Origin of the sequence: Streptomyces albidicamelliae, assembly GCF_025642175.1 — a bacterium.
Lineage (GTDB): Bacteria > Actinomycetota > Actinomycetes > Streptomycetales > Streptomycetaceae > Streptomyces > Streptomyces albidocamelliae.
Genome location: NZ_CP106795.1, coordinates 6,107,252 through 6,164,922, shown reverse-complemented (window position 1 = coordinate 6,164,922; position 57,671 = coordinate 6,107,252). Strand labels below are relative to the sequence as shown.

General features: G+C 71.3%; 47 protein-coding genes (1 of these 47 cut by a window edge). 11 read left to right on the top strand and 36 right to left on the bottom strand.

Annotation, left to right across the window (positions count from 1 at the left end; translation table 11 throughout):
* Nucleotides 1-614 carry the 5' portion of an ABC transporter permease gene (locus N8I86_RS28160; RefSeq protein WP_123441274.1) on the bottom strand. It extends 250 nt beyond the left edge of the window, so the window shows 614 of its 864 coding nt (coding positions 1-614); it begins with the start codon at nucleotides 612-614; the stop codon falls past the left edge of the window.
* Nucleotides 604-1,419, bottom strand: coding sequence for an ABC transporter ATP-binding protein (locus N8I86_RS28155; RefSeq protein WP_073897667.1), 816 nt, complete (start codon nucleotides 1,417-1,419; stop codon nucleotides 604-606). Before N8I86_RS28155 ends, N8I86_RS28160 begins: the two co-directional genes overlap by 11 nt.
* A 157-nt stretch (nucleotides 1,420-1,576) precedes the next feature.
* Between N8I86_RS28155 and N8I86_RS28150 the strand changes: the two genes are divergently transcribed.
* Nucleotides 1,577-2,269, top strand: a complete 693-nt coding sequence (locus N8I86_RS28150; RefSeq protein WP_073897668.1) for a response regulator — start codon at nucleotides 1,577-1,579, stop codon at nucleotides 2,267-2,269.
* 26 nt (nucleotides 2,270-2,295) lie between these two features.
* On the opposite strand, the gene N8I86_RS28145 is transcribed toward N8I86_RS28150, so the two are convergent.
* From N8I86_RS28145 to N8I86_RS28120, 6 genes are all read right to left on the bottom strand, one after another.
* Nucleotides 2,296-3,888 carry a solute symporter family protein gene (locus tag N8I86_RS28145; RefSeq protein WP_263278982.1) on the bottom strand — a complete coding sequence of 531 codons (1,593 nt, stop codon included), beginning with the start codon at nucleotides 3,886-3,888 and terminating at the stop codon, nucleotides 2,296-2,298.
* Entirely contained in the window at nucleotides 3,885-4,340 is a 456-nt protein-coding gene (locus N8I86_RS28140) for a DUF485 domain-containing protein (protein WP_073897686.1), read from the bottom strand. Before N8I86_RS28140 ends, N8I86_RS28145 begins: the two co-directional genes overlap by 4 nt.
* A 161-nt stretch (nucleotides 4,341-4,501) precedes the next feature.
* Complete coding sequence (locus tag N8I86_RS28135; RefSeq protein ID WP_073897687.1) at nucleotides 4,502-5,194, bottom strand: response regulator transcription factor; 693 nt, start codon at nucleotides 5,192-5,194, stop codon at nucleotides 4,502-4,504.
* A complete protein-coding gene (locus N8I86_RS28130) occupies nucleotides 5,191-6,342 on the bottom strand; it encodes a sensor histidine kinase (protein ID WP_263278981.1) in 1,152 nt (383 codons plus the stop codon). The genes N8I86_RS28135 and N8I86_RS28130 overlap by 4 nt, the downstream gene beginning before the upstream one ends.
* Nucleotides 6,339-6,860, bottom strand: a complete 522-nt coding sequence (locus N8I86_RS28125) for a DUF1453 domain-containing protein (protein ID WP_073897915.1) — start codon at nucleotides 6,858-6,860, stop codon at nucleotides 6,339-6,341. Before N8I86_RS28125 ends, N8I86_RS28130 begins: the two co-directional genes overlap by 4 nt.
* Before the next feature lie 447 nt (nucleotides 6,861-7,307).
* A complete protein-coding gene (locus tag N8I86_RS28120; RefSeq protein ID WP_073897691.1) occupies nucleotides 7,308-9,431 on the bottom strand; it encodes a DNA gyrase/topoisomerase IV subunit B in 2,124 nt (707 codons plus the stop codon).
* Between the two features lie 439 nt (nucleotides 9,432-9,870).
* Here N8I86_RS28120 and N8I86_RS28115 point away from each other — a divergent pair, with 439 nt between their 5' ends.
* Nucleotides 9,871-10,101: a DUF7455 domain-containing protein gene (locus N8I86_RS28115; protein WP_073897693.1), complete on the top strand. Its 231-nt coding sequence runs from the start codon at nucleotides 9,871-9,873 to the stop codon at nucleotides 10,099-10,101.
* 99 nt (nucleotides 10,102-10,200) lie between these two features.
* Here N8I86_RS28115 and N8I86_RS28110 read toward each other — a convergent pair whose 3' ends face one another.
* From N8I86_RS28110 to N8I86_RS28080, 7 genes are all read right to left on the bottom strand, one after another.
* The gene (locus tag N8I86_RS28110) at nucleotides 10,201-11,061 is read right to left on the bottom strand and encodes a S1 family peptidase (RefSeq protein WP_073897695.1); all 861 of its coding nucleotides are present in this window, start codon (nucleotides 11,059-11,061) and stop codon (nucleotides 10,201-10,203) included.
* A gap of 153 nt (nucleotides 11,062-11,214) precedes the next feature.
* The gene (locus N8I86_RS28105; RefSeq protein ID WP_073897917.1) at nucleotides 11,215-12,762 is read right to left on the bottom strand and encodes an RNA polymerase sigma factor; all 1,548 of its coding nucleotides are present in this window, start codon (nucleotides 12,760-12,762) and stop codon (nucleotides 11,215-11,217) included.
* Nucleotides 12,763-13,262: 500 nt separating this feature from the next.
* Nucleotides 13,263-14,150, bottom strand: a complete 888-nt coding sequence (locus N8I86_RS28100) for a FadR/GntR family transcriptional regulator (protein WP_073897697.1) — start codon at nucleotides 14,148-14,150, stop codon at nucleotides 13,263-13,265.
* A gap of 162 nt (nucleotides 14,151-14,312) precedes the next feature.
* Nucleotides 14,313-14,996, bottom strand: a complete 684-nt coding sequence (locus N8I86_RS28095; protein WP_263278980.1) for a hypothetical protein — start codon at nucleotides 14,994-14,996, stop codon at nucleotides 14,313-14,315.
* Nucleotides 14,981-17,242, bottom strand: a complete 2,262-nt coding sequence (locus tag N8I86_RS28090; RefSeq protein WP_263278979.1) for an ATP-binding cassette domain-containing protein — start codon at nucleotides 17,240-17,242, stop codon at nucleotides 14,981-14,983. Before N8I86_RS28090 ends, N8I86_RS28095 begins: the two co-directional genes overlap by 16 nt.
* A 162-nt stretch (nucleotides 17,243-17,404) precedes the next feature.
* A complete protein-coding gene (locus tag N8I86_RS28085; RefSeq protein WP_073897699.1) occupies nucleotides 17,405-18,163 on the bottom strand; it encodes an NUDIX hydrolase in 759 nt (252 codons plus the stop codon).
* Between the two features lie 77 nt (nucleotides 18,164-18,240).
* Nucleotides 18,241-19,824 (bottom strand): DUF4192 domain-containing protein, encoded by a 1,584-nt coding sequence (locus N8I86_RS28080; RefSeq protein WP_263278978.1) that lies wholly within the window; start codon nucleotides 19,822-19,824, stop codon nucleotides 18,241-18,243.
* A 141-nt stretch (nucleotides 19,825-19,965) separates the two neighbouring features.
* Between N8I86_RS28080 and N8I86_RS28075 the strand changes: the two genes are divergently transcribed.
* Complete coding sequence (locus N8I86_RS28075) at nucleotides 19,966-22,131, top strand: RecQ family ATP-dependent DNA helicase (protein WP_263278977.1); 2,166 nt, start codon at nucleotides 19,966-19,968, stop codon at nucleotides 22,129-22,131.
* Nucleotides 22,132-22,397: 266 nt separating this feature from the next.
* Nucleotides 22,398-23,018: a hypothetical protein gene (locus N8I86_RS28070; RefSeq protein ID WP_073897705.1), complete on the top strand. Its 621-nt coding sequence runs from the start codon at nucleotides 22,398-22,400 to the stop codon at nucleotides 23,016-23,018.
* Between the two features lie 470 nt (nucleotides 23,019-23,488).
* On the opposite strand, the gene N8I86_RS28065 is transcribed toward N8I86_RS28070, so the two are convergent.
* The 3 genes from N8I86_RS28065 to N8I86_RS28055 all read right to left on the bottom strand — a co-directional run bounded on the left by N8I86_RS28065 (nucleotide 23,489) and on the right by N8I86_RS28055 (nucleotide 25,599).
* Nucleotides 23,489-24,124, bottom strand: a complete 636-nt coding sequence (locus tag N8I86_RS28065; protein WP_073897707.1) for a hypothetical protein — start codon at nucleotides 24,122-24,124, stop codon at nucleotides 23,489-23,491.
* A gap of 68 nt (nucleotides 24,125-24,192) precedes the next feature.
* Entirely contained in the window at nucleotides 24,193-24,894 is a 702-nt protein-coding gene (locus tag N8I86_RS28060) for a ribonuclease HII (RefSeq protein ID WP_073897709.1), read from the bottom strand.
* A gap of 81 nt (nucleotides 24,895-24,975) precedes the next feature.
* Nucleotides 24,976-25,599: a TetR/AcrR family transcriptional regulator gene (locus tag N8I86_RS28055; RefSeq protein ID WP_263278976.1), complete on the bottom strand. Its 624-nt coding sequence runs from the start codon at nucleotides 25,597-25,599 to the stop codon at nucleotides 24,976-24,978.
* Between the two features lie 190 nt (nucleotides 25,600-25,789).
* Here N8I86_RS28055 and N8I86_RS28050 point away from each other — a divergent pair, with 190 nt between their 5' ends.
* Nucleotides 25,790-27,337: an MFS transporter gene (locus tag N8I86_RS28050; RefSeq protein WP_263278975.1), complete on the top strand. Its 1,548-nt coding sequence runs from the start codon at nucleotides 25,790-25,792 to the stop codon at nucleotides 27,335-27,337.
* A gap of 391 nt (nucleotides 27,338-27,728) precedes the next feature.
* On the opposite strand, the gene N8I86_RS28045 is transcribed toward N8I86_RS28050, so the two are convergent.
* The 3 genes from N8I86_RS28045 to N8I86_RS28035 all read right to left on the bottom strand — a co-directional run bounded on the left by N8I86_RS28045 (nucleotide 27,729) and on the right by N8I86_RS28035 (nucleotide 30,064).
* Nucleotides 27,729-28,634 (bottom strand): ADP-ribosylglycohydrolase family protein, encoded by a 906-nt coding sequence (locus N8I86_RS28045; protein ID WP_073897714.1) that lies wholly within the window; start codon nucleotides 28,632-28,634, stop codon nucleotides 27,729-27,731.
* A gap of 12 nt (nucleotides 28,635-28,646) precedes the next feature.
* Nucleotides 28,647-29,306 (bottom strand): histidine phosphatase family protein, encoded by a 660-nt coding sequence (locus N8I86_RS28040; RefSeq protein WP_073897716.1) that lies wholly within the window; start codon nucleotides 29,304-29,306, stop codon nucleotides 28,647-28,649.
* 152 nt (nucleotides 29,307-29,458) lie between these two features.
* Entirely contained in the window at nucleotides 29,459-30,064 is a 606-nt protein-coding gene (locus N8I86_RS28035) for a YdbC family protein (protein ID WP_263278974.1), read from the bottom strand.
* A gap of 152 nt (nucleotides 30,065-30,216) precedes the next feature.
* Here N8I86_RS28035 and N8I86_RS28030 point away from each other — a divergent pair, with 152 nt between their 5' ends.
* Nucleotides 30,217-30,750, top strand: coding sequence for a TerD family protein (locus N8I86_RS28030; protein ID WP_263278973.1), 534 nt, complete (start codon nucleotides 30,217-30,219; stop codon nucleotides 30,748-30,750).
* A gap of 120 nt (nucleotides 30,751-30,870) precedes the next feature.
* On the opposite strand, the gene N8I86_RS28025 is transcribed toward N8I86_RS28030, so the two are convergent.
* Together N8I86_RS28025 and nrdR are read right to left on the bottom strand one after the other, a co-directional pair.
* Nucleotides 30,871-33,765 (bottom strand): vitamin B12-dependent ribonucleotide reductase, encoded by a 2,895-nt coding sequence (locus N8I86_RS28025; protein ID WP_073897722.1) that lies wholly within the window; start codon nucleotides 33,763-33,765, stop codon nucleotides 30,871-30,873.
* 163 nt (nucleotides 33,766-33,928) lie between these two features.
* Nucleotides 33,929-34,477 carry a transcriptional regulator NrdR gene (nrdR, locus tag N8I86_RS28020; protein ID WP_263278972.1) on the bottom strand — a complete coding sequence of 183 codons (549 nt, stop codon included), beginning with the start codon at nucleotides 34,475-34,477 and terminating at the stop codon, nucleotides 33,929-33,931.
* Nucleotides 34,478-35,064: 587 nt separating this feature from the next.
* Between nrdR and lexA the strand changes: the two genes are divergently transcribed.
* The gene (gene lexA, locus N8I86_RS28015; protein WP_073897725.1) at nucleotides 35,065-35,844 is read left to right on the top strand and encodes a transcriptional repressor LexA; all 780 of its coding nucleotides are present in this window, start codon (nucleotides 35,065-35,067) and stop codon (nucleotides 35,842-35,844) included.
* A 163-nt stretch (nucleotides 35,845-36,007) separates the two neighbouring features.
* Here the strand turns inward: lexA and N8I86_RS28010 are convergent, their stop codons facing one another.
* From N8I86_RS28010 to N8I86_RS27995, 4 genes are all read right to left on the bottom strand, one after another.
* On the bottom strand, nucleotides 36,008-37,999 hold the full coding sequence (locus N8I86_RS28010) for an ATP-dependent DNA helicase (protein WP_263278971.1): 1,992 nt from the start codon (nucleotides 37,997-37,999) through the stop codon (nucleotides 36,008-36,010).
* Between the two features lie 219 nt (nucleotides 38,000-38,218).
* Entirely contained in the window at nucleotides 38,219-38,989 is a 771-nt protein-coding gene (locus N8I86_RS28005) for a GNAT family N-acetyltransferase (protein ID WP_073897729.1), read from the bottom strand.
* A gap of 81 nt (nucleotides 38,990-39,070) precedes the next feature.
* Nucleotides 39,071-41,101, bottom strand: coding sequence for an IucA/IucC family protein (locus N8I86_RS28000; RefSeq protein ID WP_263278970.1), 2,031 nt, complete (start codon nucleotides 41,099-41,101; stop codon nucleotides 39,071-39,073).
* A 274-nt stretch (nucleotides 41,102-41,375) separates the two neighbouring features.
* A complete protein-coding gene (locus N8I86_RS27995; protein ID WP_263278969.1) occupies nucleotides 41,376-42,866 on the bottom strand; it encodes a diaminobutyrate--2-oxoglutarate transaminase family protein in 1,491 nt (496 codons plus the stop codon).
* Nucleotides 42,867-43,245: 379 nt separating this feature from the next.
* Here N8I86_RS27995 and N8I86_RS27990 point away from each other — a divergent pair, with 379 nt between their 5' ends.
* Nucleotides 43,246-44,469, top strand: a complete 1,224-nt coding sequence (locus N8I86_RS27990) for a trypsin-like serine peptidase (RefSeq protein ID WP_185091621.1) — start codon at nucleotides 43,246-43,248, stop codon at nucleotides 44,467-44,469.
* A gap of 69 nt (nucleotides 44,470-44,538) precedes the next feature.
* On the opposite strand, the gene hflX is transcribed toward N8I86_RS27990, so the two are convergent.
* From hflX to miaA, 6 genes are all read right to left on the bottom strand, one after another.
* On the bottom strand, nucleotides 44,539-46,029 hold the full coding sequence (gene hflX / locus N8I86_RS27985) for a GTPase HflX (RefSeq protein ID WP_073897735.1): 1,491 nt from the start codon (nucleotides 46,027-46,029) through the stop codon (nucleotides 44,539-44,541).
* A gap of 156 nt (nucleotides 46,030-46,185) precedes the next feature.
* Nucleotides 46,186-47,688 (bottom strand): M1 family metallopeptidase, encoded by a 1,503-nt coding sequence (locus tag N8I86_RS27980; RefSeq protein ID WP_073897737.1) that lies wholly within the window; start codon nucleotides 47,686-47,688, stop codon nucleotides 46,186-46,188.
* 219 nt (nucleotides 47,689-47,907) lie between these two features.
* Nucleotides 47,908-50,097, bottom strand: coding sequence for a RelA/SpoT family protein (locus N8I86_RS27975; protein ID WP_263278968.1), 2,190 nt, complete (start codon nucleotides 50,095-50,097; stop codon nucleotides 47,908-47,910).
* 284 nt (nucleotides 50,098-50,381) lie between these two features.
* On the bottom strand, nucleotides 50,382-51,251 hold the full coding sequence (dapF, locus tag N8I86_RS27970) for a diaminopimelate epimerase (RefSeq protein ID WP_073897741.1): 870 nt from the start codon (nucleotides 51,249-51,251) through the stop codon (nucleotides 50,382-50,384).
* A gap of 64 nt (nucleotides 51,252-51,315) precedes the next feature.
* Nucleotides 51,316-51,894 carry a hypothetical protein gene (locus N8I86_RS27965; protein WP_073897743.1) on the bottom strand — a complete coding sequence of 193 codons (579 nt, stop codon included), beginning with the start codon at nucleotides 51,892-51,894 and terminating at the stop codon, nucleotides 51,316-51,318.
* A 107-nt stretch (nucleotides 51,895-52,001) separates the two neighbouring features.
* Nucleotides 52,002-52,940: a tRNA (adenosine(37)-N6)-dimethylallyltransferase MiaA gene (gene miaA, locus N8I86_RS27960; protein ID WP_073897745.1), complete on the bottom strand. Its 939-nt coding sequence runs from the start codon at nucleotides 52,938-52,940 to the stop codon at nucleotides 52,002-52,004.
* A gap of 184 nt (nucleotides 52,941-53,124) precedes the next feature.
* On the opposite strand from miaA, the gene N8I86_RS27955 reads away from it, so the two are divergent.
* Nucleotides 53,125-53,418: a hypothetical protein gene (locus tag N8I86_RS27955; RefSeq protein WP_263278967.1), complete on the top strand. Its 294-nt coding sequence runs from the start codon at nucleotides 53,125-53,127 to the stop codon at nucleotides 53,416-53,418.
* 38 nt (nucleotides 53,419-53,456) lie between these two features.
* Nucleotides 53,457-53,741, top strand: a complete 285-nt coding sequence (locus tag N8I86_RS27950; RefSeq protein WP_073897749.1) for an antitoxin — start codon at nucleotides 53,457-53,459, stop codon at nucleotides 53,739-53,741.
* 110 nt (nucleotides 53,742-53,851) lie between these two features.
* Here the strand turns inward: N8I86_RS27950 and N8I86_RS27945 are convergent, their stop codons facing one another.
* The 3 genes from N8I86_RS27945 to N8I86_RS27935 all read right to left on the bottom strand — a co-directional run bounded on the left by N8I86_RS27945 (nucleotide 53,852) and on the right by N8I86_RS27935 (nucleotide 57,054).
* Nucleotides 53,852-54,565 carry a class III extradiol dioxygenase subunit B-like domain-containing protein gene (locus N8I86_RS27945; RefSeq protein ID WP_073897752.1) on the bottom strand — a complete coding sequence of 238 codons (714 nt, stop codon included), beginning with the start codon at nucleotides 54,563-54,565 and terminating at the stop codon, nucleotides 53,852-53,854.
* A 130-nt stretch (nucleotides 54,566-54,695) separates the two neighbouring features.
* Nucleotides 54,696-56,225 carry a tRNA (N6-isopentenyl adenosine(37)-C2)-methylthiotransferase MiaB gene (gene miaB / locus N8I86_RS27940; RefSeq protein WP_263278966.1) on the bottom strand — a complete coding sequence of 510 codons (1,530 nt, stop codon included), beginning with the start codon at nucleotides 56,223-56,225 and terminating at the stop codon, nucleotides 54,696-54,698.
* Nucleotides 56,226-56,304: 79 nt separating this feature from the next.
* Nucleotides 56,305-57,054, bottom strand: coding sequence for a PP2C family protein-serine/threonine phosphatase (locus tag N8I86_RS27935; RefSeq protein WP_263278965.1), 750 nt, complete (start codon nucleotides 57,052-57,054; stop codon nucleotides 56,305-56,307).
* Between the two features lie 214 nt (nucleotides 57,055-57,268).
* On the opposite strand from N8I86_RS27935, the gene N8I86_RS27930 reads away from it, so the two are divergent.
* Nucleotides 57,269-57,628: a DUF6204 family protein gene (locus N8I86_RS27930; protein WP_123439945.1), complete on the top strand. Its 360-nt coding sequence runs from the start codon at nucleotides 57,269-57,271 to the stop codon at nucleotides 57,626-57,628.
* Nucleotides 57,629-57,671: the final 43 nt, after the last annotated feature.

Below are 57,671 nucleotides of genomic sequence, written 5' to 3'. Positions count from 1 at the left end.
GCGGACGGGATGACCACCTGAAGCGTCACCCGGCGGTCGCTCGCGCCCAGGATGCGGGCGTTGGCGACCAGGTTCCGGTCCACCTCACGGGCACCCTGGAAGGCGTTGAAGAAGACGGGGAAGAACACGAGCACCACGGCCGAGGCGACCTTGGAGGACGGCCCGAGCCCGAACCAGATCAGGAAGATGGGCGCCAGGACGATCCTGGGTATCGAGTTGAGCACCTTGATGTACGGACCAAGCACCTCGGCGAGCAACCTGATCCGCCCGAGCGCGATACCGAGGAGCACACCCGCGACCACGCCGATGCCCCAGCCGAGCAGCGCCTCGTAGAGCGTGTACCAGATCTGCTCGCCCAGCGAGCCGAGCGCCGTACCGTGCGTCATCCAGGTCCAGATCTGGTCCCAGATCTTCGAGGGCATCGAGAAGTTGAACGGATCGATGACCTCCGCCCGGGAGAGCACCTCCCACAGGCCGAGGACGACCACCAGGAGCAACACCCGCGCGGCGTTCACTAGGACCTTGCGGCGGCGGGCCGCCTGGGCGCGGGTTTGGGCGCGATCGGGGATCTTGGCCGTGTCGACGACCGGAGTGCTGAGAACCTCAGGCGACATGAGCGGCACCCCTCTCACGGGTGATGCGGACCTCTTCGCCCAGGGACTCCCAGATCTCGCGGTAGATCTCGATGAACCGCGGTTCCAGACGCACCGACTCGACCTTGCGCGGCCGGGGCAGATCGATCTTGAAGACGTGCTTCACGGTCGCGGGGCCGGCGGTCATCACGACGACCCTGTCGGCCAGCGCGATGGACTCCTCCAGGTCGTGAGTGACGAACACGACGGAGGCACCGGTGCCCTCCCACAGCTCCAGCAGCTCGTCCGACATCAGCGCCCGGGTCTGCACGTCGAGCGCGGAGAACGGCTCGTCCATCAGCAGGATCTCGGGGTCGTTGACGAAGGTGGCGGCGAGGGCGACACGCTTGCGCTGACCCCCGGAGAGCTGGTGCGGGTAGCGGTCCTCGAAGGCGGCGAGCCCGACCCGGGCCAGCCACTCGCGGGCCTTCTGCTTGGCCTCGGCCTTGGGCACGCCCCGGAACCGGGGGCCCGCCATGACGTTCGACAGCACCGTGCGCCAGGGGAAGGTGGCGTCCTGCTGGAAGACGAAACCGACCTTGTCGCCGACGCCCTCGACCGGCTCACCGGCCACCAGCACCTCGCCCTCGGAGGGCTCCTCCAGGCCGCTGACCAGAGTCAGCGTGGTGGACTTGCCGCAACCGGTCGGTCCTACGACGGCCACGAACTCGCCGCGCTCCACGGTGAGGTCCAGGCCGCGCACGGCCGTGTGCAGTCCCCCTGACGGGGTCCTGAAGGTCTTGCTCGCGCCCCGCAGCTCGATGGCGGGGCTGTTGTGTGCGCTCATGGCCGGGACGGTAGGTGTGGCCCCCGCCACAACAGCAGTCTTGTGAGCACAAGCCGTTCTTTTGCTCGCAAGAACCTGTTGTGCTCTTTTTGCTCGCGCTAGAACTGCGGAGCCGAAACACGGGCTTAACGCTCGCCGGCCTCGAAGGGAAGGCCTGATGATTGACGTCCTGGTGGTCGACGACGACTTCCGCGTCGCTGAGATCAACGCGAAGTACGTGGGAAAGGTTCCCGGGTTCCGGGTGGCCGCCCGCGCGCACAGCGCCGCCCAGGCCCTGGCCGCCGTCGAACGCGGCGGCATCGACCTGGTCCTGCTCGACCACTACCTGCCCGACCGGACCGGCCTCGAACTGGTCCATTCCATGCGGGAGCAGGGCCACGGCACCGACGTCATCATGATCACCGCGGCCAGTGACGTGACGACCGTCCAGCAGGCGATGCGTCTCGGCGCCCTGCACTACCTGGTCAAACCGTTCACCTTCGCCGCGCTGCGCTCGCGGCTCGACTCCTACGCCGCGCTGCGCCGCACCGTCGACCGGGTGGGCGGCCGGGGCCTGACCGGCCAGGAACAGGTCGACCGGATCTTCGGCGCCCTGCGCACGGCCCCAGCCCCGTCCGCGCCGGGCCTGCCCAGCGGCCACTCGGAACCCACGACGGACCTGATCTGCGGTGTCCTGCACCACTCCGAGCATCCGTTGTCGGCCCACGAGGTGGCCGCACGCACGGGCCTGAGCCGCTCCACCGCGCAGCGCTACCTCCGCCACCTGGAACAGGCGGGCCGCCTGCGCCTCTCCCTCAAGTACGGCGACACCGGCCGGCCGGAGCACCGGTACGCCTGGGTGGCGCCCTGACCCTCCCGCACGGACGGCCGCCCGCGCTACACGGCTCCGGCCCCGGTCAGCGACCTGACCTCGGTCTCGGCGTACTTGGCCTCGTCCGCGACCTCGTCCGAGGTGACCGTGCCCAGCCAGCCGGCCAGGAATCCGAGCGGGATGGAGACGATCCCCGGGTTCTGCAGCGGGAAGTACTGGAAGTCCACGCCCGGGAACAGCGAGCCGGGGCTGCCGGACACCACCGGGGACAGCAGCACGAGCCCGAGCGCCGGGAGCAGCCCGCCGTAGACCGACCACACCGCACCGCGCGTGGTGAAGTGGCGCCAGAACAGCGAATACAGCAGCACCGGCAGGTTGGCCGACGCGGCGACCGCGAAGGCGAGCCCGACCAGGAAGGCGACGTTCAGATCCCGCGCCAGCAGTCCGAGCGCGATCGCGACGACCCCGATACCGACCGCCGCGAACCGGGCCACCGCCACCTCGCTGCGCGCCTTGCCGCGCCCTCGCCGCAACGACGCGTACAGGTCGTGCGCCACCGAGGCCGACGAGGCCAGCGTGATGCCGGCGACGACCGCGAGGATCGTGGCGAAGGCGACCGCGGCGACGACCGCGAACAGCACCGTTCCCCCCGTGGAACCCGTGCCGCCGCCCAGGTCGAGGGCGAGCAGGGGCATCGCGGTGTTCCCCGCCGCGTTCGAACCCCGCAGGACCTCCGGCCTCACGACGGCCGCCGCCCCGAACCCGAGGACGATCGTCATCAGGTAGAAGCCGCCGATCAGAGCGATGGACCACACCGTCGAGCGCCGCGCGGCCCGGGCGGTGGGGACGGTGTAGAAGCGGGACAGGATGTGCGGCAGGCCCGCCGTACCCAGCACCAGCGCCAGCCCGAGGCTGATGAAGTCCAGCCGGGCGGTCCAGCTCCCGCCGTACTTGAGGCCCGGCGCGAGGAACGCCTTCCCCTCACCACTGCGCTCGGCCGCCGTGACCAGCAACCGGTCGAAGTCGCCGTGGAAACGCAGCAGGACGAGGACGGTCAGCACGACCGTCCCGCTGAGCAGCAGGACCGCCTTCACGATCTGGATCCAGGTGGTGGCCCGCATTCCTCCCAGCGTCACGTAGACCACCATGAGCGCCCCGACCCCGACGACCGTCCAGGACTGGGCCGCACCGCTCGTCCGGCCCAGCAGCAACGCCACCAGACTGCCCGCGCCGACCATCTGCGCCACCAGATACATGACGGACACCGCGACCGAGGAAGTTCCCGCCGCGATGCGCACCGGGCGTTCACGCATCCTCGCGGCCACCACGTCGGCCAGCGTGAACCGTCCGCAGTTCCGCACCAGTTCGGCCACCAGGAACAGCACGACCAGCCACGCCACGAGGAAGCCCACGACGTACAGCAGCCCGTCGTAGCCGTACAGCGCGATGAGCCCCGTCACCCCGAGGAAGGAGGCCGCCGACATGTAGTCGCCCGCGATGGCAAAACCATTCTCCATCGGGGAGAACAGCCGCCCACCGGCGTAGAACTCCTCCGCCGAACCCTGCCGCCTGCGGCTCACCCACGTCGTGATCCCGAGGGTGACGGCCACGAAACCGCTGAACAGCAGCAGCGCCAGCGTCTGATGGCCTCCGGTCACGAGGCACCTCCCTGCGCCCCGCGCGCCAGCTCCTGGGTGTCCCAGCGCAGCTCCAGCGCCGCCCGGTCCCGACGCAGCCGCGCGTGCCGCGCGTAGGCCCACGTGAGCAGGAACGTGGTGAGGAACTGCCCGAGCCCCGCGAGCATGCCCACGTTCACCGCCCCCACCACGGGCCGGGCCATGAGTCCGGGCGCGGCCGTCGCCGCGACCACGTAACCCACGTACCAGACCAGGAAGGCGACCACGCCCGGCACCACGAACCCCCGGTACCTCCCGCGCACCTCCTGGAAGGCCGCACTGCCCTGCACCTCGACGTACACGTCGCCTGCCCGCAGCGCCGACGCGCTCTGCTCCTCCCGGGCCGACGGCACGGCCGGCCCCGGCATGCCCGGCCCGTCCAGTTCACCCCAGCCCGACGCCAGCGCGTCGTACCAAGGATCTTCGTACCTCACGTCGCGTGCGGGCGCGCCGTGGTCTTCCCCGTGCTCGACCGGGCTCTCGGGACCGTCCCCTGCTCCGCGGGAACGACCGTTGCTTGACTGCATGCCCAAGGATGGACAGATCGGGAACATCCCCGACTCTTCTTCCGGAGCACTTCACCCCATCTAGTGATTCACCCCGTGGGTGGCCGCACCAGGCCCTTGCCGTAGGCGTAACGCACCGCCTGCGCCCGGTCCTTGAGGCCGGTCTTGGCGAAGAGATTGTTGATGTGTGTCTTCACGGTCGCGGTGGAGACGTGCAGCGCGCGGGCGATCTCCTGGTTGGAGAGGCCCTCGGCGATCAGCACCAGCACCTCGGTCTCCCGGGCCGTCAGCCCGTCGGGCGGCTCCGCGGCAGCCGGTTCGGACTCCGGCGGCTCGGGCCGCGAGAGCCGCTCCAGCAGGCGGCGCTGCACACTCGGCGACAGACCCGCGTCCCCGGACAGCACGCTCTCCACGGCCCGCGCGATCTCGTCGCCGCCCGCGTCCTTGGTCAGATAACCGCGGGCGCCGGCCCGCAGCGCGGGGAACAGCGACTCGTCGTCCCCGAACGTGGTGAGCACGACGACCTGCGTACCGGGGTACTGCGCCCGGATCCGCCGGGTGGCCTCCACCCCGTCGCACCGGGGCATCCGGAGATCCATCAGGACGACGTCCGGGGCCAGTTCACCCACCAGTCGTACCGCCTCCTCGCCGTCTCCGGCGGCGCCCACGACCTCCAGGCCCGGCAGCAGTCCGAGCAGCATCACGATGCCCTCCCGCACCACGGTCTGGTCGTCGGCGACCACCACCCGTGCGGGCTTCCTCTCCCCCTCCGCGACCGTCATACGGGCACCTTCAGCGTCACCACGAACCCTTCGTCGTCCGGCCGCGCGTCCAGGGAACCGCCCAGCAGCTCGGCGCGCTCCCGCATACCCAGCAGACCGTACCCGCCACCGGTGCCCGCGAGTTCACCCGTGCGACCCCCTGAGTCCCTGACGTTCAGCGTGACTTCGTGGGGGCTGTAGTCGAGTCGCAGATGCACCTTGGCGCCCTGGGCGTGCTTGCGGACGTTCGTCAGGGCCTCCTGCGCGACCCGGCGCACGGCCTGGGACGCCTCGGCCGGCAGAGCCCTGCGCTCACCCGTGACGGTGACCTCCGCGCCGCCGGCCGTGCTGACGAGCTCGGCGAGGAAGTCCTCCAGCGGAGTCAGGTCGCCCCGCAGCGCGGACAGCGCCTGCCGGGTCTCCGCCAGGCCGTCGCGGGCCATGCCCCGTGCCGCCACCACCCGCTCGAGGATCTGCTCCCGTTCGGCGCCCCGCTCGATCAGCAGGCGGGCCGCCTCCAGGTGCACGAGCTGCGCCGACAGGCTGTGGGCGAGCACGTCGTGGATCTCCCGCGCGATCCGCGAGCGTTCGTTCAGCGCCGCCGACTCGGCCTCGGCCGCCCGGGCGGCACGCTCCTGCGCAAGCAGTCGCTGTGCGTTGCCCCGGGCCTCCGCGTCCAGGCGCAGCACATACCCTGCGAGCGCCATGCCCACCACCGTGACGGCCGTGGTCAGCCAGGCGTCGGTGTCGAACACGGAGTACGAGGCCAGGGCCACCGCCGCCACCGGCGTGGCCGCCGCGAGCGGAAGTCTCTCCAGGGCGCTGACCGCGCAGCCGCACCAGAGCACGAGGGCCGGCACCGTGAATCCGGTGGCCTGGGCGGCCACCGCGAGGGTCAGTAGCACGGCCGTGAGCGCCAGGGAGGGTGCCAGCCGGTGGGCGTAGGTCGTCCGGAAGAAGGCCCAGGCGACGACCCCGGCGCCGACGACCCCGGCCGCCGCCGCCAGTGCTCCCCCGGTCCCGATGTGCCGGTGGTGGAACGCCCCCCACAGGAGGGTGCCGAGCACCAGGATCCGGACCGCCCAGGCGAGCATGCGCCGGGGCCGGGTGGTTCCCGCGCGGCCGAGTGCTTCGCGGGACGGCCAGCGCGTCCATGCGTTCCCGCTCACACGCGCTCCTTCCACGCCGGCCTCCCGTCGTCACCGTACGCCGGGGCAAGGCGGCTGGTGTCGTCGAGCGACTGCGCCCGCCAGGCCAGCATTCCGCCGCGGACGAGCAGGGTCCCGGCGAGGCCGAGCATCAGGGCGGCGCTGTCCTGGTGGACGCCGAGCGCGGAACCGACGGCGAAGACACCGGCCCGCAGAGCGATGCCCACACCCCACACCGCGACGCTCGCCTTGGTGCTCCTGGTCCAGACGGCACCGTCCTGAGCCGTCCAGACCCGGGTGGTCCAGGCCCATCCGGCGCCCGTGGCCAGGCCTATGAGCAGCTCCACCGCGAGCAGCACGGCCGCCTCCGCGCGGTGGTGGCCGTCGAGGACGCCGGGGTCGCGCAGCGCGACGACGCCGAGGATCACCGGCAGGAGCCACCAGCGCCGATCCGCGTCGATCGCGCGGGCACGGAACTGCCGAGCGATGACGACCGCGGCGACGGCGACGATCACCAGCGCGTTGACGAGCCCGGACATCAGAGCCTCCGTGAGCGAGAAGGTCATGCCGGGAGCGAGCGCTGCCGACGCCTTCGAAGTTACGGAAGTCCGCAGGTCAGGGGATCGGAGCGGGGGTGGATCGCGGGTGGAACCGCAGTGGGCTCTGCCTCCACCCATGGGTGGAGAGAAGGGGGGCGGGCCCTGCTGCGGGTCCCTGAGGTGAGTCCCTGCTGCGGGTCCCTAATGCGAGTCCCTGCTGCGGGCGCGGGTCCTGGCAGCGGCGCCCCGGCCGGTCGCCGTCGGCCCAGGAGGGGCCGGGCGCCCGGCGTGGTCCTCCATCGAGGGGGCCCGACCCGGTGAGGCGACCCCGACCCGGTGAGGCGACCCCAAGGAAGCCGAACCCACCGGGGCGCACGCCGCAAGGTCGGCCGACCCGTCAAGGGGCCGGCCGACGGCAGACACCCGGGCCTGAGCCGGGCGCGGCGGCTACGCGTCGATGCGCGACCGATCCAGCGTCGCAGCGGAGCTGGAGATGAACTCCTTGCGCGGCGCCACGTCGTTGCCCATGAGCAGGTCGAAGACCTGTTCGGCGGCCTCCAGGTCGGAGAGGTTGATCCGGCGCAGCGTGCGGTGGCGCGGGTCCATCGTGGTCTCGGCCAGCTGGTCGGCGTCCATCTCGCCCAGACCCTTGTAGCGCTGGATGGAGTCCTTGTACCGCACGCCCTTGCTCTGGAACTCCATGAGCGTGTCCCGCAGCTCGCGGTCCGAGTACGTGTAGACGTACTTGTCCTGGCCCTTCTTGGGCTGGATCAGCTCGATGCGGTGCAGCGGGGGCACCGCGGCGAAGACCCGGCCCGCCTCGACCATCGGCCGCATGTAGCGCTGGAACAGCGTGAGCAGCAGGCAGCGGATGTGGGAGCCGTCCACATCGGCGTCGGTCATCATGATGATCTTGCCGTAGCGGGCCTGCTCGATGTCGAACGTACGGCCCGAGCCGGCTCCTATGACCTGGATGATCGCGCCGCACTCGGCGTTCTTGAGCATGTCGGTCACCGACGAGCGCTGCACGTTGAGGATCTTGCCGCGGATCGGCAGCAGCGCCTGGAACTCGGAGTTCCGCGCCAGCTTGGCCGTACCGAGCGCGGAGTCACCCTCGACGATGAACAGCTCGCTGCGGTCGACGTCGTCGCTGCGGCAGTCGGCGAGCTTCGCCGGCAGGGACGAGGACTCCAGGGCGGTCTTCCGTCGCTGGGCGTCCTTGTGCTGGCGGGCGGCCACACGGGTGCGGGCGGCCGCGACCACCTTCTCCATGACGACCCGGGCCTGGGCCGCGGCGTCACGCTTGGTGGACGTCAGGAACGCCTTGAGTTCCTTGGTGATCACGTTGAACACGATCCGGCGGGCCGCCGAGGTGCCGAGCACCTCCTTGGTCTGTCCCTCGAACTGCGGTTCGGCCAGGCGGACGGTGACCACCGCGGTCAGGCCTTCGAGGGCGTCGTCCTTGGCGATGTCGTCCTCGGCCACACGCAGCAGCTTCTTGGCGCGTACCGCCTCGAGCAGCGTCTTGGTGACCGCCTGCTCGAAACCGGCGACGTGGGTGCCGCCCTTGGGGGTGGCGATGATGTTGACGAACGAGCGCAGGGTGGTGTCGTAGCCCGTGCCCCAGCGCATCGCGACGTCCACGCCCAGTTCGCGGGTGACCTCGGTGGGAGTCATCTGGCCGTGCTCGTCCAGGACCGGGACCGTCTCCTTGAAGCTGCCCTGCCCGGAGAAGCGGAGCACGTCGCAGACCGGCTTGTCTCCGGCGAGGTACTCGCAGAACTCGCTGATGCCACCGTCGAAGCGGAAGGACTCCTCGCCCTTGCTGCCGCCCTCGCCGAGGCCGTACTCGTCGCGGACGACGATCGTCAGGCCCGGCACCAGGAACGCGGTCTGCCGGGCGCGCTGGTGCAGCGTCTCCAGGGAGAGCTTGGCGTCCTTGAGGAAGATCTGCCGGTCGGCCCAGTAGCGCACGCGCGTGCCGGCGCGGCTCTTGGGGATCTTCTTGGTCTTGACCAGCCCGCTGCCGGCCTCGAACTTGGCCTCGGCGCCGTTCCCGCGGAAGGCACCCGGCACACCGCGCCGGAAGCTGATGGCGTGGGTGTGGCCACCGCGGTCCACCTCGACGTCCAGCCGGGCGGAGAGGGCGTTGACCACGGAGGCGCCCACGCCGTGCAGACCGCCGGAGGCGGCGTACGAGCCGCCGCCGAACTTGCCGCCGGCGTGCAGCTTGGTCATGACGACCTCGACACCGGAGAGGCCGGTCTTGGGCTCGACGTCCACGGGGATGCCCCGGCCGTTGTCCCGCACCTCCACCGAGCCGTCGTCGTGGAGGACGACGTCGATGTGGTCGCAGTAGCCGCCGAGGGCCTCGTCCACGGAGTTGTCGATGATCTCCCAGAGGCAGTGCATCAGGCCACGACTGTCGGTCGAGCCGATGTACATGCCGGGGCGCTTGCGCACGGCCTCGAGGCCCTCGAGGACGAGCAGGTGCCGCGCGGTGTAGTTGGAACCGTCCCGGTCTGCTCCTGCCAGCAGCGCTGTGGACGGCACGGACGTATCGGCGGTCACGCGGTTCGCTCCTCGCTGAATTTCAGGTGCCCCCCTATTGGGTAAGGGGGCGGCTTCGGTCGCCGCACAGAGGGTACCGAGGCCTGGTAGAGCCGGTGTAACGCCACCCTCTTCGGGAACTCAGACTAGTCCAGGCTCGCATACATGTTCGATCCCTCGATGGGGTGAAGTACACATCACGTTCCCTTGGAGGCATGAACCATTTAGGCTCCGGGCACGTCCTCATGAACAACCGGCAACCCAGCCGGGAGGACTGAGACACTAGACAGCGCGAACCCGTAAGCACCTAAGACACGCAATACGGCACATTCGCCGCCAACCGGCAGCAGACAGCCGCCCCGAAAGATTTTTTCGAGGAAAAGCCACGAGCGGGAACGTTTTCGGGCTGGTTGGATGTTGACCCTGGTACGACAGCTCGTCGAGCTAGAGAAGAGGCGACGTGACTACTGTTCTGACCCCCGCGAGCCCGTTGACGGCCGCCGATCGCTGCGACCGCTGCGGCGCCCAGGCATACCTGCGCGTCGTCCTGCTCAGCGGCGGAGAACTGCTCTTCTGCGCCCACCACGGTCGCAAGTTCGAGCCGGAACTCAAGAAGATCGCCGCTGAGATACAGGACGAGACGGAGCGGCTGACCTCCGCTCCGAGCAACGCTGCCGAAGAAGAGCGCTGAATCTCGCACACCCGACGAGCCAGCCCCGGCACAGGCCGGTGAACGGGCGGTCGCTCCTGCCAGGAGCGACCGCCCGTGCTCATACCCGCACGCAGGGCCTCAGGAGCCCGTGTGGGCAGCTCCTGGTCCGCCCGAGCGCGGCCGCAGGGTCCTGACGATCTCCGAGACGCGGGTGTAGACGCCGGGGTTGCCCGGCCTCCCGCACCCGCTCCCCCAGGACACGAGCCCGATCAGCCGGCCTCCGGCCACCAGCGGGCCGCCGCTGTCGCCCTGACAGGCGTCCGGGCCCCCGGCGGCCTCCCCGGCGCACAGCATGGTGCCGGCCCGGTAGGTGCCGTCGAAACCGCCCGGATAGGCGCGGGCGCACTGATCGTCCGGCAGTACGCTCACGCGTGCGGCGTGGAGCCGGCGCGGATAGGCACCCCCGCCGGTCGTGTCACCCCAGCCGGACACGAGGGCCCGTGTGCCCGGCGCGTACGCGGCGTCACCCGGCCCCGCCATCGCGACGACCGCGCTCTGCGGCAGTGCCTGGGCGAGAGTGAGAACGGCGAAGTCGCCGGAGTTGGTCGAGGCCTGGTAGCCGGGGTTCACCCAGACGTCCCGTACGGCGACCTCCTGGCCCTCCCCCGACAGCAGGTCCGTACGGCCCGCGATGACCCTGAGATCGCCCACCCGGTCGGGAGGGTCGCCGAGGACGTCCTGCGCCATGCAGTGGGCCGCGGTGACGACCATGGTCCGCGCGATCGCGACACCGCCGCAGAACTGCCCCGCGCGCGTACCCCCGAATCGGTCACGGCTGGCCACCGCCACCGTCCACGGGGCCTGGGAGACATCGATCGGAAACCCTCCGACCACCACGCTGTCGGCGGCCGCCGGGGCCGCGCCCACCAGGGGTATGGCGGCCATCGTGGCCGCCAGGGCCAGCGGCCGGATCAGTGCCCGGGCAACGAGACGACGCATGCAGGCTCCTCACTCTGCGCTCCTACTGGACACCCAGAGTCATCCAGGGCGCCGTCACGCGCAGCACGAGGCGCCCACCCGCGCAGCACGAAGGCCCGGCTCCCCCGTGGGAGCCGGGCCTTCGCCGTCGTACGCCCGACCTGGTCGGTCGGACTAGTCGAGGTAGTCGCGCAGCACCTGCGAACGCGACGGGTGACGCAGCTTCGACATCGTCTTGGACTCGATCTGACGGATGCGCTCGCGCGTCACGCCGTAGACCTTGCCGATCTCGTCGAGGGTCTTCGGCTGACCGTCGGTGAGACCGAACCGCATGGAGACGACGCCGGCCTCGCGCTCGGACAGGGTGTCCAGAACGGAGTGCAGCTGCTCCTGCAGGAGCGTGAAGCTGACGGCATCGGCGGGGACGACGGCCTCGGAGTCCTCGATGAGGTCACCGAACTCGCTGTCGCCGTCCTCACCCAGGGGGGTGTGCAGCGAGATGGGCTCGCGGCCGTACTTCTGGACCTCGATGACCTTTTCCGGGGTCATGTCGAGCTCCTTGGCCAGCTCCTCCGGGGTGGGCTCGCGGCCCAGGTCCTGGAGCATCTGGCGCTGCACGCGCGCGAGCTTGTTGATGACCTCGACCATGTGCACCGGGATACGGATGGTGCGGGCCTGGTCGGCCATGGCGCGGGTGATCGCCTGACGGATCCACCAGGTGGCGTACGTGGAGAACTTGTAGCCCTTGGTGTAGTCGAACTTCTCGACCGCGCGGATCAGACCGAGGTTGCCCTCCTGGATGAGGTCCAGGAAGAGCATGCCGCGGCCGGTGTAGCGCTTGGCCAGCGAGACCACCAGACGGAGGTTGGCCTCCAGGAGGTGGTTCTTGGCGCGGCGGCCGTCCTCGGCGATGATCTCCAGCTCGCGCTTGAGCTTCGGGGCGAGCTTGTCGGCGTTGGCCAGCTTGTCCTCGGCGAACAGACCCGCCTCGATGCGCTTGGCCAGCTCCACCTCCTGCTCGGCGTTGAGCAGGGGGACCTTGCCGATCTGCTTCAGGTAGTCCTTGACCGGGTCGGCGGTGGCACCGGCCGCGGCGACCTGCTGGGCCGGAGCGTCGTCCTCGTCCTCGTCGGACAGGACGAAGCCCGCGTTCTCCGTGCCTTCGGGCTCGTCGGTGGCGGCCTTGGTGTCCTCGAGGACCTCTTCCTCAAGAACCTCGCCGTCGTCCTTCTTGCCCGCCGTCGTCTTCTTCGCGGCCGTCTTCTTCGCGACGGTCTTCTTGGCGGCGGTCTTCTTGGTGGCCGTCGCCTTCTTGGCCGCGGCCTTCTTGGCGGGTGCGGCTTCGTCGTCGGGGTCGACGGCCGGCGGGTCCGCGGGCGTGGCGGGGGCAGCGGTGGCGGTGGCCTTCCTGGTGGTCACCGTCTTCGCCGCGACCGTCTTGGTGGCGGTGCGCTTCGCCGGGCTCTTCGCTGCGACGCTCTTTCGGGTGCGCTTGGGCTCTGCGGCACTGACCATCAGCGTCACACCCTCTTCCTCAAGAATCTGGTTGAGGCTGCGCAGTACGTTCTTCCACTGAGTGGCCGGAATCTGGTCAGCTTCGAAGGCCCGACGCACATCGTCGCCGGCGATCTGCCCCTCAGCCTTTCCCCGCTCAATGAGCGCCATGACAGAGACGGACTCGGCGATCTCCGGCGGGAGCGTACGGGATGTGCTGGCCGACACGAACAACCTCTCGGAACGTTGGAAAACGGCTTCCGGCCCCGTCCACTGCGGACAGGAGCCGACCACCGGCCTGGGGATGGGCCGACGGCGCGGGCGGGGGCCGGGAGGATGCACAGCGCCTGTCATGGCGTCCGTATTCCCTCCGCGGCTGTCACCTCTTAGGTCATCGCGCTGCTTCCGCGAGCGTTACGCCCAATCTTCGTGGCCCGAGTCACACCCCGTAAGCGGTCAAAAACGGTCAGATAATGACATAGAGATCATCCCCGGCTTCGCTCCCGGTCGTCCTCACCACCATGGTGCGCCTTCAGGAACGCGACGCTCGCATCACCGGACAGCACTGGACCCCGCCGGATCCCGCCGGACCCCACCGGGCTCCAGAAGGATCCGGTGGGGTCCGGCGACGGCGGGCACCAGGGCTGCCGGGGCGCGAGGGCCGACCCGGAGCGCCATGGGGACCGCGACGGCGCCGCACACCCGCGCCGTCACCGACTCGGCGCGGATCAGTGCTCGCGCGGTGCGGGAACGACGCGTTCCACCTCGGGGTGGGTCGTCAGCAACTGACGCATGGCAGCCTCCGCCGCCGCGCCGTCGCCGGTCCCGAGGGCGTCGACGATCCGCGCGTGCTGCGCGAGGGACGCCTCGTTCGGCCGGTCACAGCCCGTGACCGGGCCGCCGGAGACCTGGAGGGCCGCCGAGACGATGCCGGACAGGTGCTCCAGCATGCGGTTGCTGGCGATCTGGATGAGCAGTCCGTGGAACTCGTTGTCGGCGCGCGAGTAGGTCAGCGCGTCGCCCTGCGCCATGGCGTGGCTCATGATCTCGACCATGTCGCAGAGGCGCTGCTGCACCTCCTCGCGCCCGTGACCCGCGGCGAGACGCGCCGCCAGCGGCTCGATCGTCCAGCGCAGCTCGCTCAGCTCCCGGCGCTGGTCGTCGCGCTGCGGCCCGAAGGCCCGCCACTCGATGATGTCCGGATCGAGGAGGTTCCAGTCGCTGACGGGACGCACGCGTGTGCCCACGTTGGGCCGGGCACTGACCAGCCCCTTGGCCTCGAGGACACGGAGCGACTCACGGACGACGGTGCGGGAGACCTCGAAGCGCTGGCCGATCTCCTCGGGCACCAGTGGACGGTCCGCGCCCAGGTCACCGGAGACGATCATCTGTCCCAGCTGCTGAACGAGCTGGCCGTGGAGCCCGCGGCCGCGGCTGCCGGCGGCCCGCCGGCCGACGCGGCCCAGATCCGGATCCGCGCCCTCCCAGGAGGGCGCGCCGACGCGATCGGTCACCGGCGCGTCGGTGTACGGGTAGCGGTCGAGATCGCCCGGGCCGGCCAGACCAGAGTCGGCGTTGCGGGCGGCGGTCATCATGGTGTGCGCAAGGGTACTCACGGATCCTTTGTCGGCGTCGTCTCCAACTCCCTTGAGGTCTTTGGTGAAAAGCACACGAAAGGGTGATCGCTCACCCCGTCGCAATTGACGCCTTATCGGAAAGAAATGGGCTTTCGGTGGGGAGTTGTGCGCACATAGGGTCCGGAAACGCACAGGCGATCGTCATCGGACCCTGGTGCGCAGCGCCGTGCGCAGATACGCGCAGAGCAGTGCCGCCAGCGACAACGTCATTGCTCCGCCCACGGGTTGGGCGAACATCCGCAGTGCGGCGACCAGGTAGCGCTCCCCTCCGAAGGGCCATTGCAGGAGCAGAAGTTCACGCATCCTCATCGGGAGTCCGGCCGCCATCCGCGCACCCGATCCCTGGAGCGCCTTGTGCACGAGGGGTACGAGGAGGACGGGTACGGCGAGCACGGCGGCCAGACCGGCCGAGGTGGAGCGGAACACTCCCGCGGCCAGCACACCGGCCCACGCGCAGCCGAGGACGAGCGTGAACCAACTCGCGGTCAGGGAGAGCCAGTCCGCGGGAACTTGGGTCAGCTCCCGTCCGTAGAGGAGATAGAGCACCTCGGCGTTGCAGCCCACCGTGATGAAGGCCAGCAGCAGTGCGGTGGCTCCGGAGACGAGCAGTTTCGCGGTCAGCAGCCCCAGCCTGCGGGGTACGGTGCCGCGGTCCGCCGCCAGGGCGGGGTGGCGGAACTCGTCTCCGAAGGCCAGCGCGCCGAGCAGGCCCGCCGCGAGCGCCGCGGGCGGCAGCGGCAGCTCGCGCGGCCACGCGGCGAACAGTCGCTCCTGTGGCGTGTGCCCGATCCGGGCCAGTACGACGGCGGTCAGTACGGACACCACCAGCGCGGCACCGCAAATGAGGAAGCCGGTGCCGATTCCACTGGATCGCCGGATCTCGTAGCGAAGGGGGCGGAGGGGGGCGGGGGCGGGGCGGACGGAGATCGGGGGCGGGAGGGAGAGAGCGGGTCGGAGGGGTGGACACCGTCCGCCGGTGAGGCGCTTTCAGGCTGCGGCCTGGTGGTGGCGGGAGTCCTGGCGCCGGGCAGGCGGCGAGTGCGGGAGGCGGGGATGCTCGCCGACCTGCCGCTCGGGGTGCCGGTCCTCGCCGCCTCCCCCTCCTTCGGCTCTTCGGGCATCGAGGTCGCGGGCAACGGGGTCGGGGAGTCGTCCGTGCTCGACCCGCTCGGCGCCTCGGACGACCGCCGGGCGTCGACTTCGCTGATCACTTTGGTCGGGATGGCCGCTCGGCCGCCCGCGGCGGCTTCGTGCCGGGTCTTCCCGCCGTTTCCGGAAGCGCCGGTGGTGGCCCGACCGTCATGCGGCGAGGCCGTACCGAAGGTCTCCGAGTGTGCCGACCCCGACGGGTGACCGGTTTCCTCCCCCGGCAGGGCCCGCCCGCCGCCGTCGGTCTGCGTCCACTCCCAGGCATCGCCCCCGGAGACGCCACGCACTTCGCCTCCCGAGCCGGCCCGCGTCTCCCGCGCCGAGAACGCTTCGGACCCGGCCCGGTCCGACACCGGCCGGTCGTCGGCGTGGATGCGCTGCTGCCGCTCTCCCGAGGCGGAACCCTGCCGTGCGGCGCCCGGAGCCGTTGCCGCGCTGTCCGGCGCCGGGTCACCCTCTGCCGACGCCGGCGCACCGCACGCGGAGGCGCCCGTCGGCGAACCGGACTCCATCGCCCGCCATTCCGTCACCGGCAGGTGGAGTTCGACGGTGCTCGGCTCGGAGTCCGACAGGTCGGATTCCGCGGTGTCGGGCTCCGAGGCCGAGCGAGCGCGTCCCGTGCCGGTCGGCTCGACTGCCGACCGGCCTCGCTCCGCGGAGCCACGCTCGGGCGTGCGCCGGCCGGACTCCACCGTCGGCCACCCCACCGTCGGCACGTCGGACTCGGTGCGCTCTCGACCCGCGGTAGACGCCTCGTCCCCTGCCGTTCGCCTTCGCTCCCCCGCCGCGACGGCGAACTCGGCACCGGCGACGGATTCCGGCGTGGCGAGACTCGGCCTGGTCCGGGCCCGCTCCGCCACGGGGATGTCCGCCGCCCCCTGCTCGCGCTCCACCGGTGGCGAGGCTGCCGCCGCTCCTTCGGCTGGAGCGCTGGTGCGGGTGGTCGATGTCCGATCCGCCGGTGAGGAGTCCGGCCCCGCGATGTCCCGCCGCGCCGTTCGCGCGCCGGTCGGGGGCGCCGGCTCGCTCCCGTCGGAATCGGCGCCAGGTCCCATGTCACCGACTTCGTCCGCGAGTTGATGAACGAGGATGCCGTGGCGGAAGGCGGTCTCGCCGACGTCAGCCGTCGTGCTGCCGTACACCGAAAGCCGGTTGCCACCCTCCCGAACGACTTCCACGGACCGGCGGGCGGTACGAGCCTCCTTGGCGAGCAGAGCCGCCAGGCGCGCCGCGTGGGGGCTGCGGACGGCCACACGGGGACGCAGCCGGGTCCTGGCGAACGCACGGGCTTCCTGGTCGGCGACGAGCTTGCCGCCCTCCAGAGTGACGACCCGGTCCGCCGTGCGCGCGGCCTCCTTCGGGTCACTGGTGGTGAGGAGCACGGTGCCGCCCTGGCGGGCGTGGGCCCGGAGCATGCCGTGCTGCCACTGCGCCTCACGGGTCGAGAGGCCGTCGGTGGGAGCGTCCAGGACGAGCGTGTGCGGGTCGGGTAGCAGGGCGCAGGCCAGGCCGAGTCTGCGGTCCATGCCCCGCGACAGGGTGCCGAGGCGTTCCTCGCGAAGGCTGACGAGACCGACCACTTCCAGGACCTCGTCGGCGCGCCGTGCGGGAAGTCCCGACGCCGCGCACAGCATGCGCAGATGGCCGCGGACCGTGCGCGCCGGATGCCCGGGTACGTCCCCGAGCAGCACGCCGACTTCACGTGAGGGGTGGGCGATCCTGTGCAGCGGCCGCCCCTTGAAGTAGGTGATGCCACGGCCGCCTTGAAGCTCGAGCATCAGCCTGAGCGCCGTCGTCTTGCCCGCGCCGGGACCACCGAGGAGCACGGTCACATGTCCGGCGCGCGCCTCGAAGGAGACGTCGTCGACGGCGGGCGGGTGCGCCTTGCGGGGGTTGCTGGTAAGTCCGAAGGCCTGGATCACCTGCAGCAAGATAGCGCGCTATGTCCGGTTTTTTGGTGTATAGCGCGGCTTGAAGCCGAGAGCCGCGCCGACCACCCCGTCCGTGTCCGCCATTCGACGGAACCAGGCACTCTCATGCCATGGATCCACCCGGCGGCGTCCGGGTGACCGCGCCGGCCCGCCTCAGACCTCGGGACGCAGCATCGGCGGGTTGAGCAAGGTGGCTCCGCCGGCGCGGAAGAGCTGCGCCGGGCGGCCGCCCTGGCGGGTGGTCGTCCCTCCCGTGGGGACCAGGAAGCCGGGGGTGCCGGTGACCTTGCGGTGGAAGTTGCGCGGGTCGAGAGCCACGCCCCAGACCGCCTCGTAGACCCGGCGCAGCTCCCCGACGGTGAACTCGGGCGGGCAGAACGCCGTGGCCAGCGACGAGTACTCGATCTTGGACCTGGCCCGCTCCACCCCGTCGGCGAGGATCTGGTGGTGGTCGAACGCGAGCGGTGCCACCGGCTCACCGTCACGGCCGTAACCGCCCTGCTGCAGCAGTTCCTCGACGGGTGCCCAGCGCGCGTTGCTGGCGTCTCCGCCCGCGCGCGGTGCCGGCAGGTCGGGCGCGAGCGCGAGGTGCGCGACGCTGACCACCCGCATGCGCGGGTCCCGCTTGGGGTCGCCGTAGGTGGCGAGCTGTTCGAGGTGGGCTCCGTTGTCCTGGGCCGGGACGGAGGGGTCGTGCGCGTGCAGCCCGGTCTCCTCGGCCAGCTCGCGCGCCGCCGCCTGGGAGAGGTCCTCGTCGGCCCGTACGAAGCCGCCGGGCAGTGCCCAGCGCCCCTGGAAGGGGGGCTCGCCCCTGCGTACCGCCAGCGCGCACAGGGCATGGCGGCGCACGGTCAGCACGACCAGGTCCACGGTGACGGCGAAGGGCGGAAACGCTGACGGGTCGTAGGGCATGCGGCGATCATAGTCGTCTGCCTGACGATAAACACTCCCTTCCCGGGCTGCATCCATGGTGGTTCCGCTTCGTTCTGTTATCGGTCCCTCTCCTGCTCATCGTTGTCTCCCCGCGTCCGTGCAGCACCGGTCCTGTCCCCCGCCGGGGCCGCCGCACGGGTGCGCGTGGCGCCCCCGCCGCGGCCGCCGGGCCGTGAGGCTTCGGTGGCCGACTGCCGCGGTCCGGAGCCGGCCGGCCGACGCCGTCCGTGCGCCGCCCCAGCCGCGCGCGGGCCGTCGCCGTCGGCGGACCGCACTCGGCGGCGGCGACGCGTACCCGTCCGCGCACTCGTCGTCGCTCCCGGGTCCTCCGCCGGGTGAGCGACCGCATGCGGTGCCGAGGACGCGATACGCACAGGCTCGGGCCGCACAGGCTCCGTCGGATCCGGCCCCGGTCGCTCGGAGAGTTCCGCGGGCCCACTCACTTGACGTGCCGCGTGCTGTTCCGCGTCTTGACCGCGGAGGCAGCGGCGGATGGCCTCAGGGTCGAGTCCCTCGTTGCAGGCTTGGTGCAGCAGCCGGGCGAAGAGGTAGTCGGGATCCGCGCCCAGCGCCATGGCCAGCGCCTCCCGGGCCTCCAGCTCGTCCCCCGTCGACCACGCGACCCAGCCGGCGAGGGTCAGCGGTGCGGCGGCGTGCTCGCCGTAGGGGCCGACGCAGCGCCGGGCCAGGGTGCGCCAGAGCCGGAGAGCCGCCCCGGCCTCGTCGCCTTCCATCCATGCGGCCGCCCGGTCGCGTGTCGTCCGGTCCTGGAGCCCGAGGATGAGCGTCGCCGCCTCGTCGTGTCCGACCAGGTCGTCGTCGCGCAGGTCGGCCGGATGTGCGCCGGAGACGGGCGCGGCGGCGGCGAAGCGGCGGATGATCCGCTCGGCGAGGGAGAGGGTCTCCTCGGCGACGGCCACACGGCTCGCCTCGTCCAGAATGCGAGGCACCAGGGACATGCCGGCCGCGTCGAGAGCGATCTCCTGCTCCAGGGCAGCCGTGGTCTCCCAGGGCTGGAGCCTCGCCCGCAGTTCCCTCAGAGTGCCGCGGACCTGGAGGCCGGCGTAGGTGGCCGCGGCGGCGAGCACGGAGGTGCCGGGGAGGCCCATCGGCGAGCCGTCGTCGGGGCAGCAGCCCTTGGTCGGACAGCAGTAGCTCCAGAAGCGTCCGTCGGAGATGCACAGCGCTTCGATGACCGGCACATCGAGGTCTCCGCACTCGGTGCGCAACCGGTGGGCCAGCCCTTCGAGCCGCCGTTTGACGTCCAGGCCGGATTCGCCGGGAGCCGGTTCCTGACAGACGTAGGCCACCATCTGCTCCGGCCGGGCTCCGCGTCGCTCGCTGCCGAGGACGAGGCCGCGGGCGAGTTGCCGGGCGGCCGCCTGCCAGTCCTCCTCTCCGGCCGGGATGCCCAGCCGGGCCCGGCCGCCGAACCTGCCCCGTCCCTCGCGGTCGTGGAGGGCCACCAGCACCATGCTGTCCTCGGGGCGGTAGCCGAGCAGGTAGGGCAGTGCGTCGGCCAGCTCCGCCGGGGTGCGCAGGGTCACCTGCGTCTCGTGCGCGGACGCGGACGCCGAGGGCTCGCGCCCCGGGATGTCGCTGTCGTCGAAGGGTCCGGTCGTTTCGCTGTGATTCGCCATGCGCAGACGATCTCGCGGAAGTGGATGTTCCGGTTGAGCCTGTGGATAAGTCAAGTCAGGGACACGACAAGGTGATCCGCGTCGTCCACAGTCCTGGGCCGCGGCACCCGCCTGTCGGTCCCGTCCTGTTTCATGGAACGCATGGAGCACACGAGCAACGCCGACCTCCGGGCCCAGGCCGACACCGTCCTCGCCCGGCTCGTCGGGGACGACACGGGCGCGGCCCGGCTGCGCGAGGACCAGTGGCGGGCGATCGAGGCACTGGTCGCCGACCGACGCCGGGCCCTGGTCGTGCAGCGCACGGGATGGGGCAAGTCCGCCGTGTACTTCGTGGCGACCTCTCTGCTGCGGGCGAGAGGAAGCGGGCCCACGGTGATCGTGTCGCCGCTGCTCGCGCTGATGCGCAACCAGGTGGAGGCCGCGGCCCGGGCCGGCATTCACGCCCGCACCATCAACTCCGCCAACACCGAGGAATGGGAAGCCGTCCAGAGCGAGATCGCAGCGGGCGAGGTGGACGTCCTGCTCGTGAGCCCGGAGCGCCTCAACAATCCCGACTTCCGCGACCAGGTCCTGCCGAAGCTGTCTGCCGCGACCGGCCTGCTCGTCGTCGACGAGGCCCACTGCATCTCCGACTGGGGCCACGACTTCCGCCCGGACTACCGGCGGCTGCGCACCATGCTCGGCGACCTCCCGCCCGGCGTCCCCGTACTCGCCACCACGGCCACGGCGAACGCACGGGTCACGGCGGACGTCGCCGAGCAGCTGGGCACCGGTGGCACCTCGGACGCGCTCGTGCTGCGCGGACCGCTGGACCGGGAGAGCCTCAGCCTCGGCGTGCTGCGGCTGCCGGACGCCGCGCACCGCATGGGCTGGCTGGCCGACCATCTCGACGACCTGCCGGGGTCCGGGATCGTCTACACCCTCACCGTCGCCGCCGCCGAGGAGGTCACGGCCTTCCTGCGACAGCGCGGGCACGTCGTGGCGTCGTACACGGGCAAGACGGAGAACGCCGAACGACAGCAGGCCGAGGACGATCTGATCGCCAACCGGGTCAAGGCGCTGGTCGCCACCTCCGCGCTCGGTATGGGTTTCGACAAACCCGACCTCGGCTTCGTGATCCACCTGGGCTCGCCCTCCTCACCCATCGCCTACTACCAGCAGGTGGGGCGGGCCGGCCGTGGCGTCGAGCACGCCGAGGTGCTGCTGCTGCCGGGCAGGGAGGACGAAGCGATCTGGGAGTACTTCGCCTCCCTGGCATTTCCCTCCGAGGATCTCGTCCGGCGCACCCTGGACGTCCTCTCGCAGGCGGACAGGCCCCTGTCGCTGCCGGCACTCGAGCCCCTGGTGGAGCTGCGCCGCTCGCGACTGGAGACCATGCTGAAGGTCCTGGACGTGGACGGCGCGGTACGCCGGGTCAAGGGCGGCTGGGTGGCGACCGGGCAGCCGTGGTCGTACGACGCCGAGCGCTACGAGTGGGTCGCCCGGCAGCGGACGGCCGAACAGCAGGCGATGCGTTCGTACGCGTCCACCGACGACTGCCGGATGGAGTTCCTGCAGCGGCAGCTGGACGACGAGGGCGCCAAGCCGTGCGGCCGTTGCGACAACTGCGCGGGTCCGCGCTTCACCGCGGACATGTCCACGGCCGCACTCGACGCCGCGCGGAGTGATCTGGGCCGGGCTGGGGTCGAGGTGGAGCCTCGCCGTATGTGGCCGACCGGTCTGCCGGCCGTGGGTATCTCCCTCAAGGGGCGTATCCCAGCAGGTGAGCAGGCATCCTCGGGACGGGCTCTGGGGCGATTGTCGGACATCGGCTGGGGCAACAGGCTGCGTCCCCTCTTCGCCCCCCAGACACCGGACGCACCGGTTCCTGACGACGTGGCGCGAGCCGTGGTCGACGTGCTCGCCGACTGGGCCAGAGGGCCCGGCGGCTGGGCACCCGGCGCACCCGAGGCGCAGCCCCGTCCGGCAGGTGTGGTCACCATCGCCTCGCGCACCCGGCCGCAGCTGATCCACTCCCTCGGTTCCCGCATCGCCGAGATCGGCCGTCTCCCCCTGCTCGGTTCCCTCGAGTACCTCGGGGACGCCCCGCGGATGCCGCGCAGCAACAGCGCTCAGCGGCTCAAGGCCCTCGACGGGGCGCTGACGGTTCCGCCGTCCCTGGCGTCGGCGCTCGCCGACGCTCCGGGTTCCGTCCTCCTGGTCGACGACTTCACGGAGACGGGCTGGACCCTGGCAGTCGCGGCACGCCTGCTCAGGAAGTCGGGCGCGACAGGAGTGCTGCCGCTGGTCCTCGCGGTCCAGGGGTGACGGCGCGGCCACCGGCGGCAGCCGAGCGTGATCAGGACGGCGACTCCAGGCGTCGCGGGCCGAGGCTGTGGGTAGGGATATAAACCCCGCACCGCCCGATAACCGGCGGTGGCGCCAATTGCTCGTTGCCGCATCCCAGTTCGACAGGAAGAATTGAGATCCGCTCCCGCACGGTTCCCCCGTGCTCCGGTTGGGCTTCGCTGCGGTGCGCGCTCCCCCGAATCCGACCTCGCCCGCAGTATGGGCGCGTAGCCGAAGGGAGGAACGTGACCTTCGGATTCGCCTCGTCCTCGGCGGCCTCGTTGTCGACGTCCGCATCCACCGCTTCCGCCAGTCGCCTGCTCGAGCTCGCCGAGTGGGCCGCCGCCGGAATCCCGCTGCTGCGCAACCCCCGTGAGGTCGTCAGTGGGCTGCACGCCCGCCATCACCCGAAGCCGGGCACGGCGATCGTGGCCGTACTCGATCCTGACGAACGGCTGTGCGCCAGCGCCTCGTTCCTACGCCGCCCGGCGCCCGCCGACGGGTGGATGTTCCGCAACGCGCTCCTGTCCCAGCTGCGCCGGGTCATTCCGCACGACCTGCGGCGCCGTTCGCCCGTGCGCACGGCCATACTGCTCTACTGCCGTGACGGCGACGCGCGTTGGACCGAGGAGGACGGCGCCTGGATGTGGGGGCTGCGCGACGCCTGCACGTTGCACGGGCTGCGGTGCGGGGCGTACATCACGCTGACGCAGGACGGCTGGCAGGTGCTCGGCGAAGGACGCGGCGGGCGTCGGCCCAACGCCCACTCCGCACCGGAGCCCTTCGCCCTGTCGGAGGTCCCGCCGCTCACACCCCGTACCGGCGGTCCGGTCTCGGAGGTCCTGCGCCGCGCCGCGGCCCGCTGAGCAGCCGGGCTTCGGGGCGACAGACCCGCAGGACTGTCAGCGCCCGCCGACCAGCGCAGAGGTCACCACTCACCACTCACGGCTCAAGCAAGAGGGCAGTCGCTCCGACGACTCGGACGGGTCCCGGGCGCCAGGATCAATCCAGCATCCACGTCCCGGAGATCGTCCCTGGGCCGGCTGAACGCGCCGGTCTCCAGGCCGGCTGAACGCACCGGCCGGCCACGCAGCGGTCCACCGGCGCATGCCGTCGGCTCGCTCGGACCGTCGTGTGCGCGCCACGGCCCCGAGTGGACGGTGGTGCGGCCCGCCCGGCCGATCCGCCCAACCCCGCTGCCTCAACCCTGGGCTGCCGGAGAGCCGCCCCGACCGGGGCGGCCGCCCGCCATCAGGGCATGCCAAAAGCCGCACCGTGCGGTTACCGACGACGCGGCTCCCACGTCACCCCGGTGCCCCGAGGTGCCGGACGCGGCTCAGACGCCGGCGCCGAGCACCGAGTTGATCTGCTGCGGGTCACCGCAGACGATCAACAGCGCACCGGCCCGGGAGTGGGCCAACGGAAGGGCGGTGGCAGCGGCGGCAGCGGAGCCACCGTTGACGGCCACGACGATCACGGGGCGGGACGCGGCACGGGAGGCGATGGTGGCGTCCGTGTAGAAGACGTCATCACCTGCGTCGTGCTGCGCCCAGTAGGAGGTTTCGCCGAAGGACAGTTCGTGGTCGGCCCACGGGTGCCGGGCACCAGTGGTGATCACGAGCACGTCGCCGGGGGCACGGCCCGAGTCCAGCAGAAGGTCGACCGCTTCTTCGGCCGCGTCGAGCGCGCCCTCCGCGGTAGCCGGGATCAGCTGGATCTGGGGAGTCGCCGCGGGTGCGGCGGTAACGGCCGGGCCGGACGGGCTCGGCTTGACCGGAGCCGCCACGTCACGCGGCGTGCGCTGCGCCGGCGTCGCGGGCCGCAGGGGGCCGGGACGACCGGGGCGGGGCGGCGCCGCGGGGCGGGGGCCGGGTACGGGGCGAGGGGTCGGCGCGGTACGGCCAGCGGCCGGAGTGACGCGGGGACCCTGGGCACTCTCGTGAATCTGAGGCTCCTCGGGAATGAGAGGCATGAGCTGATATCTATCAAACGTTGGTGCGGCACGGACGACCGGGTGGCACATCAGTGCGAGCGGAACCGTCAGAAATCGAAGCCGAGCTGGCCCTCGATTTCCGGAACGCTTCCATCCGCCCAGCTACGGGCCTTCTTGAGGTGCCGCCACTGGGGCAGCGCATCAAGATACGCCCATGACAGGCGGTGGTACGGGGTGGGCCCCCGCTCCTCCAGTGCGGCCTTGTGCACGGGCGACGGATACCCGGCGTTGTCCGCAAATCCGAAGTCTGCATGGTCGATACCCAGTTCGGCCATCATTTTGTCGCGCTGAACCTTCGCGATCACCGACGCCGCCGCGACGGCCACGCACGACCGGTCGCCTTTGATCACCGTGCGGACCTGCCAGGGAGCACCGAGGTAGTCGTGCTTCCCGTCGAGGATCACGGCGTCGGGACGAACCGGCAGGGCGTCCAGGGCGCGGACCGCCGCAAGTCGCAAAGCGGCAGTCATCCCCAGGCTGTCGATCTCGTCGTGGGAAGCATGCCCGAGGGCATAGGCGGTCACCCACGTCCGGAGTATCTCGGCCAGTTCCGTACGGCGCTTGACCGTCAGGAGCTTGGAGTCGGTGAGGCCGTCGGGAGCCCGGCGCAGTCCGGTGATCGCGGCGCAGACGGTGACCGGGCCGGCCCAGGCACCGCGCCCCACCTCGTCAACACCGGCGATGACCTTCGCTCCGGTCGTGGCGCGCAGGGAGCGCTCGACGGTGTGGGTAGGCGGTTCGTACGGCATGGCGCCCTTAGCGTACGCCGCCGGGATCGGCCCGCGACACCCCGGTCTCCCGATCGCGACCAAGATCGTCGGCAGGACCGGTCAGCGCCCGTGAGGACGCAGCAGCGGGAGCATCAGCTGGTCGATCATCTCCTCGAGCTCCTGGTCACTCCATTCGCTCGCGCACACCTTGGAGCGGTACATCATCATGGCCGGGATGGCGTCGAAGACATAGCCGTTGGCCGCGTCCGGACGCACCTCTCCTCGCTCTATTCCGCGGACGACGACTTCGCGGAGCAGCTCGACGGTGGGCTTCACCACGCCTCCGACGATCACGTCCTGGAAGCGCTCCGCCTGCATCTGATCGCACTCGTGAATGACTGCGCGCAGCGCGGCACCGGGAGCCGAGAACATGATCCGCCGCACCTGGAGGCACAGGGTGAGGAGGTCTTCGCGGACGCTACCGAGGTCCGGGGCCGTCTCGACCCGGGGCAGCCCGCTCCGCAGGGCGTCCGCGACGAGGTCCGTCTTGGAGGGCCACCGGCGGTAGAGGGCGGCCTTGCCGGTCTGGGCGCCGGCCGCGACACCCTCCATGGTCAGGCCCTTCCAGCCGACCTCGCCGAGCTGCTCCAGCGTGGCGTCCAGGATCGCGCGCTCCAGTACCGCGCCGCGCCTGCGAGGTGAGGGCGCCCTGGCGGGTTCGGCCGCCCAGCGCGAGGTAACCATCTGTGTTTCTCCAGCATGCATGGGGAGCGGGGGTTCCGGGGATCGGATCGGGCGCCGCGCGGCAGCAGAGGGGGACGCGATGCGGGGCGCACGAACTTAAGTGAACGCTTGCGTTCACTAGCGGGGACTCACTACCGTGGACGTGGAAGTGAACGCGAGCGTTCACTAAAGCCTGTATGGGGGACCCATAGTGACGACCTCTCAGCTGCTTCAGGACCAGAAACCGGGCGTGGCCCGCCGGGAGGGGCATCCCGGCATCGCACTCACCGTCATCGCGGCTTGCCAACTCATGGTGGTACTCGACGCGACGATTGTGAACATCGCGCTCCCGCACATTCAAGGCGCGCTCAAGTTCAGCACGACCGACCTCACTTGGGTGGTCAGCGCCTACACACTCACCTTCGGCGGTCTGCTGCTGCTCGGCGCGCGGGCCGGTGACATCCTCGGCCGACGCAGGGTGTTCATGACCGGCATCCTGCTGTTCACGTTCGCCTCGCTGCTGGGCGGTCTGGCCCAGGAACCCTGGCAGTTGCTGGCCGCACGGGCCCTGCAGGGCGTGGGAGGCGCGATCGCGTCGCCCACCTCCCTCGCACTGATCACCACCACCTTCCCCGAGGGCCCCGAACGCAACAGGGCGTTCGGGGTCTTCGCCGCCGTGTCCGCGGGCGGCGGGGCCATCGGCCTGCTCGCGGGCGGAATGCTCACCGACTGGCTCGACTGGCGGTGGGTGCTCTTCGTCAACGTGCCCATCGGCGTGCTCATCGCGTCGCTCGCACCGCTGTACATCAACGAGTCCGAACGGCACCCGGGACGCTTCGACATCACGGGAGCACTGACCTCGACGGCAGGCATGGCACTGCTCGTCTACGGTTTCATCCGCGCCTCCGAGGAAGGCTGGCGGGACGATCTCACGCTCGGTTCGTTCGGCGCGGCCGTGCTGCTGCTGTTCGCCTTCGTCTTCACCGAGATGCGGGCGAAAGAGCCGATCACTCCGCTCAGGATGTTCACCGACCGCAACCGCTGGGGCACGTACGTGATCATGCTCAGCCTGGCCGCGGCGATGTTCGGCATGTTCTTCTACATCGTGCTGTTCGTGCAGAACGTGCTGGGCTACAGCGCCATCAAGGCCGGGCTGGCCTTCCTCCCCGTGACGGTGGCGATCGCCGTGGGCGCGGGCCTCTCCCAGCGTTTCCTGCCGGCACTCGGCCCGAAGCCGTTCATGATGGCCGGTTCGGCGCTCGTGGCGGTGGGGCTGGTGTGGCAGTCCTTCATCCGGCCCGACAGCTCCTACCTCGACGGCGTGCTGGGCCCGATGCTCGTGTTCGGATTCGGCATGGGCCTGATCTTCGTGACGGTCACCGTGACCGCGGTCTCCGGTGTCGCCCAGCACGAAGCGGGCGCGGCCTCCGGACTGCTCAACGCCATGCAGCAGGTGGGTGGTTCGCTCGGGCTGTCGATCCTGACGACCGTCTTCGGCTCGGCCGCCAAGGACGAGACGAAGAAGCAGGTACCCAGGTTCCTCACCGAGGGATCGCCCGAGCAGCACGCGCAGTTCGCCAGGACGCACCAGTTGCCCGCGCCCTGGGGCAACGAGGTCCTCGCGCACGGCATCTCGACCGCCTTCGTCCCGGCCGCCGCGATGGCCGTGCTGGCATTCCTCACGGCCTGGCTGGTGATCAAGGTCCGTAAGAGCGATCTCGACTCTCTCGCCGGCGTCGCGGGCCCGGGGATCGGCTGATCCACCCCCAGCCGCACGCGGCCGGACGGACAGCCGCCGAGCAGCAGACGGCACGTAAGGCGGTCCGGCCGGCCGCGCCGCGACGAACCACGCCCACAGCAGAGCCACCGCCGGCACGGGGAGCAGGACGAGGCTCGACCACTCGCCGTAAGCCATCGCACACCCCCTCCGAGCCGCGCCTAACCCGTCGTCCCTCGACCACCGCCATCACCGGCCGCCAACTACCGGACGACCGGACATGCGGTGTGTACCGAAAGAACGGGCGGCAGTCACAGAGAGTTCCCGCCGAGCACGGAGAGTTCGCCCACGGTGGGACGCGCACAGAAAGCGGAACAGGCGCGAACGAGTCCCGTCGTCCGGCCCGCGGCCCGGTGATCCGGCACGGGAGGCGTCAGAACCCCGCGGGCACCCAGTCCGGCAGCGCCTCGGTCCGCTCCACCCACTCCGTGGGCGGCGTCCCCGCCTTCCCGGAGGCGAGCACCCCGCCCATGATCGCGCAGGTGGTGTCCACGTCCCCGCCCACCTGGGCGGTCGTCCAGAACGCCTTCTCGAAGTCACCGAGGCTCCGCGCGGCGGACCACAGAGCGAAGGGAACCGTGTCGTGGGCGGTCGTGCGCCGGCCGCACCCCAGGACCGCCGCGACCGTACCCGCGTCGGCGTAGTCGAGCATGTCCCGGGCACGGCGGAGGCCCTGCCCGACCGCGCTCTTGGGCACCAGGGCGATGACGCCGTCGAGCAGGGCGTCGGGCGTGGGCGGCCCGTCCGGCGAGCCCGCCAGCGCGGCGGCCGCGGCGACGGCCATGGCACCGACCACGGCCTCCCGGTGCTGGTGCGTGGGATAGGCCGAGATCTCGGCCTGGTGGGTCGCCTGCTCCGGATCGTCCGCGTACCAGGCGCCCAGCGGGGCGATGCGCATCGCCGCCCCGTTGCCCCAGGACCCCTGTCCGTTGAACAGCGCGGCGGCCAGCTCACGCCAGTCCTCGCCCTCCCGGACGAGGCGCAGCAGCCGGTTGACGGCAGGGCCGTATCCCCGGTCGAAGTCGTGGTGCACGGCGAAGGAGCGGGCCAGCGCGTCCTGGTCGACGCGCTGGTGCGCGGCGAGGACGGCGACCACGGAGCAGGCCATCTCCGTGTCGTCCGTCCACTGCCAGGGGCCCGCCGGCAGCTCGCGGCGCTTCAGCAGGGGGTAGTTCGCCGGGACGAAGTACTGGGAGCCCAGGGCGTCCCCCACGGCCAGTCCGCGCAGGCTCGCCAGAGCGCGCTCGAGGCGTCCGAGAGAAGAGGAGTCAGCGGTCATCGCACTGCCACTCTATCCGGTGACCCAGTACGGCACCGGCTCCCGCCAGCGCTCGAAGGGCCTGTCCAGTGTGTACTTGCCGTCCTCCCCGAGAACGAGCATCCGCATCTCGGCGTTCCCGGGATTCGACAGGGACTCGAATTCCGCCACCGTCCAGTGGAACCAGCGCATGCAGAACAGCCGCATCGCGAGCCCGTGGGTCACCAGGAGCACGTTGGGCGGATGGTCCGGGTCCTCGAAGCTGCGGAACAGGCTCTCCAGGAAGCCGCCGACCCGGTCGTACACGTCGGCGCCGGACTCCCCCTGCGGGAAGCGGAAGAAGAAGTGGCCGTAGGCGTCGCGGTAGGCCTTCTGGAGGCGGACGTCGTCGCGGTCCTGCCAGTTGCCCCAGTCCTGCTCGCGCAGCCTGGGTTCCTCGCGCACCCGTATGCGGTCGGGGTCGAGGTGGAAGGCACGGAGCGTGTCGTGCGTACGGCGGTACGGAGAGACGTACACGCTCACGCGCTCCTGGCCGAAGACCTCCCGGAGCGTCTTGCCGGTCTCCTCGGCCTGTCGCCGGCCGCGCTCGGTGAGGGCGAGCGCGTGGTCGGGTTCGCGTTCGTACACGGAGTCGTCAATGTTCCCGGTTGACTCGCCGTGCCGGACAAGGACGATGCGCCGTGGTCGTGCCATGCCGAAACCCTAGATCGAGTGGGAGGGAGTCGAGCACCCGTACCGGCCCCGTACGGCGCAGATCACACGATTTTCTCGCCGGAGGCCGTCGCCGGGCAGTGCTGAGGCGACCCGGACAGTGCATTTGTTTTCCGGACCCTCCCCCCGTGCGCTCAGACCGTCCAGGACGGTTCCAGCTCCACGATGTCACCTGACAGCGCCGCTATGTCCGTCTCCGTCTGGGCGCGCAGGGCCAGGCGCTCCACCCGCTCGGTGCGGTACTTGCCGTGCTCGGCCGCCGACCGCCACATCGACAGGATCATGAACTCCTGTGCGGGCGCCTCGGCGAACATGCCGCGGATCATGCCCGGCGAACCGGCCATCGCGGGATTCCAGACCTTCTCCTGCATGAGCGTGAAGTGCTCGACGCGCTCTTCGTTCACCCGGCACAGGGCCACGCGGATCAGGTCGGCGTCGGTGAACCGCGGCTCGAAGCCCGTCTTCACGTCGAAGCGGTACTCGAACAGCTTGACCTGCGGATCCTTGAACGAGCCGGCCTGGGCGGACGCCAGGCGGTCGTGGGAGCGGGCCATGAAGGAGTCGTAGAAGGCACGGCTTTCCCAGAAGGCGAAGATGTGCGCCACGCCCTGCCGCTGCCGGCTCCAGCCTCCGCCCTGTCCCCGAAAACCCGGCTCCCCCAGAAGCCCCGCCCATTTCCGCTGCCCGCGCTCGAAGCCGCGGCGGTCCACCACGGTGCAGCGAATCCACTTGACCAGCACCGCGCCATCGTAAGGCCAGCGGACGTGGCGCCGGTCACGCTCCGGCCGAGATCGCCCGCGCATACGCCCCCGCGCGCATGGCACGATGGACAAGATGCCCTGACTCCGCGGGAGTTGGGAGGAGAAGATCTTCAGGGGGGAAGGAACGCCCGGTGACCGGCTTCAGCAAGGGAATCCGCAAGATCGAGGTCGCGCTCAAGTGGGACCCCAGTCCGACGGGTCAGCCGCCCACCGATCTCGACATCGTCGCCGGGACCTTCGAGTCGGGCGACCCGTACGGCGCCCCGGCCTATCTGGTGCACTTCGACAGCCGCTCGCCGGACGGCACCATCTACCTCGACCGGGACAGCAAGGACGGCAAGGGCTTCGGTTGGGACGAGGCCATGACGCTCGAACTCGACCGCCTCGGCGAGCGCTACGCGCGCGTGGTGGTCGGTGTCGTCATCCAGCAGCAGCTCGCGCACCGGACCTTCGCCGGCGTGCTCGGTCCGGCCATGCGGATCCGCGAGGGCTACACCGTCCTCGCCGAGGACGACTTCGGCTCGGTCCCGGACGCCACGGCCGCGGTGATCGCCGAGTTCGTCCGGGACGGCTCGGGCGAGTGGACGTTCCGCGCCGGTGTCCACGGCTTCGACGAGGACCCCGCGGGCTTCAGCCGGGTCATGGGCAGGGCACGCCGCTCCTGAGGCACGCCCGCGCACGGCCGGACAGAAGTCCCGCGCCGCACACAGCCGCACAGAAGTGAGGGGCGCCGGCAGATGCCGGCGCCCCTCGCTTCAGGACCCTCTACGGGAATCCGTCAGTCGTCAGCTGCAGCCGCTGGTCGAGCCGCAGCCCTCGCAGATGTAGCAGGAACCGGCCCGCTGCATCTTCGTACCGCAGGAGAAGCAGAGCGGAGCGTCCGCCTGGATGCCCAGCTGCATCTCCACCAGCTCGGCGCTGGTGTGCGCCTGCTTCGGAGCGGGCTTGGCCACCTCGGCCTCGGCCTTCGGCGCGGCGACCGCCTTCAGCTCCTGGGTGCGCGGCGCCGACTGGGCCAGGCCCTCGACGTCGACCTCGTCGTCGGCCGGCTCGTAGGAGCCGGTCTCCAGGTGGCGCTGGCGCTCCTCGGCGGAGTGGATGCCGAGCGCGGAACGGGTCTCGAAGGGCAGGAAGTCCAGCGCCAGGCGGCGGAAGATGTAGTCGACGATCGACTGCGCCATCCGCACGTCCGGGTCGTCCGTCATGCCGGCCGGCTCGAAGCGCATGTTGGTGAACTTCGAGACGTACGTCTCCAGCGGCACGCCGTACTGCAGACCGACCGAGACGGCGATCGAGAAGGCGTCCATCATGCCCGCGAGGGTGGAGCCCTGCTTGGACATCTTCAGGAAGACCTCGCCGAGTCCGTCGTCCGGGTAGGAGTTGGCGGTCATGTAGCCCTCGGCACCGCCGACCGTGAAGGACGTGGTGATACCGGGGCGGCCCTTCGGGAGGCGCTTGCGGACCGGGCGGTACTCGACCACCTTCTCGACCGCGGCACGGATCGTGTCCTCGGCCTTCTCGGTGATCTCGGCCTTCTCGTCCTCCTTCTTCTTGGCGGAGAGCGGCTGGCCGACCTTGCAGTTGTCGCGGTAGATCGCGAGCGCCTTGACGCCGAGCTTCCAGGCCTCGTAGTAGATCTCCTCGACCTCCTCGACGGTCGCCGTCTCCGGCATGTTGACCGTCTTGGAGATGGCACCGGAGATCCAGGGCTGGATCGCGGCCATCATGCGGACGTGGCCCATCGGAGAGATGGCGCGCTCGCCCATGGCGCAGTCGAACACCTCGTAGTGCTGCGGCTTGAGACCGGGGGCGTCGATCACATTGCCGTGCTCGGCGATGTGGGCGACGATCGCCTCGATCTGCTCCTCCTGGTAGCCCAGGCGGCGCAGGGCCTGCGGGACGGTGCCGTTGACGATCTGCATCGAGCCGCCGCCGACGAGCTTCTTGAACTTCACCAGGGCGAGGTCGGGCTCGACACCGGTGGTGTCGCAGGACATCGCGAGACCGATGGTGCCGGTCGGGGCGAGCACGGACGCCTGGGAGTTACGGAAACCGTTCTTCTCACCGAGGCGCAGCACGTCCTGCCAGGCCTCCGTGGCGGCGGCCCACACCGGAGTGTCCAGGTCGTCCATGCGGACGGCCGTGCCGTTGGCGTCGGAGTGCTGCTTCATGACGCGCTTGTGGGCGTCGGCGTTGCGGGCGTAACCGTCGTACGGGCCGACCACCGAGGCCAGTTCGGCGGAGCGGCGGTAGGCCGTACCCGTCATCAGGGAGGTGATGGCGCCGGCGAGGGTACGGCCGCCGTCGGAGTCGTACGCGTGGCCGGTCGCCATCAGCAGGGCGCCGAGGTTGGCGTAGCCGATGCCGAGCTGGCGGAACGCGCGCGTGTTCTCGCCGATCTTCTGGGTCGGGAAGTCCGCGAAGCAGATCGAGATGTCCATCGCGGTGATGACCAGCTCGACGACCTTCTGGAAACGCTCGGTCTCGAAGGACTGGCTGCCCTTGCCGTCGTCCTTCAGGAACTTCATCAGGTTCAGCGAGGCCAGGTTGCAGGACGTGTTGTCCAGGTGCATGTACTCGCTGCACGGGTTCGACGCGGTGATCCGGCCGGACTCGGGGCAGGTGTGCCAGTTGTTGATGGTGTCGTCGTACTGGATGCCCGGGTCGGCGCAGGCCCACGCGGCCTCGGCGATCTTGCGGAAGAGCGCCTTGGCGTCGACCTCCTCGATGACCTCACCGGTCATGCGGGCGCGCAGGCCGAAGTCGGTGCCCTTCTCGACCGCGGTCATGAACTCGTCGTTCACGCGGACCGAGTTGTTGGCGTTCTGGTACTGGACGGACGTGATGTCGTCGCCGCCCAGGTCCATGTCGAAGCCCGCGTCGCGCAGGACGCGGATCTTCTCCTCCTCGCTGACCTTCGTCTGGATGAAGTCCTCGATGTCGGGGTGGTCGACGTCGAGCACGACCATCTTGGCGGCACGGCGGGTGGCGCCACCGGACTTGATGGTGCCGGCGGAGGCGTCGGCGCCGCGCATGAAGGAGACGGGACCGGAGGCGTTGCCACCGGAGGAGAGCAGCTCCTTGGAGGAGCGGATGCGGGAGAGGTTCAGGCCGGCGCCGGAGCCGCCCTTGAAGATCATTCCCTCTTCCTTGTACCAGTCGAGGATCGACTCCATGGAGTCGTCGACGGACAGGATGAAGCAGGCGGAGACCTGCTGCGGCTGCGGGGTGCCCACGTTGAACCAGACGGGGCTGTTGAAGCTGAAGATCTGGTGCAGGAGGGCGTACGCCAGCTCGTGCTCGAAGATCTCGGCGTCGGCGGGCGAGGCGAAGTACTTGTGGTCCTCGCCGGCCTTCCGGTACGTCTTCACGATGCGGTCGATCAGCTGCCTGAGGCTGACCTCGCGCTGCGGGGTGCCCACGGCGCCCCGGAAGTACTTGCTGGTGACGATGTTGACCGCGTTCACCGACCAGAAGTCGGGGAACTCGACGCCACGCTGCTCGAAGTTGACCGAGCCGTCGCGCCAGTTGGTCATGACGACGTCACGGCGCTCCCAGGCCACCTCGTCGTACGGGTGCACGCCGGGGGTGGTGTGGATGCGCTCGATACGCAGCCCCTTGGTGGCCTTGGTGCCCTTGGCTCGGGAACCTCGTGCCGGACCGCTCGCCGTCTCTGTCATGCCGCCTCCCTATACGGGCAAAAAACGCCCTGAAGTGCCCCGTTTGTTCCCGTGGCACGGTGTTCTGTCTTGTGCTGCGGGCATCGTCAGCTGCCGCCCGCAACAGGTCTTCGGTCGCCGCCTTCCGGCCGGAACCCGGGTCTCCCGGTGTCCGGCCCGCCGGTCAGTCGGCGGCGTTGGCGGGCACAGGGACGTGAGCCGTCCCGCCGCGCCCGCGATCGTCTTCCTGGCTCCCCGTCGGCGCGTCGTCGTCCGCGACGGGGTCCCGCGTCGCCTCCCTCAGCTCCGCGATCGCGGCCTCGAAGTCGTCGAGCGAGTCGAACGCCCGATAGACCGAGGCGAATCGCAGATAGGCGACGAGGTCGAGTTCCTGCAAGGGGCCGAGTATGGCCAGCCCCACGTCGTGGGTGGTCAGCTCGGCGCTCCCGGTGGCCCGCACCGCCTCCTCGACCCGCTGGCCGAGCTGGGCGAGTGCGTCCTCGGTGACAGGCCGCCCCTGGCATGCCTTGCGCACACCGTTGATGACCTTGGTACGGCTGAAGGGCTCGGTGACTCCGGACCGCTTGACCACCATGAGCGAGCACGTCTCCACGGTCGTGAAACGACGGGAGCAGTCGGGGCACTGGCGGCGCCTGCGGATCGACGTGCCGTCGTCGGTCGTACGACTGTCGACCACACGGCTGTCGGGGTGCCTGCAGAAGGGGCAGTGCATGATCTCCAACCCTCCTCACAGCAGACTCAAAAGCCTCGTCAGACCCCATGGGCCCCGCGAAGCAGCCCTAAGCATAGGCGATCGCGGAGCCTTCTCAGACCCGGGGGACCACAACTTGTGGGCTGCTGTAGCCATCCAACCACTAGATGTGGGGCTTGGCTCATACACAGAGGCAGATTCGCGTGTCGTAGGAGGCAGGCCGGTCACGCACGCGCGTGGCGCCCTGATCGCGGGTACCCGCCGGCGACTCACCCGAACACGCGGACGCAGCACCGTATCTCTGTGGTGTTTACGGAGATACCGTGGGCGCCGCACGGAGGACGCGTGGGACTCCGGCACAGAACGGGCCCGGCTCCCGGTCGGCGAGGTTCCGGATGGCACACTGGGGCACGGCTCACGAGGCCGGGATCCCGGCGGTGAACAGTACAACAGCGAGCGCTTCCGCCCGTCGGGTACCGCGTTAGCCATACACCCAGGCACGTGATCGCGTCAGGTGAACCCCACTTTTTCACTCGAACGTGTGTTTGGCGCAACCTTTCGAAAGCAACTACCGTTGTCCAGCAGGGAGACCATCGAGAGGGGCCGACGTGACCACCACCGCAGACAGTGCCACCATCACTGCCCAGGACCGCCCCCAGGGCCGAGTCGAGCCGGTACACGCGATGAACGAAGCCATGAATCCCGAGGGACACAAGCGCTCCCTGCCGGGCCGACCTCCAGGCATCCGGGCCGACAGCTCAGGACTCACCGACCGGCAACGCCGGGTGATCGAGGTCATCCGCGACTCCGTCCAGCGCCGGGGATACCCGCCGTCGATGCGCGAGATCGGCCAGGCCGTGGGCCTCTCCAGCACGTCCTCGGTCGCACACCAGCTGATGGCACTGGAGCGCAAGGGCTTCCTGCGCCGCGACCCGCACCGCCCGCGCGCCTACGAGGTGCGCGGCTCGGACCAGGCCGTGACGGTGCAGCCCACGGACACCGCCGGCAAGCCCGCCGCGTCCTACGTCCCCCTGGTCGGCCGTATCGCCGCCGGTGGCCCGATCCTCGCGGAGGAGTCCGTCGAGGACGTCTTCCCCCTCCCCCGCCAGCTCGTCGGTGACGGCGAGCTGTTCGTGCTCAAGGTCGTCGGCGACTCCATGATCGAGGCCGCGATCTGCGACGGCGACTGGGTCACCGTCCGCCGCCAGCCGGTCGCCGAGAACGGCGACATCGTCGCGGCCATGCTCGACGGCGAAGCCACCGTGAAGCGCTTCAAGCGCGAGGACGGCCATGTCTGGCTCCTGCCGCACAACTCGGCCTACGAGCCGATCCCGGGCGACGACGCGACCATCCTCGGCAAGGTCGTCGCCGTGCTGCGGCGCGTGTGACCGCTGCGGCGGACGGGCCTGTCGGCCTGCTCCCTGACCGGGCCCCGGAACCCCTGCGCCGGTTCCGGGGCCCACGTTCTTCCGCGCACCGCGCGACCCGCCCACTGTCGGGCGGCCGTGCGGGAAGTGGCCTGACCCGTCTTCCGGTCAGGCCACTTTTCGGTCACTGGGCGGCCATCTGCTCCGCTTCGGACGCCTTCGCCGCCGCGTCGATCGCGGACAGCGACTTGCGGACCTGGTTACGGTCCGTGGTGAACCAGAAGTCCGGCAGCGACGCCGTCAGATAGCTGGCGTACCGCGCGGTGGCGAGGCGCTGATCCAGTACGGCGACCACACCGCGGTCGCCGGACGCGCGTACGAGACGGCCGGCGCCCTGGGCCATCAGCAGGGCCGCGTGCGTGGCGGCCACCGCCATGAAGCCGTTGCCCCCCGCGTCCTCCACCGCCTTCTGGCGCGCGCTCATCAGCGGGTCGTCGGGGCGCGGGAAGGGGATCTTGTCCATGACGACCAGCTGGCAGCTGGGCCCCGGGACGTCGACGCCCTGCCACAACGACAGCGTGCCGAAGAGACAGGTCTGCGGATCGGCCGCGAAGTTCTTGATCAGCTCGCCGAGCGTCTCCTCGCCCTGCAGCAGGATCGGGAACTCGGGAATCCGGGAGCGCAGCTCCTCCGCCGCGAGCTGGGCGGCCCGCATGGAGGAGAACAGCCCCAGGGTGCGGCCGCCCGCCGCCTGGATCAGCTCGGTCAGCTCATCGAGCATGTCGCCGCGCTCGCCGTCCCGCGCGGGGCGCGCCAGATGCTTGGCGACGTACAGGATGCCCTGCTTGCGGTAGTCGAAGGGCGAGCCGACGTCGACGCCCTTCCACTTCGGCAGGTCCTCGCCCTCCGTCCCCTCCGGGCCGAGCCCCAGGGAGGCGCCCACGCCGTTGAAGTCACCGCCCAGCTTGAGGGTCGCCGACGTGAGGACGACGCTGCGGTCCGCGAACAGCTTCTCCCTCAGCAGTCCCGACACCGACATCGGCGCGACCCGCAGGGAGGCACCGAAGCGGTCGTGGCGCTCGTACCAGACGACGTCCCACTCCGAGCCGTTCACGACCCGTTCGGCCACGTCGTGCACCGACTCCACCGAGGCCAGGGCCTGCTTGCGGACCGCGTCCTCGTCCTGGACCGACTTGTCGCGCGTCGCACCGATCGCGGAGATCACCGTACGAGCGGCATCGCGCAACGCCATCAGCGCATAGCCGAGATCCTCGGGGATCTCCTCGAGCCGGCCGGGCAGCGCCAGCTCCATCAGCCGCTCGAAGCCCTCCGCGGCGGTCTGGAGCTGGTCGGCGGCCTTCTCGTTGACCAGCTTGGCGGCACGGCGCACGGCCCGGTTGACCTGACCGGGGGTGAGTTCGCCCGTGGCGACGCCCGTGACACGGGAGACGAGTTCGTGCGCCTCGTCGACGATCAGCACCTCGTGCGGGGGCAGCACCGGGGCGCCCTCGATGGCGTCGATGGCGAGCAGGGCATGGTTGGTGACCACGACCTCGGCGAGCTTGGCGCGCTCCCGGGCCATCTCCGCGAAGCACTCGGCGCCGTACGCGCACTTCGACGCCCCGAGGCACTCCCGCGACGACACCGACACCTGGGCCCAGGCCCGGTCCGAGACGCCCGGTGTGAGGTCGTCCCGGTCACCGTTCTCGGTCTCGTCCGACCAGTCCCGCAGCCGCAGCAGGTCCTGGCCCAGCTTGCTGGTGGGCGCGGCGGCCTCGAACTGGTCGAAGAGACCCTCTTCCTCGTCCTGCGGCATGCCCTCGTGCAGGCGGTGCAGGCACAGGTAGTTCGACCGGCCCTTGAGCATGGCGAAGTCGGGGCGACGGCGCAGCAGGGGGTGGAGCGCGTCGACCGTGCGGGGCAGGTCCCGCTCCACCAGCTGGCGCTGCAGGGCCAGGGTGGCCGTCGCGACGATCACTCTTTCCCCGTGCGCGAGCGCGGGCACGAGGTAGCCCAGCGACTTACCGGTGCCGGTGCCGGCCTGCACCAGGAGATGGGATCCGTCGTCGATCACCTCGGCGACCGCTTCGGCCATGGTCACCTGGCCGGGGCGCTCCGTGCCGCCGACGGCGGTGACGGCGGCATGGAGGAGTTCGGGGAGTGAGGGCTTCGTCATAGCCCGACCACCCTACGGCCCGGCACTGACAAACGGGCGATCACGATGAGGAGAGGGGGCGGGATCACGGCCGGACTCCTGGGTCGGGGCGGACGGGCGGCGGGAGAGGGCGAGCACGGGGAACCGGCGGGACGGGACGAGCGGACCCTACGGACTGACGGGTGGGCCGCCGCACCGCCGGCGCATGCGTCATCACAGGGCGCTCGTTGTCACAGGGCGCTACAGCACACCGCGCAGGTTGCGGTCCCGGACCATGAGGGCGGCCCGTTTGTCGGGCAGGTCGACCTCGGCCGCGTACCGGAAGCCGGCGCTCAGGAACGCGGCGATGGAGGGGGTGTTGCGAAGATCGGGTTCCGCGACGACACGAGCGCACGCGGGGCGCCGGTCGAGGATGAGGTCGGCCACGGCCCTGAGCAGGGTGGACCCCAGCCCCCGCCCGCGGTCCTCGGCGTCGCCGACGAGGAGGTGGACCCCGGTGTCGTGCGGTCGTGCCGGATAGCGGCGGGCCAGCGGATCGAGGTCCGCGCGGTAGATCTCCCAGTAGCTCATCGGGGTGCCGTCCAGCGCGCCCAGACACGGCACGCTGCGTCCGTCGCCGTCGAGCTGGGTCCGCAGATGGTCCTCGATCCGCTCGGTGGGTCCGGCCAGGTCCCAGAAGTGAGCGACGGCCGGGTCGTTCATCCAGCCGTGGATCAGCGGCAGGTCGCGTGCGACGCGCACGGGCACCAGATGGAAGGAGCCGACGGGGGTGTCGACCGGCCCCCAGGTGTGGAGCCGGTCGAGGAGGCCGGGCGTTCCGGCGCGGAAGAACGCGACGAACTCGGAGGGCAGGTGCAGGTCCAGTGTGTCCTCGCTGTCCGCGTCGTCGTCCTCGACGGCGAACCGGCTGAACACGGCGGCCCGGGTGCGGGCGTATGCAGTTCGGGGGCCGGTGCGGCCCGGGTCGGCGGGGACGGATCCCCGGTCGGCGTTCGCGCCGGTGGGAGGCACGGGCGCTCCTCTCAGGAGGTGGAGTGGGTCATGGTCCTCGGAAGTGCGGGAGGCGGGGCGGTTCGTCGTGGTGGGCGCGGCTCAGGCCTGAAGGGGGTTGGCGATGGTCACGTAGACGGACTGGGTGTCGACCGGGCCGACGAGTTCGTCGAGGCCGTGCAGCCGGGTGAGGAGGTTGGCCTTGCAGCGCAGGACGGGTGGGTCGAGCAGGAGGCCGGGCAGGGAGGTGCGCAGTGCGCCGGGGCCCGAGTGGAGGTCGGCGAGGAAGCGGCGGAAGGCCGCGAGCAGCAGACGCTCGTCGGCGAGACGCTGTGAGCCGAAGGCGCCGATCAGACCCAGCACGTTGTTGACGGCGAGGTAGTAGACGAAGCGTTCGTCGGTGACCTCGTCCGGGACGAAGGTGTCGCTGCGTTCGCCGATGCCGGGCAGCCGGGCGGCCAGTTCGGCCCGCCGGGACTCGCGGAAGTAGTACCCCTGGTTGTCGCGGTAGCGGCCGCCCGTGGGCCAGCCGTCGCGGTCCAGCAGGACGAGGGTGTTCTGCTGGTGGGCTTCGAGGGCGATACCGGCCTCGCTGTCCAGCCAGAGCACGGGGCGCACGACTTGTTCCAGGTAGCGCAGGAACCACTCCGCCGCGACGGCTCCCACGGGGCGCCCGGTGCGCGCGGCCAGCCGTGCCATGAGCAGGGCGAGGCGGGACCGCATGGTGCCGGCGGTGTGCGGCAGCGGCGACTCGGTGTCCGGCTCGGGGTGCGGCCGGGGCGAGACGAGTCCCGCGACGCAGGCGACGTCGTCGGTCGGGGCGAACGGATTGTGCCTGAGCAGCGCGTCGAGTCCGGGTACGGGCCGTCCGTCCCGGTCGTCGACGGCGAGCCAGGCCGGGTCGCGGACGACGTCGAAGCCGGGGTGTACGGCCTGCCACTGCTTGAGCAGGCCGGTGCGGAGCAGCCGGTGCACCTCGACTCCGCGGTGCAGCTCCTTGCGGAGGTTCTCGCGCCGGGAGTTGGTGATGCGCAGGCCCAGCGACAGCTTGAGCATCGCCGACGCCCCGGTCCGGTGGACGGTCCGCACGGAGGAGGTGGGGTGCCAGGCGGGGCCGGCGGTCCCGAGGTCGTGGAGCAGTCCGGCGTCGAGCAGTGCCGCGACGCGTGCGTCGTGCCGTGCCTCACGCGCCTGCCACGGGTGCAGGGGGAGGGCGGTGTAGCCGTCGGGCAGGGGCAGAGCGGTTTCGGCGAGGCGTCGCGTGAGGTGGCCGGCGGAGACGGGCCGGCCGCGTTCGGTCCAGGCCGAGTCGGTGGCGAGCAGCGAGGGGGCGACGGCCATCCAGTGCAGGGGGAAGGAGCCGCGTAGTTCGGGTGAGTAGTGGCGGGCCTCGGCCTCGGTCAGGCCTTCCCGGCTCTTGGGGGTCGGGTGCAGGGGGTGTCCGAGGAGGAGGGCCTGCTCGGCGTCGAGGAAGAGGTCGGGGGTGCCGGCGGGGCGTGCGCGCCGGTCGCCGATGAAGGTCGCGGTGCGGCGGAGGGAGTCGGCCACTCTGGCCACGAGGTCGCCACCGTTTCCGTGGCCCGCGTGGGAGGTTCCGGACGGGGAGGGCCGGCCTGCCGCGTCCGCGGGGGGAACCTGCGCGGGCGGGGATGCCGCCGCCGTGGGGGCGCCGGCGCCCGGGGGCGGGCAGTCCGCGGCCCAGGCGGTCTCCCGGGTGAGGAACGCCGCGAGGGTGACGGCGTCGACGGGAGGGGCGGTCGGCGGTGCGCCGGTGAGTCGGGGTGGTCCGAATCGGTGCCATCCGGTGGGGGACCAGTAGCGGACCGGGACGGTCAGTGAGGCGCCGCTCGCGGGCAGCGGGACGAGGAGGGTGCCGATCGTGGGGGCGGGCAGGTCGGTCTCGCGGACCCAGCACCGCAGGAGGTTCTCCACGGCGGCGGCCTGGGCGGCGGTGCCGGGATCGGGGTCCTCCAACGGATCGGTGCCGGGCTCCGCGACTCGCGTCAGTGACACGCTCCGCCGTTTCTGCTGGGGCACCGACTCCGCGAGCGGGACGGGCGAGTTCGGGGCGCCGGAGTCTCCCTGCTCGTCGGGAGCACCGGAGCGGCCGTCCGGATGGGGGGTGTCGGTCATGACGGCTCCTCGGGGTGCGGGGGCGGACTGATGCCGGGCCGTACCCGGCGTCCGCTCGGTCGGCGTCCGCGCCAGAGGCGACCGCCGGCGGGGCGGAGTCGGGGGCCGCGTCGGCCGGCGGTGGGCGGGCTTGGGCGGGATGGCTGCGGAGTGGTCACGGGATTCGGTGTCGGGCCGGTGGTTCCAGAAGGGGGTGAGGGTGTGGTGAGGCGTGATCACCGCGGACGGGGTCCGCGCCCGCTGTCAGGGGCGGGCGGCGGAGGGTGCCCGGTGCTCAGCCGGTGCGCCGGGCCGGGCCGTGGTAACGGGGGTGACGTGGATCGTGGAGGGTGTGGTCGCGGGCCACCGCCGCCACCGCGTCGGACAGCCGGTCCAGCACCGCTGCCGCCTGCTCGTCGCTGATCGTCAGCGGAGGGAGCAGCCGGACCACGGCGGAGTGACGGCCGCCGAGTTCGACGATCAACCCCCTTTGCAGACATTCCCGTTGGACGGCCGCAGCGAGAGCCGGCGCCGCCGGGCGCGGGGTGCGGAAGGGCTCCGGGCCGCTCGGTGCCGAGGACGGATCGGCGGTCGCGGACGGATCGGCGGTCGCGGACACGGGGGCCGGGGCGGAGCCGTCCGCCTCCGGGTCGACGAGCTCGACGCCGATCATCAGCCCCCGGCCCCGCACCTCCCCCACGCACGCGAGGTGACCGAGGTCGTCGCGGAGCCGGGTCAGCATGCGGGAGCCGAGGTCGGCGGCCCGGGCGGCGAGGCCGTTCTCACGGACATGGGCGAGGGTGGCGGTGCCTGCGGCCATGGCGAGCTGGTTGCCGCGGAAGGTGCCCGCGTGGGCGCCGGGATGCCAGACGTCGAGGTCGTCGCGGTAGACGATCACGGCCAGGGGGAGGCTGCCGCCGATGGCCTTGGACAGCACCATCACGTCCGGGGTGATGCCGCTGTGTTCGACGGCCCAGAAGGCGCCGGTCCTGCCCACTCCGGTCTGGACCTCGTCGGCGATCAGCGGGACGGACCGGTCCTGGGTGATCCGGCGCATGCTGCGCAGCCAGCCGTCCGGTGCCGGGATCACCCCGCCCTCCCCCTGGACGGGTTCGAGGATCATCCCGGCGGGCAGCGGGACGCCCGACTTGGGGTCGTCGAGAAGGGACGTGGTCCAGCGGACGGCGGTCTCGGCGCCGCCCGGCCCGCCGATGCCGAAGGGGCAGCGGTAGTCCTGCGGATAGGGCAGGCGGGTCACCTGCACGTCGGGGGCGCCGCCGGAGGCGGCCAGAGCGCCCGCGGTCATGCCGTGGTAGGCGCCGGTGAAGGCGAGGACGCCGGTGCGGCCGGTCGCGACCCGGACCAGCTTGAGGGCCGCCTCGACGGCGTCCGTGCCGGCCGGGCCGCAGAACTGGACGCGGGCACGTCCGGCGAGACCGGGCGGCAGCGTGCGGAACAGCTCGGTGATGAAGGCGTCCTTCACCGGGGTCGCGAGGTCGAGGACGGAGAGGGGGGCGCCGGAGTCGAGGACCCCGCGGACGGCTTCCAGGACCACGGGGTGGTTGTGGCCGAGGGCGAGGGCGCCGGCGCCGGAGAGGCAGTCGAGGTAGCGGCGGCCGTCGGCGCCCTCGATGGTGAGTCCTCGTGCCCTGACCGGCACGATGGGCAGCGCCCGGGCGTAGGTGCGCGCCGAGGATTCGCGCGCCGACTGACGCCGCAGGATCCCTTCGTGCACGGCCGGCGCTCGTCCGGGCAGCCCTTCGGCCACCGACTCCGTAACGGACACAGCTCGTGGTCCTCCCCGCTGTTCAGAGGCGTGTTGACGGCGGGGACCGGACTTGGGCAGCGGGCCCCCCACCGCTACAACCGCCGACCGCTCTACGGGTTACGGCCTGATTCGAAGTCCTTTTCGCCGGACCCCGGGTCCGCCGTCGGGAGCGGCGTGGTGATGAGGAGGCGTCAAGTCGAAAGATCCAGTAATGGTTGGCCAGGTCAGACGGCTTGTAGCCGAACCGTTGCCGATCCGTGGGAAGTCCCCCACAGCGAGCGCATAGTGTGTGATGCCGTTCCCAGTTGGCCGTGGGACCGCGTGAACTCCCCGGGGGTTCATCGCCGGTGGCACGGCCGAAGCGCCGAGTTCCTTCACCACAGGGGGAGTCCAGACCATGCGATCCATACGGCCGCCGTTCACCGCTCGGCGAGGGAGGGGCAGCCGACGTACCTCCCCCGCGCTGGCGGCGGTCGCCCTCGTCTCGGCGCTGGCGCTGACCGCCACCGCCTGCAACGGCGACGACAAGGCCGACGGCAAGCCGACCGCCTCCGCGACCGCGGCGAGCACCGGCGACGGAAAGATCAAGATCCCGGACGACCTCAAGGAGAGGCTCAAGGAGCACGGGATCGACGTCGACAAGTGGAAGAACGGCGCCTGGCAGAACTGGAACAGGGAAGACTGGCTGCGCGAGGCCAACGACTTCATCAACCCGATCATCAAGGGTCTGTGGGACCCGGACCGGATGCGCGACGCCGACGACCCGGACAAGGGCGTCGACGACAACGACATCTCCGGTGACCAGGGCGTCACGGACCCGACGCCGCAGCCGGTGAAGGCGCAGGCCGTCGCGCCGCCGTACCACACCAGTGCCGCCACCTCGGGCAAGGTGTTCTTCGACGCTCCCGAGGGCACCATGGTGTGCTCGGCGACGGTCGTGAAGGACCCGGCGCACCCGGGCAAGTCCAACATGATCTGGACGGCGGGGCACTGTGTGCACGCCGGCAAGAAGGGCGGTTGGTACCGCAACATCGCCTTCGTGCCGTCGTACAACAACGCGGGCAAGTCGGCCGCGCAGCTGGAGGGCGTCGGCCGGGCGGAGGTCGCTCCGTACGGTGTCTGGTGGGCGGACGCCGCGCAGACGTCGCAGCAGTGGATCGACGAGGGTGGCGAGACGGGCGGCAACGGAGCGTCGTACGACTTCTCGGTCATCCATGTGACGCCGGAGCAGGGCAGTGACGGCAAGTCGCTGGAGGAGACCGTCGGCGGGGCACTGCCGGTGAACTTCGACGCACCGGCCGTGCCGAAGGTGCAGGGCATCACCGCGACCGGGTATCCGGCGGCGGCTCCCTTCGACGGTCAGCTGATGTACCAGTGCCAGGACAAGCCGGGCCGGCTGTCGATCGACAAGGCGGATCCGACGATGTACCGGATCGGCTGCACGATGACCGGTGGCTCCTCCGGTGGCGGCTGGGTGGAGACGGGTGCGGACGGCAAGCCGGCGCTGGTGTCCAACACCAGCATCGGCCCGGTCAGCTCGGGCTGGCTGGCCGGTCCCCGGCTGGGTGACGTGGCCAAGGGCGTGTACGACTCGGTCAGCAAGAAGTTCGCCGGGCGGTAGCACCGTCCGCCGTGACAGAGCGAAGGCCCGCCGCCCCGAGGGGGTGGCGGGCCTTCGTGGTGTGCCGGGTCAGGCCGCGGAGACCGGCGCGTACGGCGCCAGGTCCGCCGCCAGCTCCTCGTGCACCCGGACCTTGAGCAGGGTGCCCTCCGCGGTGTGCTCCTCGGAGATCACCTCGCCCTCGGTGTGGGCGCGGGCGACGAGCTTGCCGTGGGTGTACGGCACGAGCGCGTCGACCTCGACGGAGGGGCGGGGCAGCTCGTCGTCGATCAGGGCGAGCAGTTCCTCGATGCCCTGGCCGGTGCGGGCCGAGACGGCGATGGAGCGCTTCTCCACGCGGAGCAGCCGCTGGAGGACCAGCGGGTCGGCCGCGTCCGCCTTGTTGATCACGACGATCTCGGGCACGTCGGTGGCGCCGACGTCCCGGATCACCTCGCGCACGGCGGCCAGCTGCTCCTCCGGGACGGGGTGCGAGCCGTCCACCACGTGCAGGATCAGGTCGGAGTCGCCGACCTCCTCCATGGTGGAGCGGAACGCCTCGACCAGGTGGTGCGGCAGGTGCCGGACGAAGCCGACGGTGTCCACCAGCGTGTGCAGGCGGCCGCTCGGGGTCTCCGCGCGGCGGACGGTCGGGTCCAGGGTCGCGAACAGGGCGTTCTCGACCAGGACACCGGCGCCCGTGAGCCGGTTGAGCAGGGAGGACTTGCCGGCGTTGGTGTAGCCCGCGATGGCGACGGACGGCACCTTGTTCCGCCGGCGCTCCTGGCGCTTGATCTCGCGGCCGGTCTTCATGTCCGCGATCTCCCGGCGCATCTTCGCCATCTTCTCGCGGATCCGGCGCCGGTCGGTCTCGATCTTGGTCTCACCGGGACCACGGGTGGCGAGGCCGCCGCGACCGCCACCCATCTGCCGGGACAGCGACTGACCCCAGCCTCGCAGCCGCGGCAGCATGTACTGCATCTGCGCGAGCGCGACCTGCGCCTTGCCCTCGCGGGACTTGGCGTGCTGGGCGAAGATGTCCAGGATCAGGGCCGTGCGGTCGATGACCTTGACCTTGACCACGTCCTCCAGCTGGATCAGCTGGCCGGGGCTCAGCTCACCGTCGCAGATGACGGTGTCCGCGCCCGTTTCGATGACGACGTCCCGCAGCTCGGCGGCCTTGCCGGAGCCGATGTAGGTGGCCGCGTCGGGCTTGTCGCGGCGCTGGATGACGCCGTCGAGCACGAGCGCGCCCGCCGTCTCCGCGAGGGCGGCCAGCTCCGCGAGGGAGTTGTCGGCGTCCTGGGCGGTTCCGGTGGTCCACACGCCGACGAGCACGACCCGCTCCAGACGGAGCTGGCGGTACTCGACCTCGGTCACGTCCTCCAGCTCGGTGGACAGTCCCACCACGCGGCGCAGGGCGGCGCGCTCGGAACGGTCGAACTGGTCGCCGTCACGCTCGCCGTCGATCTCGTGGCTCCAGGCGACGTCCTCTTCCATCAGGGCATCGGCCCGAAGACCTTCGGGATAGGCGTGCGCGAGGCGCTGGGTGTCCTGGGAAGGGGAAGAAGAGGAGGTCATTGGATCCTTACGTCGATGGGAATGCCGTTACGGCGTGTCCGGGAGGTACCCGGGCCGCTCGTGGTGTCCAACGCTCGGGTACCCCGGGAGATTCCCGTGTCCCGTGCGGCGCCGACCCGATGATGGTCGCACGGGACGGCACGTCTCGTCACCGGGTTATCGCCGGGTGTGCGCCTTGGCGGCCCGGTCGGGCGGCGCGCTCTTCCAGTCGGGGTGGCCGGGCATGGGCGGGGTCTTCTCGCCGTACAGCCAGGCCTGGAAGAAGCCGCTCAGGTCGCGGCCGGCGACGGCCGAGGCGAGCCGGACGAAGTCGGCGGTGGTGGCGGTGGAGTCCCGGTGCCGCTGGACCCAGAGCCGTTCCAGCCGCTCGAAGGCGGGCCGGCCGATCTCCTGCCGCAGGGCGTACAGCACGAGCGCGGCGCCGTCGTAGATGTTGGGCCGGAAGATGCTGATCTTCTCGCCGGGCACGGGCGCCTTGGGCAGCGCGGGCGGGCCGCCGGACTGGCGCCAGCGGTCGGAGGCGCCGTACGCGGCCTTCATGCGGTCCACCATGGGCCGCTTCGCGGTCTCCTCCGAGTACAGCGCCTCGTACCAGGTGGCGTGGCCCTCGTTCAGCCAGACGTCGGACCAGGTGCGGGGGCTGACGCTGTCGCCGAACCACTGGTGGGACAGCTCGTGCACCATGACGGATTCGACGTACCACTTGGGGTAGGCGGGCTCGGTGAACAGTTCCTTCTCGAACAGCGAGAGGGTCTGGGTCTCCAGCTCGAAGCCGGTGGACGCCTGGGCCATGAGCACGCCGTACGTCTCGAACGGGTACCTGCCGACCTTGTCCTCCAGCCAGGCGATCTGGCCGGGGGTCTTGGCGAGCCAGGGTTCGAGGGTCTTGCGGTCGGCGCTGGGCACGACGTCCCGGACGGGCAGGCCGTGCGGTCCCTGGCGGCGCACCACGGCGGAGCGGCCGATGGACACCTGGGCGAGTTCGGTGGCCATGGGGTGCTGGGTGCGGTAGGTCCAGGTGGTGGTGGTCCCGACGCGGTCCGCTCCGGCGGGCAGGCCGTTGGCGACGGCGGTCCAGCCGTTCGGCGCGGTGATCCGGAAGGTGAACATCGCCTTGTCGGAGGGGTGGTCGTTGCAGGGGAAGACCAGGTGGGCGGCGTCGGCCTGGTTGGCCATGGCCAGGCCGTCGGTGGTGCGCACCCACCCGCCCTCCTGGTCCTTGCCGGCGACGGGATCGCTGGTGTGCCGGACGGTGATCCGGGTCCACAGGCCCCTGTGCAGGGAGTGGGCCGGGGTGACGACCAGGTCCTCGCCGGCCGTGCTGAAGTCGGCGGGGCGTCCGTCGACCTCGACGCTCTGGACGGTGCCGTGGGCGAAGTCGAGGTTCACGCGGTCGAGGTCGGCGGTGGTCCAGGCGTCGATGGTGGTGACGGCCTGCAGCGGCTTGTCGTTGGTGCCGGGGTAGGTGAGGTTCAGGTCGTACGAGGCAACGTCGTAGCCGGGATTGCCCAGGTACGGGTAGAGCCGGTCGCCGACGCCCAGGGGCTCGGCCGGTGCCGCGGCGGCGACGAGGCAGACGGAGACGGCGGAGGCGAGCAGGGCCGCCTTCCGGTGCCGGGTGATCCGGGGCTTGGACCGAAGGCGAGGGGTGAGCAGCATGGACCACGGCTACCAGTGGCCGCGGGCGCTACGGCGGAGCCGCGCATCCGACCCACCCGAACGGGTTGGGGAGCGAGGTCCTTCCTGCCGCATGCCGGGCGCCCGGGCCGAGGTCTCCGGTCACCCTGCCGCGGGCCCGGACCCGGCCCTGCGGTCCGCATGTCGCGGGTCCGGACCCGGCCTTCGGTCACCTCGCCGGGCCGGCGCGGCGCGCGCCTGTCAGTGCTGGGCCCGGCCGACGTCGTACACCCCGGGCACGTCCCGCATGGCGCGCATCAGGCCCGGAAGCCGGGCCGCGTCGGGGAGCTGGAGGGTGTACGTGTGGCGCACGCGCTGCTGGCTGGGCGGTTCGACCGTGGCGGAGACGATCTCCGCGCCCTCCAGGGCGATCGCCTCGGTGAGATCGGCGAGCAGATGGGGGCGCCCGAACGATTCAGCGACCAGCGTGACCCGGCATTCGGCGGTGTCTCCCCAGCGCACGCCGATCTCCGCACGCCCCCGGCTCTTCATGGGCGCCACCGCCGCGCACTCCGCGCGGTGCACGGTCACCACTCCCCCGCGGACCGCGAAGCCGGTGATCTCGTCGGGCGGCACGGGCGTACAGCACCGGGCGAGCCGTACGGAGGCGCCCGGCAGCTCCGCGAGGACGTCGGCGCCTCGCGGCCGGGACGCGGCGACGGTGTCGGCGGGACCGGTGGCTTCGGCCGGCGCGCCGGTGGGGCGTGCGGGAGCCGCCTCCTCCTGCCGCCCGGGGCGGGTGCCGCTCGCCTCCCCGGTCCCGGCGTCGTCCCCGGGATGGGTCGCGAGCCAGCGCTGGATGGCGATGCGGGCGGCCGGGGTGTGGGCATGGTCCAGCCACTCGCGGGAGGGCTCGGAGGCGGGGTCCTGGCCCATCAGGAGCTGGACGGTGTCGCCGTCCTTGAGGACGGTGCTGAGCGTGGCGAGGCGGCCGTTGACCCGGGCGCCGATGCAGGCGTGCGCGTCCTCGCCGTACTGGGCGTAGGCGGCGTCCACACAGGTGGCTCCCTCGGGCAGGCCGAGGGTGCCGCCGTCGGGGCGGAACACGGTGATCTCGCGGTCCTGGGCGAGGTCCTCCCGCAGCGTGGACCAGAAGGTGTCGGGATCGGGGGCGGCCTGCTGCCAGTCGAGGAGCCGGGAGAGCCAGCCGGGCCGGGTGGGGTCGGCGCGCTCGCCGTCGGCCGGGTCGTCGGCGCCCGGGGCGTACGGGTTCCCCAGCGCCACCACACCCGCCTCGGCGACCTTGTGCATCTGGTGGGTACGGATGAGGACTTCGACGACCTGGCCGTCCGGCCGGGCGACGGCCGTGTGCAACGACTGGTAGAGGTTGAACTTGGGTACGGCGATGAAGTCCTTGAACTCCGAGACGACCGGCGTCATACAGGTGTGCAGTTCGCCGAGGACGCCGTAGCAGTCGGCGTCCTCGCCCACCAGCACCAGCAGCCGGCCGAAGTCGGCGCCGCGCAGCTGCCCCCGCTTGCGGGCGACGCGGTGGACGGAGACGAAGTGCCGGGGGCGGATGAGGACTTCGGCCTGGATGTCGGACTCGCGCAGCACACCGCGCATCTCCTCGGCGACCTCGGCGAGGGGGTCGGCCTCGCGCGCGGCGTTCCCGGCGATGAGCTCCCTGGTGTGCTCGTACTCCTCGGGGTGGAGGATGGCGAAGACCAGATCCTCCAGCTCGGTCTTGAGGGCCTGCACGCCGAGGCGCTCGGCGAGCGGGATGAGGACGTCGCGGGTGACCTTGGCGATCCGCGCCTGTTTCTCGGGGCGCATCACGCCGAGGGTGCGCATGTTGTGCAGGCGGTCGGCGAGCTTGATCGACATCACGCGCACGTCGCTGCCGGTGGCGACGAGCATCTTGCGGAAGGTCTCGGGTTCGGCGGCCGCCCCGTAGTCGACCTTCTCCAGTTTGGTGACGCCGTCGACGAGATAACGGACCTCTTCGCCGAACTGTTCCCGCACCTGTTCCAGCGTCACATCGGTGTCCTCGACCGTGTCGTGCAGCAGCGAGGCCGTCAGTGTCGTCGTCTCGGCGCCGAGTTCCGCGAGGATGAGGGTCACGGCGAGCGGGTGCGTGATGTACGGTTCCCCGCTCTTGCGCATCTGGCCGCGGTGCGAGGACTCCGCGAGGACGTAGGCGCGGCGCAGGGGTTCGAGGTCGGCGTCGGGATGGTGGGCGCGGTGCGCGTCCGCGACATGGCTGATCGCGTCGGGCAGTCTGCCGCGGACGGCGGGGCCGAGCAGTGCGACGCGGCCGAGCCGGCGCAGATCGATCCGGGGCCGGGACTTCCGGCGGGCCGCCGTGGGCGCCACGGACGGCGTCAGCGCCTGTGGCGCCGCGGGCGCTACCGGGCCAGGCGTCGCAGGGTTCGTGGCCTCCGCACTCATGGGCACCTCCGGCTCGTGGACCGGTGGACGGGGCCCCAAGGGCGTACGAGGCTCAGGGATGGCGACGTTCCCCCGTCCGTGCCGGTGCTTGATGCTACCGAGCCCAACACGCCCGACCGACCGCCTCCGGGCGAGCGTGAAACGGATCACCCATTCGAGCGACCGCGCCGAGGTTTAGGATTTACGCCAAGTGCCCTTGAGTCGGCCGGGGTTTCGAACGGCCGCGGCCGTGAGTATGTGCTGGTCCGTGCGGGCGGGGCCGCCGGTCTTCCGGTACGGCCGGTTCAGCGGACGGCGTCTTCCAGCCATTCGGCGTCGATCTCGCCCTCGGCGACGATCACGGCGGGTCCGGTCATCTCGATCTCCCCGTCGGGCCGCTCGGTGATGACCAGGCGTCCGCCGGGCACGTCGACGGTGTACGTCGCCGGGGTGCCGGTGACGGCCGGGTCGGCCCCGTCGCGCCGCGCGGTGGCCACGGCGACGGCGCACGCGCCGGTGCCGCAGGAGCGCGTCTCGCCGGATCCGCGCTCGTGCACGCGCATGGCGACGTGACGGGGGGCGCGGTCGACGACGAACTCGACGTTCACCCCGTCCGGGTAGGTGCCCGCGGGGCTGACCGGCGGCGGGTCGAGCAGCCGGCCGGCCTCTTCGAGGTCGGTCACGAAGGCGACGGCGTGGGGGTTGCCCATGTTCACGTTGCGGGCGGGCCAGCTGTGCTCGCCGACGCTCACCGTGACGTCCCCCTCGGGGAGGCGGGCGCTGCCCATGCCGACGGTGACGTCACCGTCCTTGGCGAGGTGGACGGACTTCACGCCCGCGCGCGTGGCGATCGTGAGGTCGCCTTCGGTCACATGTCCGGCGTGCTGGAGGTAGCGCGCGAACACACGGACGCCGTTGCCGCACATCTCCGCGACGGAGCCGTCGCCGTTGCGGTAGTCCATGAACCACTCCGCCTCGGCGGCCATGGCCCGGGCCTCCGGGTGCGCGGCGGACCGTACGACGTGCAGCACACCGTCGCCGCCGATGCCGGCCCGGCGGTCGCACAGGGCGGCGACGGCGGCCGGGGTCAGGTCGAGGGCGTTCTCGGGGTCCGGGACGATCACGAAGTCGTTCTCGGTGCCGTGACCCTTGAGGAAGGCGATCCGCGTGCTCATTCCTCGATCGTACGGGAGTGCTCCGCAGGTGGGCCGACGGAGGCGCGGGCCGGGGGAACCGCTCCTAGCGGAGTCTCGCCACACGCCAGACGGCGAGGACCACGACCACCGCGACCAGCAGGACGTAGCCGAGGACGACCCGCCAGTCGGAGCGGCGGCCGGAGCCGCGCGGCGGCAGACCGGGCCAGGTGTAGCCCACCCGGCGGGCGGCCATCATGCCCCAGCCGGCGGCGCACGAGCAGATCAGCAGGCCGAGCATGGCGATGACGGCCCCGCTGTCGCCGAAGTCGAAGGCGAGCGGGAAGGCGAACATCAGGGAGCCGACGGCGGAGAGCCCCACGATGGGCGCGAGCTGCCAGATGCGCAGCCTGCGCTGCGGGCGCAGCTCGACCTCGACCTCCGGGCCGCCCGGGTACATCTCCTCCGGCGACGGCCCGTCGGCGGTGACGACGCCGGGCGTCTCGTCGGGTCCGTCGTCGGCCAGACGGTCCTCGGCCAGAGGGTCTTCCGCCAGACGGTCGTCCGTCAGTGGATCTCCGGTCAGAGGATCTCCGGTCGGACGGTCCTCGATGTGCTCCCGGCCGTCACCCTCAGTGGTGACGTGCTCGGCGCTTTGCGCGGTGTCGCGAGGGCCGGCCTCCATCGCCACGCGCCCTCCCAACTAGGCTCCACTTGGTCGATCGAAGCTCGATGATGGCACGGCGCCGAAGGCCGGGATGACCGGCGGCGCATCCCGATGCCATCACGTGATCAGGCTGTGACCGGTCGTTCGACCAACGTCAGGGCCAGCTGCGGCAGTTCCCCGCGGTCCGCCGAGGCCCCACTGAGCCAGTGCACACGGGGGTCCCGCCGAAACCACGAATCCTGCCGGCGCGCGAAGCGCTTGGTGGCACGAACGGTCTCGGCCCGCGCTTCCGCTTCGGTGCACTCCCCCGCGAGCGCCGCGAGCACCTGCTGGTAACCGAGCGCACGCGACGCCGTGCGCCCCTCGCGGAGCCCCTGCGCCTCCAGCGCGCGCACCTCGTCCACGAGGCCCGCGTCCCACATCCGGTCCACCCGGCGGGCGATACGGTCGTCCAGTTCAGGACGAGCCACGTCGACGCCGATCTGGACGGTGTCGTAGACGGAGTCGTGCCCCGGCAGGTTCGCGGTGAACGGCTGGCCGGTGATCTCGATCACCTCGAGCGCCCGGACGATACGGCGGCCGTTGCTCGGCAGGATCGCGCGGGCCGCCTCGGGGTCGGCGGCGGCCAGGCGGGCGTGCAGCGCGCCGGGACCGCGCAGCGCGAGCTCCTCCTCCAGCCGCGCCCGGACCTCGGGGTCGGTGCCCGGGAACTCGAGGTTGTCGACCGCCCCGCGGACGTACAGGCCGGAGCCGCCGACCAGGATCGGCCAGCGGCCCTCGGCGAGCAGCGCGTCGATCCGCGCGCGGGCCAGTCTCTGGTACTCGGCGACCGAGGCGGTGACCGTCACGTCCCAGATGTCGAGCAGGTGGTGCGGGATGCCGCCGCGTTCCTCGGGCGTCAGCTTGGCGGTGCCGATGTCCATCCCCCGGTACAGCTGCATCGAGTCGGCGTTGACGACCTCGCCGTCGAGCTGCTGGGCCAGAAAGACGCCGAGATCGGACTTTCCGGCCGCGGTGGGACCTACGACGGCGATGACGCGCGGGGCGACGGATGCACTGCTCACCGCACCAGTCTCGCAAACCTCCGGACGGGCTCTCGATCGAGTTACGTGACGGCGCGTGAACCGGGTCGTTGCCCGTGGCGAGGTGCCGCCCGCCCGGACTGTGGGAGGCGGTGACCCGGGCGGCGCAACCCTACGCACCGGGTGACGCGGGAATTCCCCCGCACGAGTACCGTATGGAGTGGATATGGGCGTGTTTGCACGACTCCTCGGCAGGTCGAAGACGACGCAGGAGCCGTCGGCCGCCGAGGCCCCGGCCGGTCGCGAGCCGGACGAGGCCGAGGCGGTAGCGGAGTCGGCGGAGGCGAAGGGAGCCGAACCGGCGGCGGCGCGGGGCTCGGCCGAGGAGGAGCGTGAGGACGTGCCGGCACGGATCGAGGCCGGTACGGAGGACGACGCTTCCCAGAGCACCGGCATCCCCAAGCAGCAGTCCGCCGAGGAGGCCGCCGACAGCGAGGCCGGCGACGGCGCCCGCAGGTGACTGTCCCGTGAGGGAAGGTCCGTGAGGGAAGGTGGACCATGGGTCTGATGGACAACGTGAAGGCCAAGCTCGCGCCGGCCAAGGACAAGGTGTCGGATCTCGCGCGTCAGCACGGGGGCAAGGTCCAGCACGGTATCGACAAGGCCGCGAAGGCCGTCGACGAACGGACCAAGGGCAAGTACAGCGAGAAGATCCACGCGGGCACGGGCAAGGCGAAGGAGGCGATGGACCGCCTCGCGCACAAGGAGGACACGCCCACGAAGGCGGCCCCCACCGACCCGATGACTCCCACCCGGCCCGAAGGCCCGCCGCCGACCTCCTGAACCGGCAGCACGATGATCGTCCCGGCGGGCGCACCGAGGGTGTGCCGCGGCCGAGGACGACCGAAGGACGGCCGCGGAGCCGAACGGCTCCCGGCCGTCCGGCGTGTCCGCTAGGACCAGGTGGCGACCAGGTATCCCACGCCGTAGGGCGCGTCCTCGTAGAGCAGGTTCCCGCCGAGGTCCGCGCCCTCGGCGGCTCCCGCCAGGACCTGCCAGGGGGCGCGGCCCGCGGCCTTCAGCTCCTGCGCCAGCTCGGCGTCCAGCGCCCGGACCCCGGCCACGTCCGCGGCGCCCAGCACCCGCGCGGCCTCGGCGTCGAAGGGCGCCGCCCGCTCGTCGAGGTAACCCGGTGCCTTGACGGAGCGGCAGGCGCTGGCGTCTCCCATCACCAGCAGCGCCACCCGTCCGGCCCGGGCGCCGATCTCCCGTCCCACTTCGTTGCACCGCTCGGGCGCGAGCGGTTCGCCGATGCCGAGCCCCTCGATCGGGGCGTCCGCCCAGCCGGTCCGCTCCAGCAGCCAGGCGCCGACGGCCAGCGACGGCGGCAGCTCCCGCTCGGGGACGGTCTCCGGCGCGGCGCCCAGCCGGACGGCCACGTCGACCCCGAACCCGCGGAAGGAGCCCGGGGTGCCCTGCGGGAACGGACCGCGCCCGCTCGGCTCGGCGGGCCCGAGGACCACCAGCAGATCCGGGCGGGCGGCGGCGAGCACGCCGAGCGCGTCCGCGCACGCGGCGCGCGCCGCGTCCAGTTCGGGCGCGGCGCCGGCGGCGACCTCGGGCACGAGCAGCGGCGGACAGGGACAGACTGCGGCGGCGACAAGCATGATCGGCAGCGTACGCCGTCAGTGGCCGGTCGGCGCCGGGTCCGGCTCCTGCCAGGTGGACGGGAAGCGGTACCGGCGCACGAACTCCGCGCTTCCCGCGTTCCGGCTGCCGGCGAGTGTCCGGCTTCGGTCAGTCGCAGCCGCAGCCGCTGCCCGTGGCGACCGGCAGCGGCGCCGGCACACCGATCTTCGGCAGACCGAGCATGACGCCGGCCGGCTTGGCGGCCTCGGCGGCGTTGCGCTTCTCCCAGGCGTCCCCCGCGCGCGTGCGGCGCACGTCGAGGACGGCGCCCTCGGCGAGGAGGTGGTGCGGGGCGGCGTACGTCACCTCGACGGTGACCACGTCACCGGGGCGCACCTCCTGCTCCGGCTTGGTGAAGTGGACCAGGCGGTTGTCGGCGGCGCGGCCGGACAGGCGGTGGGTGGCGCCGTCCTTGCGGCCCTCGCCCTCGGCGACCATCAGCTCCAGGGTGCGGCCGACCTGCTTCTTGTTCTCCTCCCAGGAGATCTCCTCCTGGAGGGCGACGAGACGCTCGTAGCGCGCCTGGACGACCTCCTTGGGGATCTGGTCGTCCATCGTCGCGGCCGGGGTGCCGGGGCGCTTGGAGTACTGGAAGGTGAAGGCCTGGGCGAACCGCGCCTCGCGGACCACGTGCAGCGTCTGCTCGAAGTCCTCCTCGGTCTCGCCGGGGAAGCCCACGATGATGTCGGTGGTGATCGCGGCGTGCGGGATGGCCGCCCGCACCTTCTCGATGATCCCGAGGTACCGGTCCTGCCGGTAGGAGCGGCGCATCGCCTTCAGGACGGTGTCCGAGCCGGACTGCAGCGGCATGTGCAGCTGCGGCATCGCGTTCGGCGTCTCGGCCATGGCGGCGATGACGTCGTCCGTGAAGTCGCGCGGGTGCGGGGAGGTGAACCTGACCCGCTCCAGCCCCTCGATCCGGCCGCACGCGCGCAGCAGCTTGCTGAAGGCCTCGCGGTCGCCGATGTCCGAGCCGTAGGCGTTGACGTTCTGACCGAGCAGCGTGATCTCGGACACGCCCTCGGCGACCAGCGCCTCCACCTCGGCGAGGATGTCGCCGGGCCGGCGGTCCTTCTCCTTGCCGCGCAGCGCGGGGACGATGCAGAAGGTGCAGGTGTTGTTGCAGCCGACGGAGATCGAGACCCAGGCCGCGTAGGCGCTCTCCCGCCGGGTCGGGAGGGTGGACGGGAACGCCTCCAGCGACTCGGCGATCTCGACCTGCGCCTCCTCCTGGACGCGGGCGCGCTCCAGCAGCACGGGCAGCTTGCCGATGTTGTGGGTGCCGAAGACGACGTCCACCCAGGGCGCCCGGCTGACGATGGTGTCGCGGTCCTTCTGCGCGAGGCAGCCGCCGACCGCGATCTGCATACCGGGCCGCGAGGCCTTCCTCGGCGCGAGCCGGCCGAGGTTGCCGTAGAGCCGGTTGTCGGCGTTCTCCCGTACGGCGCAGGTGTTGAAGACGACGACGTCCGCGTCCCCGTCCGACCCCTCGGGCGCGCGCACGTACCCGGCCTCCTCCAGCAGTCCGGACAATCGCTCGGAGTCGTGGACGTTCATCTGGCACCCGTAGGTGCGGATCTCGTACGTCTTGGATGATCGAACGTCCACTGCCGGGCTCCGGTCGCTGCTGCTGGTCATGCATCAAGAGTAGGCGGTTCCCCGGAGCCCCTTCTCCCGCGCTTCCCGGAGGGAACGGCCCCGCTTCCGGGCCGACCGTCTACTCGTCCGACACACGCAGGATCGCGAGCGTGATGTTGTCGGGCCCGCCCTCCGCGATGGCGGCCTTCCACAGCTCGAAGGCCGCCCGGCTGTCGTCGTGCTCCCGCATCACCTCCTCGATCGCCTCCGGTGGCAGCGGATCGGTCAGGCCGTCGGTGCAGATGAGGTAGCGGGCGCCGGGGGTCAGGGGCTCGGCCGTGACGTGGGAGCGGACGGCCCGGTACGCGCGGGTGCCGCCCAGGCACTGGGTCACGATGGAGGTGGTGCGCCTTCCGGGTTCGAGCGGGGGGCTGTCGTCGACGCTCACCTGACGGAGCCCGTCCTCCGAGGCCGCGAGGACCCGGCTGTCTCCGACGTTGAACACCAGCAGCGAGTCGGGCAGGACGACGGCCCCGGCGACCGTCGTCCCCATGGCCGCGAACTCCCCTCCCGCGTCGCCGCCGGCGGCCTCGTACACGGCGCGGTTGCAGGCGTCGAGCGCGTCACGGACGGCGTTCTCGTCGCTCAGGGCCGGCCCGTTCATGGCGATCCGGCGCACGACCAGCGCGCTCGCCACATCGCCGCCGGGATGCCCGCCGAGCCCGTCGGCGACGGCGACGACGAGGGGCGTGCCGGCCGGGAAGACGAGGGTCTGCGGGCTCTCGGTCACCGTGGCGCACAGCGTCCACGGCCCGATCACGAGGCTGTCCTCGTTGCGTTCGCGGAGCAGCCCCGGATGACTCAGCGCGCTCACCGCCACGTACCGCATGGAACGCCACCGCCTTCCGCGCGGGAGGCACCGCCGACCCGGTGGCCCCCTTACGGATCCGGAACGACCGCGAACCCCGGCCGGTCCGCCGCCACTGGTCCTTCCTTCAAGGGTAGAACGCCCCGCGGATGCGCATTCGGTCGTCCTTCCGGCGGCGACCCGGCCGCCGGAAACTCGATGGAGTGTCCGGCCCGGTGGTGTCTAAGGTCGCGGAATGAGTACTCGTACCTTCCGCGTCACCGTGCGCGGTGTCTTCGACGGTCTCACCGAGGCGCAGCGGGCCTCGCTGCTGGCCGAGGCCGCCCAACACGACGTTCTGAAAGCCGCGTTCACCGCCGAGGGACACCTCGCCTACGACATCGCCGCCCGGCCGGCCTTCACCTTTCGCTTCTCCGACACGGGGGAGGAAGAGGAGGACATCCTGGAGGCGGCCGAGCGGGCCGAGGAGGCGGCGAAGAGCTGGCTGACGGAGCGCGGCTACGGCTTCAAGAACCTGCGGTCCACGGCCGAGGACCTCTCCCTGGCGCCCCTGAGCAAGCGGCAGCGGCGAGCGGCCCGTTCACTCGGCTCATAAACTTGCGCACTCAAGGAGATGGCAATGAATGGAGGAACCGGCG

Coding starts and splice junctions, on each gene's coding strand:
- N8I86_RS28155 (WP_073897667.1), bottom strand. CDS start 1,419: ATGAGCGCACACAACAGCCCCGCCATCGAGCTGCGGGGCGCGAGCAAG.
- N8I86_RS28150 (WP_073897668.1), top strand. CDS start 1,577: ATGATTGACGTCCTGGTGGTCGACGACGACTTCCGCGTCGCTGAGATC.
- N8I86_RS28135 (WP_073897687.1), bottom strand. CDS start 5,194: ATGACGGTCGCGGAGGGGGAGAGGAAGCCCGCACGGGTGGTGGTCGCC.
- N8I86_RS28125 (WP_073897915.1), bottom strand. CDS start 6,860: ATGTCCGGGCTCGTCAACGCGCTGGTGATCGTCGCCGTCGCCGCGGTC.
- N8I86_RS28110 (WP_073897695.1), bottom strand. CDS start 11,061: ATGCGTCGTCTCGTTGCCCGGGCACTGATCCGGCCGCTGGCCCTGGCG.
- N8I86_RS28085 (WP_073897699.1), bottom strand. CDS start 18,163: ATGCCCTACGACCCGTCAGCGTTTCCGCCCTTCGCCGTCACCGTGGAC.
- N8I86_RS28080 (WP_263278978.1), bottom strand. CDS start 19,824: ATGGCGAATCACAGCGAAACGACCGGACCCTTCGACGACAGCGACATC.
- N8I86_RS28075 (WP_263278977.1), top strand. CDS start 19,966: ATGGAGCACACGAGCAACGCCGACCTCCGGGCCCAGGCCGACACCGTC.
- N8I86_RS28065 (WP_073897707.1), bottom strand. CDS start 24,124: ATGCCTCTCATTCCCGAGGAGCCTCAGATTCACGAGAGTGCCCAGGGT.
- N8I86_RS28060 (WP_073897709.1), bottom strand. CDS start 24,894: ATGCCGTACGAACCGCCTACCCACACCGTCGAGCGCTCCCTGCGCGCC.
- N8I86_RS28055 (WP_263278976.1), bottom strand. CDS start 25,599: ATGGTTACCTCGCGCTGGGCGGCCGAACCCGCCAGGGCGCCCTCACCT.
- N8I86_RS28045 (WP_073897714.1), bottom strand. CDS start 28,634: ATGACCGCTGACTCCTCTTCTCTCGGACGCCTCGAGCGCGCTCTGGCG.
- N8I86_RS28040 (WP_073897716.1), bottom strand. CDS start 29,306: ATGGCACGACCACGGCGCATCGTCCTTGTCCGGCACGGCGAGTCAACC.
- N8I86_RS28025 (WP_073897722.1), bottom strand. CDS start 33,765: ATGACAGAGACGGCGAGCGGTCCGGCACGAGGTTCCCGAGCCAAGGGC.
- nrdR (WP_263278972.1), bottom strand. CDS start 34,477: ATGCACTGCCCCTTCTGCAGGCACCCCGACAGCCGTGTGGTCGACAGT.
- N8I86_RS28010 (WP_263278971.1), bottom strand. CDS start 37,999: ATGACGAAGCCCTCACTCCCCGAACTCCTCCATGCCGCCGTCACCGCC.
- N8I86_RS28000 (WP_263278970.1), bottom strand. CDS start 41,101: ATGACCGACACCCCCCATCCGGACGGCCGCTCCGGTGCTCCCGACGAG.
- N8I86_RS27990 (WP_185091621.1), top strand. CDS start 43,246: ATGCGATCCATACGGCCGCCGTTCACCGCTCGGCGAGGGAGGGGCAGC.
- hflX (WP_073897735.1), bottom strand. CDS start 46,029: ATGACCTCCTCTTCTTCCCCTTCCCAGGACACCCAGCGCCTCGCGCAC.
- N8I86_RS27980 (WP_073897737.1), bottom strand. CDS start 47,688: ATGCTGCTCACCCCTCGCCTTCGGTCCAAGCCCCGGATCACCCGGCAC.
- N8I86_RS27975 (WP_263278968.1), bottom strand. CDS start 50,097: ATGAGTGCGGAGGCCACGAACCCTGCGACGCCTGGCCCGGTAGCGCCC.
- dapF (WP_073897741.1), bottom strand. CDS start 51,251: ATGAGCACGCGGATCGCCTTCCTCAAGGGTCACGGCACCGAGAACGAC.
- N8I86_RS27965 (WP_073897743.1), bottom strand. CDS start 51,894: ATGGAGGCCGGCCCTCGCGACACCGCGCAAAGCGCCGAGCACGTCACC.
- N8I86_RS27955 (WP_263278967.1), top strand. CDS start 53,125: ATGGGCGTGTTTGCACGACTCCTCGGCAGGTCGAAGACGACGCAGGAG.
- N8I86_RS27950 (WP_073897749.1), top strand. CDS start 53,457: ATGGGTCTGATGGACAACGTGAAGGCCAAGCTCGCGCCGGCCAAGGAC.
- N8I86_RS27945 (WP_073897752.1), bottom strand. CDS start 54,565: ATGCTTGTCGCCGCCGCAGTCTGTCCCTGTCCGCCGCTGCTCGTGCCC.
- miaB (WP_263278966.1), bottom strand. CDS start 56,225: ATGACCAGCAGCAGCGACCGGAGCCCGGCAGTGGACGTTCGATCATCC.
- N8I86_RS27935 (WP_263278965.1), bottom strand. CDS start 57,054: ATGCGGTACGTGGCGGTGAGCGCGCTGAGTCATCCGGGGCTGCTCCGC.
- N8I86_RS27930 (WP_123439945.1), top strand. CDS start 57,269: ATGAGTACTCGTACCTTCCGCGTCACCGTGCGCGGTGTCTTCGACGGT.